The organism is Streptomyces sp. L500 (assembly GCF_054551825.1).
Genome location: NZ_JBTOLC010000024.1, coordinates 1 through 56,082 on the forward strand (window position 1 = coordinate 1; position 56,082 = coordinate 56,082).

Sequence of the window (56,082 nt, forward strand, 5' to 3'; positions counted from 1 at the left end):
CGTCCGCCCCAACAACGCCCCCTGACGCCACTGATCGGTCAGGAAACTCACGACCGAATGGCCCAGCGTCGCCCACAGCCGGTCGTCATTGGGCTCGAACACCGCCCACGTCGTCGACTGCCGGATCGAATCGGACAGGAACGACACGAGACGGCGCACGTTGAGATACCGCCAGTCCCGACTGCTCGACCGGGTCCGAGCGCCCCAGACGAGCAGTCCCCGGTCGGGGAAGACGCGGAGACAGTTGACGCCCTTGTCGTTGAGTTCGCCGTGGCGCTGGTCGGTGAGCAGGGTGGGCAGGGAGGCCACGCCCCGGAGATTCTGGTTGGCGGGGGCCTTGAAAACCCCGCGTTCCGCGTCCGTACGCGCCCACACCCCCGCCAGGTGGCCCGACGGGGGAACCGTGCGCCGCTCCCCGTCCACGCCCGGCACCTCCAGCCACGGGTAGTACAACGCCGTGAACGCCGCGTCGTCCGAGTCCGGGCCCGGCAGCCGGTTCAGGAATTGCGGTACGGCGTTGGGCCCGGTGTCCGGGGGCGGCTCGCACAGGGTGAGCCGGTTGCGCAGGGTGGCGCAGTGGCCGATCACCTTGCCGAGGATCGTCGCGGCCGTCTCGGGAGGTGTGCCCCCGTGCCACAGGTCGGGTACCGCGACCATGTTCACGTCGGGGACGCTCTTCAGCCCGGCCAGTCCGGTGCGTTCGTCGGCGTCACCGTCGACTTCGCCCGCGAGGTCCTTGGTGGGGTCGAGGCGGAGGATGTAGCAGGAGCTTCCTCCGTTGGCGAAGAACCCGTAGACGGCTTCGTGGAGGCAGATGGTCCCCGCTTGCTCGAATACCGTTTTCAGGAAGGTCAGTTCGTCCCGGCGGCGGCCGAGGGAGGCCAGGTGCTCGCCTGCCGCGATCCACTGGGCGTAGTCCTCGGGAAAGGCGGTCGACACCTTCCCGGCCGCGGCTTCGGCCGTTTGCCGGTCCGCGTCGCCGACGGGCTCGCCCGCCCAGTCGGCGGTCCGTACGGCGACGAGTTTGTCGAAGTCGGCCGTGGGGACGACCGGCTCGGCTCCGGTGGTGGCCAGGTCCCGGAGTGCGGCTTCTTCGGACTGGAGGGTCGCGGTCGCCTCCTCGACGGCCGTCGGCAGGCCCTCCAGCGCCCGCTCGACTTCCTCCCGCCCCATCGGGGAACGGAAGTGGAACGTGTCCACGAACTCGGACCAACTGCGCACCAGCGTCGGTGGTGTGGGGGCCGTCGGGCCGCCCACCGTGTAGCCGAGGAACGCGGGGGTGGACGTACCCACCCCGGTGATCGTCCGGACTCCGCTCGAACGCTCCGTGACGAAGACTCCGGGTGCCAAGGGACGCGCGACCATGCCCTGTTTGCCCCTCTCTTCGGGGAATGCGTGCCTGCAGCGAACCATTGCCGTCGCAGATCACGCATGCGAAGAGGGGAAGCTACGTCAGTTTGCGTAGCGCCATGGAGCGCTCACACCATGTGAACAAGCCAACCCGCGTTCGCCCTTCGCCGCCGGGGTCCGGCGGTGAAGGGCGCGGCGGGGTTCAGGAGAGGCGGCCGCCGTAGTCGGGCAGTTTGAAGCCCTTCTCGAAGTAGCCGCCTTCGAAGTCGGTGGGCCGGTTGCCGATGTTGGCTGTGATCGTGTAGCCGTCCCGGGTGAGTTCCTCCCGGCAGCGCGCCTTGCCCTCGCCCTTCTCCTCGCCGTGCTCGCGCGTGCATATGGCGTCCACCGGGTAACCGGCGTCCTCCAGTTGCCGCCGCGCGGACGACGAGGAGCTGCGGGCGGTGACGAACAGCACGGACACGTTGTGCTCGTGCGCCCAGCGGGCCACCTTGAGGACCGGCTCGTTGGCCTGGCCCTCGTGGTAGTACGTCTCCAGCGCGGTGTTGTCGATGTCCAGCACGATGGCCGGGCTGTCGCCGCCCTTGGCGATACGGTCCCGCAGCCACGGGATCGCGGGGGCGACCGCCTTGTCCACATCGCTCTGCCACGTCTGATAGCCGGGCACGCCCCGGACCGAAGCGGCCTCCGCCGTGGTGGCGGTGCTCAGCACCCCGGCCGGCAGTGCGACGGCGGCGAGTGCCGCGAGAGCGGCGACGCGAGACTTCCTGACGAACACGATCCTGTTCCTTCCGATGGCCGGATACGCCCGTCGGAAAGATCAACACCGTGGGAAGACGCTCAGCCGACCGCGAGGTGTCGCGGACATGAAGAGATCAGGACCCGGCGTCTCCGGTTCCTCATGGGAGCCGGTGCCGGGCTCGCGGTTCTCAGACCTCGCGCTTGGCGGCCGCGATGACCACGTCGTCCTTCGGGACGTCCTGGTGGAAGCCGCGGGTACCGGTCTTGACGGCCTTGATCTTGTCGACGACGTCCTGGCCCTCGACGACCTGGCCGAAGACGGCGTAACCCCAGCCGTTCGGGGACTTCGAGGTGAAGTTCAGGAAGTCGTTGTCGTTGACGTTGATGAAGAACTGGGCGGTCGCCGAGTGGGGGTCGTTCGTACGGGCCATCGCCACGGTGTACGCCGTGTTCTTGAGGCCGTTGTCCGCCTCGTTGTCGATGGGCGCGTCCGTCGGCTTCTGGTCCATGCCGGGGACGAAGCCGCCGCCCTGGACCATGAAGCCGGGGATGACACGGTGGAAGATCGTGCCGTCGTAGTGGCCCTTGTCCACGTAGGCGAGGAAGTTCTCGACGGTCTTGGGCGCCTTCTCCTCGTTGAGCTCCAGGACGATGTCACCGTGGTTGGTGGTCAGCCGGACCTTGGCCATGATGTGCTCCATATGTTCAGTGCGCTTATTTACGCGTTTCAAGCAGAAACGATCACAGTCTGTCACACGTGGACTGCTGGGCAGCCGCGCTCCGTGCGTTCGCTCGCGTGTCCACTGTTCATGGAGTGACCGTTTCGGCTGCGCGGCCCATCATGCTCACGGCACCCTGGAGGGCATGGCAGAGCTGGACGGGGAGAACGTCCCCGCGTACCGCAAGATCCGGATCGCGGTTCCGGAAGAGCCCGTCGCGTCGCTCGCGGACGTCGAGGCCTGGCGGGCCCGGGAGGCGTATCCGGACATCCTCCTGGACGGTCACCCCGTCTTCGGTGTGGCGAAGGAGCGGATGGAGGGCGGCTGGGAGCTGGTCTCCTCGCTCTCGTCCCTGGAGCCGCAGGAGGCCCGTGACTCCATGGGCTCGGTGTTCCGTCTCGCGGCGCGGACGGCCCAGGAGGCCGGCGATCCGGCCGGCCACGACGCGTACATGAGCGCGGCGGAGCGCATGGACCGGGAGGCGGTCGACGAGGTGACCGTGCGGGGCGTCCGCTACCGGGTGGTGCGGGCGGAGCGCTTCCTGCGCGGCGGACCGCAGGGCCCCGAGCCGCCCCGGCCCACCGACGCCGACCCCATGGAGCCGGGCGATTCCCACCGGGCCCCGGACCCCGCGGACGGCTTCGTCATCGATCCGTTCACGGCGACGGGGATGTCCGAGGGCATCCTCAAGATGGAGTTGCTCTCCCTCGTCCGGAAGGAGGGCACGGTGCCCAGGGCCGTCCGCGACGACTCGGTGCGCGCCACGGAGACCCACCCGGGAGGGGTGCTGCTGCCCGCGGTCTTCGGAACGGCGGAGCACACGGACGGGCGCTGGCGGCCCGACTCGGCGGGCGCGTCGACCACCCCGCAGGGGGCGCGGGACACCCTGGCCATGAAGCTTCGCGTCATGATCCCCTGGCAGCAGGACCTCACTCCGGAGGAACGCGCCCCCTACACGGCCGCGGCGGACCGGCTGGACGCGGCGCGGTGCGACGAGCTCGAGGTCCTCTCCCTGCGGTTCAGGGTCGTGCGCATGGAACGGCTGGTGCGCATCGGGCCGGACGGCCCCGAGGGCCCTCGCCCGTCCGACCTGGACTCCACACCACCCGTGAAGGTGCAGGACGAGCGGCTCCGCGCGCAGGGGGTCGACACCGACGACGAGGACGCGCCCATCGAACTCGACGGGCCCACCCAGCGGCTGGCCGACCTCTTCCACGAGGAGGAGGCCCGCCGCGAGGCCAAGCGCCCCCGCAGGCGCTGAACACTCCGCTCGGGGCGCTAGCGTCCCTGCCGGAAGCGCTCGCCCACGATTCCCGGGTCGGTCTCCCACCAGGGGCGGGTGGCCTCGGGGACGGGCACGTGCCCGGGTTCCGCCGCATCCGCCGTCGTCGCCGCATCCGCCGTCGTCGCCGCCTCCGCGTCGAGGCGCCGGTCGAGCTCGGCGGTCCGCACGCGGTCGGCGCGCACCCATTCGACGAACACCGCGATCAGGAACGGCAGCCCCACGAGCTCGGCGATGGCGAGCATCAGCCCGCCGCCCAGCACCTGGTCCCGGTCCGGCCCGGGCCCCCAGCCCGGCTGCTGAGCCGCGTACCAGCCGGCCGCGATCCGGGTGCCGCTGGTCATCACGAGGATGCCGGGGATCGCGTCCACGAGGCCGTCGACGAAGACGAACAGGGCCCGCAGCGGATGGGTGCACCAGGCGGGCAGGAGGTCCTCGCGGCTGAGCATGGGCAGCACGAACAGGCACCCGGTCAGCAGCAGCTGGAGGTACAGCAGGGAGTGCACCGCCCCGTCACGCAGCGCCGTCCCGAAGTACGGGGTGAAGTAGACCGACAACTCCGACGCGAGCACGAGGACCGTGCTGACCACGGGGAACGTCAGGACGCGGAACACCCGCCCGCGCAGGACCCGGCCCAGGCGGTCGGCGGCCCGCTCGGGCAGTGCCAGGCGCGCCAGCGCGAGCGGGTCGCCGAGCGCGAGGCCGAGCGGGGCGACGAGGTCGAGGAGGATGTTCTGCACGGCGGCCGGCCAGAACAGCACCCGGCCGTAGACGGCGAGCGAGGACATCGTCGCCACGGCGATCGTGCCCAGGCCGAGCATCGCGAAGGCGCCGGTGCGGACGGCCGGCCAGCGGTGCCCGCGCCGCCGGGCCCGGAGCACGCCCCACCCGTAGAGCCCGCCCAGCAGCACGACGGCGGCGATCCCGAACGGGTCGGCCTGCCAGGTGCCGGCCCATCGGCCGGGGGTCGGTTCCGGCAGCGCGAGTGCCGTGGGACCGGTTGCGAGGAGACTGCTTGCCATTGCCACGAGGGGTCAGCGTAGGACCCGTCCGTAGCCGATCTTCGGGCGGGTTCGGGGCGTTTACTCCCCTTTGCGATTCACGGAGGAGCGCTTTACCACCCCGCGTTTCACCGGGATTGATGCGAGCGCGGGGACCGCCGGTCTACGCTCGTCGGGTTGCTCGGCGAGGGAGGCCGTACCGGGTGTTCCGGGTGCGGCGGCTCCGTGATCGGCGCGCGCTCTTCGCAGCGGTTCGTGGAGCTCCGTCCCTGGCCGGGTGACCAATGCCCAGCAGTCCACGAGTCGAACGAGGAGTGCAGAAATGGCTGAGGTGAAGCTGGCCGCGGAGCCGCGGACCGCTTTCGGCAAGGGCGCCGCCCGCCGGATCCGTCGCGAGAACAAGGTGCCGGGTGTCGTCTACGGTCATGGCGCCGAACCCCAGCACGTGACGGTCGACGGTCACGCGCTGATGATGGCCCTGAAAACCCCGAACGTCCTGATAGACCTGGAGATCGGCGGGAAACGCGAACTCGTCATTCCCAAGGCCGTGGACCGCGATCCCCTCAAGGGATTCCTCGTCCACATCGACCTGCTGGCCGTGCGCAGGGGCGAGCGGGTCACCGTCGAGCTGCCGATCCACACCGAGGGCGCCCTGGCCCCCGGCGGCAATCTGCTGGAACACCTGCTGAACGCCCTGCCGGTGGAGACCGAGGCCACCCACATACCCGAGTCGGTCACGGTGTCCGTGGCGGGCCTGGACGCGGGGCACACCGTGCACGCCCGTGACATCCCGCTGCCGTCGGGTGTGTCGCTGGCGATCGACGGGGACGCCGCGGTGCTCCAGGTCGTGACGAGCCAGGTGGAGGAGCCCGGCGAGGACGACGAGGCCGCGGAGCTGTAGGCCGGCCCGGCGTCCGGCCGTCGTCCCGTTCCCTCGCGGAGCGGGACGACGGCCGTGGGTCAGGCCTGCTGACCGAGCTCGTACCACCGCTGGAACCTGCCGCCGGCCGTCACCAGCTCGGCGAAGGTGCCCTGCTCGACGATGTGGCCCTGGTCCATGACGACGATCAGGTCCGCGACCCGGGCGTTGGCCGGGCGGTGGGTCACCACGACGGTGATCCGGTCGGGGGCGATGGTCCGGACGAGCCGGAACATGTCGTGCTCGCCCTGGGCGTCCATCTGCGAGGTCGGCTCGTCCAGTACGACGACGTCGGGCTCACGGTAGAGCACCCGGCCGCAGGCGACCCGCTGCCACTGGCCGCCCGAGAGGGAGACGCCGCCCCACAGCTCGCGGGCCAGCAGGGTGTCGAGGCCGTCGGGCAGCTCCTCGGCCGCCTCGCGCATGCCGACGGCGTCGACGACCTTCCACACCCGGTCGTCGCCGGACGTGACGGGCTGGCCGAGGGTGATGTTCTCCCGCGCGGACAGCGGCCAGTACCCGAACTGCTGGGTGACCACCCCCGTGTGCTCCCAGACCCGGCGCAGGTCCATCTCCGCCAGGTCCGCCCCGTCCCAGAGCACCCGTCCCTTGTCGGCGGTGTACAGGCCGCACAGCAACCGGGTCAGCGTCGACTTGCCCGAGCCGTTCTCGCCCAGGACGGCCACGACCTGCCCCCGGCGCAGAGTCAGGGACACGCCGTCGACCGCGGGCCGGGTCTTGTTGGGGTAGGTGAACGACACGTCCTCGACCCGGATGGTCTCCGGCCGGTCGGGCACCACGACCGTCCCGTGGGCCGGGTAGTGCTCGCGGCTGGAGGTGACGAACCGCTTCCAGTCGCCGAGGAAGAGGCTGGAGTGGAAGAGGGACGCGGCGTAGTGCACGGCGTTGGTGAGGTTGCCCAGCGCCGCGCGCACGGCGAGGACGGCCGTCGCGGCGATCGCGAGCGACATCCGCCCGGTGATCGTCAGCCAGGCCAGCGTGGCCCACGCCAGGGTCAGGCACACCCCGCCGGCGCACGCCGAGAGCAGGTTGATCCGCAGCGCGCGGGCGGCTCCGGTCAGCGACCGGGCGTCCATCCGGCCGGTGATCGTGCGGTACCAGAACATCAGGTACGGGGCCATGCTGTTGCCGCGCACCTCGTCCGCGAGCTGAGTGGTGGTCAGGTACCAGCGCATCATGCTCTTGACGTTGCGGCCGCTGCTGTTGGCGTGGTGCGTCCGGTGCTCGATCCTCGCCTCGGCCATCGCCCCCGTGCCCGACGGGGCCACGGCGAGCACGAGGACCGGCAGCATCAGCGGGTGGAGGACCGTGAGCACGCCGAAGGCAGCCACGAGCTTGATCAGCGCCGACATGAAGGACTGCACGTCGTAGATCAGCCGGTCGCAGCGCAGCGACCCCGCCTCGGCCGCCTCGTGCTCCTCGGCGAACCCCGGCTCGTTGAACGCGGCGAGCTCCACGGACACCATCGCGTCGACGACGGCGATGTCCGCGGCGGTCATCAGCCGTGGTCTGAGGCGGCCCACGGACCAGGACGCCAGCCCGTGGGCGACGCGGCCGATGCCGGCGGCGACCGCGATGGCCAGCAGCGCGGGCAGCGCGGCGTGGACGCGGCCGGCGACGGTGCCGGTGCCGAGGATGTGCGTCATCGCCCGGGACGTGGCCGTCAAGGCCACGGCCGAGCAGATGCCGTAGGTGAGCTGCGCGCCCACCATGACGATCACGTCGCGGCGGTCGATGCGCCAGGCCATGCGGAACACCTGCGCGAGGACCGCCGGGATGGACGCCGACAGGCGCCATACGCCGGAGTGGTCGAACGCCGATGTCGCCCACTGCGCCTTCCGGCGGGGTTCCACCGGCTCGGGGAACGGTAGCCTGTGGGACTGAGCCTGTTTATGGTCTCCCGGACTCTCCATGAGGGTTTCCCTCCCTTGGTCGGTAAAGGGCGCCGGGTTCGAGGCACCCGGTGCTCAACCGGCTTGCCGGGGAAGGGGTTCGGCCCTCACCGCCCGTGAAGGGGGGAAGTCAGGGGCGCCCGGATGTCCGGAAGAGCGCGTGGAGTGCGCGACGGGCGCCTTCTACCGGGATCGGCTGTTTCCTCACCTCCCCCGCCGGCCGACGGCGAGTGCCGCGCAGGCCACCGCTGTCACCGCCCCGGCGGCCATGAGACCCCGGTGGGACCGCGAGGACATCACCGACCATCGCGACCGGGAGGACAGCAGGGAGCCGGTGCTCAGCCAGGAGCCGACCGAGGCGACCGACAGGGCGCTGCCGACCGAGCCGACGGACAGGATCGACCCCGCCGAGCCGATCGAGAGCACCGAGCCCACCGAACCGATCGACAGGATCGAGTCCCGTGACCACAGGGACCATCGTGAGTTCGCGTCATGTTCGGACATGCGTCGATCGTAAGGCGCCCGCCCCGACCGCCGTTACGTGTTGGGACCGTTGGGGTTGCCCGGCAGTGGGGGCGTGAAGGTCACCTTCCCGTCCTTGAAGGCGGCCCGGATCTCGCGGGTGCCGCCCGACGGGCAGCACATGGGATCCGTGGTCGTGAACACGGGGTAGGAGATGGTGACCGTCCTCCCGTCCTGTTTCACGATCGTGGACTCGTTGACTCCGGGAGAGTCGTACCCCACGTAGTCGTTCCCCTGGAAGAAGAAGACGCTGACACAGCGGCCGTCGACGCTTCCCGTGCAGGTGCCGTGAATGGCGCGGAAGGGGCCCCGGAGGGCCTTCAGGACGCCGGGCTCGTCGTCGGCCGTGTAGCCCAGACGCTTGATGCGCAGCGTCGCGGCGGCCGCGTCGAACGGCCCGTCGGCGGCCGTCGACGGTGAGGGGCGTCCGGCCGAGGGGTCCCACAGGACGACCGACCGGCTCGGGCCCGGTGAGCCTGCCGGGTTCCCCGAGGACGAGCACGAGGTGGCCGTGGCCACCAGGAGGAGGCACATGGCCGCCACGGCGCCTACCCGCGAGCGCATGCCGTCACCCCCAGCAGGTTGCGCTCCAGGAAGCCGTAGCGCACCGTTCCCATGTCGCCGAGCGCGATGTCGCGCGTGACGCGCGCACACAGGCTCGTGGCCCAGGCGTCCGGGGACGCCTGTTCGAGGCGGAATCTCACGTCGAGGTCCTTGCCGGTGGTCAGGAGCATCCGCTCGCCGTCGGGTGAAGGGACGACCGCCCGTACCTGGGCGGCCGCGGGGGTACGGGTCCGGGCGATCAGGCCCTCGGGGCCCCACAGCTCGAAGGCTCCCTCCCGTGTGCTGACCACCCGGGTGGAACGGTCCAGGAAGGCCGTGGTGCGGGAGGGGGCGGCGGGGATGCCGATCAGCTTCCGTCCGGTCTCCACGTCGCGGACCTCCGTCTCCCCGTCCTGGCTGACCAGCATGAGGCGCGTGCCGTCGGCGCTGTACCGCACCGCCCGGTGCCAGTCGAGCAGTGGTGCCGTGAAGCCTGGGACGATCACTTTGACACGATGTCGTTTCTCCAGGTCCCAGATCTCGACGCCCCGGCGGTCGGGGGTGGTCACGGCGGCCTGTCCGGAGCGGGGGTGCACGGCCAGAGTCGTCGAGTAGTCGCGCCGGTCGACGGGGGCGTTGCCCGTGAAGAACAGCGGACGCCCGATCTCCGCGCCGGTCGCGGTGTCCCAGCGGGAGACCACGCCGCCCGCCAGCGCCGTCAGACGACCCCGCGCGTCGAATCCGAGGCCCGAGATCCCCATCGCGCGCGGTGGGGGATCGGCGGGCGTATCGATGCGCAGCTGACGGAGCACCTGGAGTCCCGGCACGCTGTAGAGCGTCACCGTCGGATCCTCCACGTCGCTCACGGCGAGGACCTTCTCCGCGGGATCGAAGACCGAGTACCCCGGAACTCCGCCCTTCGACGCGCCGCCCGTGGCGATGCGGCGCCCGGTCGCCGGATCCCACAGTGCGACCGCGCCGCCGTCCACGCCCTCCGTGACCAGATAGCGGCCCGCCGGGGAGAACTGGGCCGCTTCCGCGTCGCCTTGTTTGCCCTCGGGGTGCGAGCCGCTGGTCCAGTCGACCGTGCCGAGGGAGTCCGGCGCCGGGGCGGTCATGACCAGGGTCTCCGTGCCCCGGGCGCGGACGATCCTCCGGCTGTCGTTGGACAGGGCGTACCGGGTGTAGCGGCCGCCCGAGGCCCCGTCCTCGTCGAACCGCGACAGCTGCCGGCCGGTGTGCGCGTCGTAGACCGTGACCGTGCCGTTCCGCCGGGCCAGCACCATCCGGTCGGACACCGCGGCCAGTTCGCCGGTGGTTTCGCACGGGATGGTGCGGGCGAGGCGCGGGTCGGTCGTGCCGTCGGCCGGGTCCGTCAGGTGCCACTTGCCGTCCACGCACCGGGCGACGACCGGGTGGGGGCCGCTGAGGAAGGACACCACGGGGAGATCCGGCCCCTCGGCCGGGCCCTCCTTCGGCACGGGACGTCCGCTGCGCGCGTCCCACACGTGGTAGTCGTCCCCGATGTGGGAGGCCACGATGTGCCGGCCGCTCGCGTCGAAGGCGAACTCCGTGGCCTCCCCGTAGGTGTCGGTGGGCGCTCGCAGCGTCACCGCGGGGGCCGCGGGCCGGTCGAGGTCCCACACCTGGGCCGTGTCGTCCGCCGGGGGGTGCGACACGAGCCGGTGGCCCGTGCGGTCGAAGCGCAGTTGGTCGGGTCGCTGGTCCGTGCTGGAGGTGCTCGCGGCGCCGCGCAGGGTCAGCAGCGTCTTGCGCTCGCGGACGTCCCACACCCCGACGCGGTTGCCGTCGCCCCCGAGCGCGAGCCGGGTGCCGTCGGGACTCACCGCCACGGCCGAGACGTTGTCCATGTCGACCAGCCGCGCGATGCCGCCCGATGCCGCCACGCGCCAGACCGTGAGCCGGCCGGCGCCGGTGCGGACGGCGATCACCTGCCCCGAGTCGTCGAGCGCCGTCTCGGCGACCGTTCCGGTCGCGGGCAGCACCGCGTCGTAGGGGGCGTCGGCCAGGTAGCGGTCGAAGAGGTTGTCGCGGGCCTGCTGGGTGGAGGCCGTGCGCCAGGCCGCGACGGACAGCAGGGCCGAGGTCTCCAGCCGGGAGCCGGCCTGGCGTTGCGCCTCCTGCACGAGCCCGCCCGAGAGTTCGGCCGCTTTGCTCTCCCGCACGGAGACGAGACCGGCACCGGCGACGCCCGTCATCGCCGTGACGACGGCCGTCGCCGCGAGGGCCGCGCGGAACCGGCGCCGCCGCCGCCATTCCGCGCTCGCCCGGATGTAGCCGCGCTCGGCCTCGGGGATGTCGTCCTGCCGCTCGCGCAGCCGCTTCTCCGCCGTGCTCAGCTCCGAGCCGCGCATCAGCAGGGCCCGGTCGCGGTCGCTGAGCTCCCAGCGGCTCAGCCGCGCCCGGAGGTGCTCCTGCCAGGTGCGGAAGTCCCGGTCGGCGTCGACCCAGGACCGCAGGGTGGGCCAGTGCTCCAGCACCGCCTCGTGGGCGAGGGCGACCGTCTCCACGCCGTCGGAGGCGTGGTCGAGGTGGACGAGCCGCTGGGTGGCCAGGAACTGGGCGGCCTCCCAGCACGCCGGGTGGAGTTCGGGGCGGCGCGCGGTGCGGCCGGTGTCGACGGGGTTGTCGGCGGCGCCGTCGCCCGGGCGGACGAGCTGGACGAACAGCCGCCGCACCTCGTCCCGCATGTCGCCCAGCCGCTCCTTCACGGCACGTTCGGCGTGGGTCGCCAGGGCCCCCGCGACCCGGCCGGTCTCCTCGTAGGCCGCGTGCGTCAGCACCCCCTTGACCTGTCGCTCCCACAGGAGGGTGAGGGCGAACTCCAGGAGGGGCAGGGCGCCGGGGCCGCTTCCGGTGTCCGCCAGCAGGCGCTCCGCCAGCCGGTCCTCGAACCGCACGGCGCCGTGGAAGGCGTCGACCGGCGCCAGCACCACCTCGCGCAACTGCTCACCGGCCAGCTTGTTGACGAGGAAGGCCGACGTGTCGCAGGCACGCTCGAGCGCCGGGAACCGGCGCATGGCCTTGAGGAAGTCCAGCCGCAGGGTGAACACCAGGCGGACGAGCGGACCGCCGTCCGCGGTGCGCCACTCGGTCATCCGCAGGGCGTGCTCGACCAGCGCGTCCGCCTCGTCCGGAGGGCAGCGGAAGAGCACCTCGAACTGGTCGACGAAGAGGAGGAGTTGCGAGGTTCCGGAGCGGCCGACGGCCTCCATGACCACGGGAGCGGCGGCCCCGTCCCGTAACCGCCGCGCCAGCCGGTCCAGGCGCTCCCCCACCTCGCCGGGGGCGTTCTCCTCGCCGGGGAGGGCGTCGATCAGCGGGAGCAGCGCCGAGGCCAGCATGTGCTCGGCGCGCACGGCCGGTTCGGGGACGAGCGTCACCGCGCTGTAGTCGCCGCGCCGGCGCAGCGCGGGCAGGAGCCCCGCCTGGACGAGGGAGGACTTGCCGACCCCGGACGCCCCGATCACCGGGACGACCCCGGACGTGGTGACCGCCTCGGTCAGCTCCTCGATCTGGGCGGAACGCCCGAAGTAGTGCGCGGCGTCCTGTTCCCGGAAGGGCATGAGCCCCCGGAAGGGGGAGGGCGGCGAGGCGTGGCGGGCGAGCTCCGGGTGGACCTCCAGGAGCGCGTCGAGGGTGATGGCGTAGGCCGCCCGGCCGACGAACCGCCGGTCGGTGGCGACGACCATGCCGACGACGCCCTTGAGCCGGTCGTCCCACAGGGGTGTGCCGCTGAATCCCTGGAGGATCTCACAGGCGCCGGTGCTCTCGATCTGCACCCAGCCCCGGCCGCGTTCGTCGACGATCGTGCCGAGCGACCACACTCCCTCGTCGTCGCCGGCGGGGAAGCCGAACGCCGTGAACGGGTGGTCGCGCACCGAGTCCACGTCCAGCAGCCGTACGGGTTCCGCGCCGGTGGGCGGGTCCTCGGCGAGTGAGAGGACCGCGATGTCCCCGGTGCCGTCGTCGGCGACGGGGACGTGGCGCAGCAGGGACGCGGTCCGCCGTTGGGGCGCACGGCCGGCGAGCGGGAAGTCCAGCTCGACGGCGAGGCCCGGGGGCAGGGGGGCGGACTCGGGTTCCCCCACGATCGCGGATATGACGTGGCCGCAGGTCAGCACGGTGCGCGGAGCGGCCAGGAAGCCCGCCCCGAGGGGAGCGCCGCCGTCCGACCACAGCCGGGCGATGCCGGGATTCGGCACGGGTCCGGGCATGGGTGGTTCTCTTTTCTTCCGGCTGTGGTCAGCCGACGACCACGGCCGACGTGCCGTTGGCGGCTGTTCCGTTGGTGGCTGTGCCGTTGGCGGTGGTCCCGTTGGCGGTGACCGCCCTGGTGACCGGCGGCGCGTCGGGGCGCTGTCCGTCCCATTCGAGGGTGAGCGTCAGGGACGCCTCGCCGGCGGTCTTGGCGAGGAAGACGCCGGTCTCCGCCGAGAGTTTCAGCCCCAGTTCAAGGGTGATCTTGTTCGGCTGGCGGGGGAGGTCGGTGAGTCTGCCGACGACGGCGTGCGCGGCCTCCCGCACGCTGTCCAGCCCCCGCTCCAGGGTCTCCGCGGCGTGGGCGACGGTCCCGCCGCCGCGGGCGACCCTGACGACCGCCTGCGGGTCCTCGTCGATCTCGACGAGCACGGATCCGCCGCTCTCCAGTGGCACTCTCAGTAAGTTGGGCACCGGCCGCTCCCCCTCCGTCGCTCCGCCGATCGGAACGTGCGGGCACTCTAGCGACCGGCGGTGCGCGGGGGTCGGTGTTCGCCGAAGCCTCACTCGTCAGTGCGGTGCGCGTGGTAGGAGGAGGTGCCGCGCGGCGCGCGCGTGCGGGCGAGGAAGACGCCGAGGAGGACGACGAGGAGGCCGACGCCCAGTTTGACCGCCAGGCTCCACAGCGTCTCGCGCAGGTGGGCGTCGTGCCGGTTCGCGTAGATGTAGAAGGCGGCGGCGCACAGGAGGACGAGCACGACGGCGGCGAGTCTCAGGCCCAGCCGCCACGCGTCCCGGGTCAGCAGCGCGGCCGCCGACCAGCCCGCCAGCAGGAGGAACACCCCGGCGAGGGTGAAGGCCACGGGAAGGCCGGGGACGAACAGGGACACGGCCAGCAGGACGCCTCCGGTGACCACCGCGAGGTCCACCGCGCGGTGGCCGAACCTGCCCGGGCGGGCGAGGAAATGGACCATGGCCCACACCGCGAGGGTGTAGCCGCGGAGGGCGCTGAGCACCGCGCCGACGGCCTTCACCCGGGGCGCGCCGACGGCGCTCGCCGCGACGGCGGCGCTCTGGGCGGCGGTCTCGGCGAAGAGGTCGCCGCCCGCCTCCTGCGTGATCCGCTGGCGGCCGATGTCCCCGGCGCTCTTCCACAGTCGCCACAGCGTCTCCGCCCGCATCGGCCGGCCGGCCGTGCCGGACGCCTCCGCGTCGTACTGGGTGAGCCATCGCGTGCTGTCCTCGGGGCGTCCGTCGCCTTCCGTGCGGACCGCGTCCGCCAGGAGGTGGAGTTCCTGGCGGAGGATGTCCGTCTGGAGGGCGTGGGTGACCGCCTCCACGCAGAGGCCGAGCCGGGGATCGTCCTCGGGGCCACGGCCCGTGGGGGTCGGCGCGGGACGGACGGGGACGATCTGTTCCGTCACCAGGCCCCGGCACGCGGAGGCGTATCGCTCCTGCCAGATCCGGTCCAGCCACGCCCGGTCGGCCGGGTCGGGCGCGTCGACGGCGCAGGTGCGCAGCGCGTCGACGAGCCGGCGGGCCGCGTCGTCGGCGTCGCCGTCCGTCGCCCAGACCTGCCGCAGCCGCTCGACGGACATCAGCGTCCGCGTCAGGTGGGCGGCGCCGTCCATGCGCCCGTGGATCCAGTCGTTGACGCGCCAGGAAGCGCGGTAGAAGGCGCCGAAGTGGTGCAGTTGTCTGCCCGTGAGCAGGCCGGGGTCGCGGGAGGAGACCTGGATCAGTTCGACTTCCTGCTCCAGTCCGCGTCGGGTGTCGCCGTACGCCTGCTGGACGACTTCCAGGCGGAGCATGCGGTCCAGGACGTTCCGGGTGTCCAGGACGTCCTGGGTGGCGTGGAGCAGGTAGTCGGTGAGCGCCTTGAGGTGGGTGCGTCCGGTTCCGTCGGGGTCGACGACGGTCTCCCCGTCTCCGGATCCGGAGACGCGGGACAGTGCGTCCCCGCAGCTCACGAGGGCGTCGGCCAGGGCGGCCGCCTGGGCGTACCGCCGCGCGTGCCGTGCCCCGTAGCCCTCCGCGCCGGGGTCCGGCGGTCCGTCCCAGTCGGTGAGGGCCTGGCGCAGCCGGTCCTCGAGGCGCCGGGTGCCGGCCGGCGTCGCCTTGCCGAGCTCGTCGTACGTCGCGGGTGGCAGGTCGGCGCCGGCGCGGGTCCAGTGGTCCGCCAGCTCGTGCCAGTCCGCCTCGATCTCCTCGAACACGGTGTTCGCCCGGCGGCGTGCCTCGATGACGGCGTGGCGTTCCGGCGAGCCCATGGGCGCCAGCCAGATGGCTCGTTTGAGGACGTCGGCGACGATGTCGCGCAGTCCCTGGACGCCGGTCTGCCCCCAGTCCCAGTCGGCGCCGGTACGGCCGGTGGCCTCGTCGACGGAGTCTCCTCGCGGGATGAACGACTCCGGTCGCGCGCGCCGGTCCCGCAGGACGGCGCGGAGGCGGTCGGCGATCTCCTGTTCGCTCCACCGGCCGTCCGTCTCGGCGGGCTGTCCGGCGGTCAGCCAGGCGCTGATGGTGTCGGCGGCGTGCTCGATCCGGGTCTCGAGGTAGCCCTGCCATGCCGCTTCCGAGAGCTGTCGCGCCGCCCCGGTCAGGGCGTACGCGAACCGGGCGCGGGCCCGGCGCCGGCGCCGGGTGTCCTCGTTGCGGACCTGGATCTCGGTGAGCTCGCGGGAGACCGAGTCGGTCGAGCGCAGCCGGGTCAGCACGCCGAGGAGGACGTCGGGCGCGCGCGGGGGCGGGGGCGGCGTCCCGGCGGGTGCGGGGGCGGGAGTCGGGGTGGTGGTCGGCGGTGGTGCTTCCGACGGGTCGGGCACGACGTAGGCGAGGAGCCGGCGGACCTGTGCCTGCGCGGTCTGCCGGTAGACGGCCTCAAGGGCGGGGCGGACGGGTTTGTTGAGCAGGATCCCGCCGTCGACGACGAACTGCGGGACACGGAAGTTCGCGTGCCCGGCCGTCGAGGGCCAGGGGCCGTCGGCCGGGCCCGCGTCGACGTCCACCCACTGCGGCGCGAACGCGGCGGGGAAGGAGGAGGTGCAGCGTGCCGCGACGGCGAGCCGGTCGATCACCCCGTCGTCCTGGAGGTCGGCGGCGTGGTCCGTGGCTCCGGCCCGCGAGGCGAACCGGAAGCGGGCGTCGTGGTCGACTTCGGTGATGCGCACGCCCGTGTCGTCGCAGAAGGAGCTGTGCCGGCCGCGCCACAGCGTGCCGGTGAGGATGAGCTCGACGGGCCGTCGGCCGGACCGCCCGTCGTCGGCGCCGGCCCGGGACGGGGAGGTGGCGACGTCGCGGAGGGCGTTGCGGAGCTCGTCGAGGAAGTAGTCCCCGCTGAGGAGGGAGACGGGTTGCCGTTGGAGGGGGCTCTGCAGCAGCTTGCCGAGCGCGCCCTTGTCCCGCCACAGGCCGCTCAGGGGCGTGATGTCCTTCTCGCGGGCGAGGCCGAGGGCGAGGAAGGCGCCGTTGAGCCCGCCGGCGGAGGTTCCGGCGATGACGTCCACGCGCGCGTCGGCGCGCAGCACGTCGAGCAGCGGCCGGTAGACCGGCTCGTCCCAGCGGCGGGCCATCGCGAGGTGGTGCAGTTCGACGGCGACCCCGCCGATCCAGACGGCCAGGCTCACCCCGCCGTTCATGACCACGGCCAGCCGGATGTCCTGCCGGTCGATGTCGTCGGTCTCCGCCACTTCTCCTCAGCTCCCTGCCGCTCGACCGGCCGCCGCCTCCTTCAGCCGACTCCTTCAGCTGATCCCTTCAGCTGAGCATGGCGCCTCGCCGATCGCCCGTACGTCGGCCGTGTCGCGACGCCGACCGCACCCGCACGGCTGGTCGTCAAACGGTTCCCGGGGCGGCCGCCGCCAGCGCCTGGGCTTGCGCGTAGGACAGGGACGTGAGGTCCGCCGGCCGGCCGTCGCGGATCGCGGTCGCCGTGGCCACGGCCGTGGTCAGGGCCCTGCGGTAGAGCAGCGAGCCCAGGCTGACCCGGCGCACGCCCAGCGCGGCCAGGTCGGCGAGCGTGGGGCCGGTGGGCGTGTAGAGGATGTTCAGCGGGACGGTCAGGGTCGCCGTCAGGGCGGCGATGCCGTCCGGGTCCGAGAGTCCCGGTACGAACACCCCGTCCGCTCCGGCCCGCTCGTAGACCGCGAGGCGTGCCGCGGTCTCGTCCTCCCGGTGTCCGAGCCAGTGGGTGTCGGTGCGGGCGTTCACGAACAGCGCGGGTGCGGCGGCCCTGACGGCGGCGATCTTCGCGGCGTGCAGCTCGACGGGGGCGAGGGTGCCGTCCGGGCGGCCGTCCTCCAGGTTGATTCCGGCGGCGCCCGCCGCGTGGAGTTCGCGGGCCAGCTCGGCGACGTCCTCCGGGTCGTCGCTGAAGCCCCCTTCGGCGTCCACGGAGAACAGGAAGGAGCCCTGTCCGAGCCGGCGGGCCAGCGCCAGGGTCGCTTCGGCGGTCGCGGCAGCCCCGTCCGGCAGGCCGGCGGCCGCGGCCACGCCGAGGCTCGTGGTGCCGATCGCCGCGAAGCCCTCCGCCGCGAGGGCGGCCGCCGAGGCGTGGTCCCAGGCGTTGGGCAGGAGCAGCGGGGCCGGCTGGTGGTGCAGGCGCGCGAAGGCGGCGTAGCGGTCGCGTTCATGCGTCGTGCGTGCCGTCCGCGTCGTATCGGTCGTCGTATGCGTCGTCGTGTCCGTCATGGTCTCGACGCTAGGGCCGGAACGGTTCGGCGCTCCCCGAACCGTTCCTGCGGCATCCTGACGTCATGATCCCGCTCGCCGAGACCGCCGCTCTGTTCGCCGACCGCACCCGGGCCGCCTTCTGCCAGGCCCTTCTCGACGGCCGTGCCTGGACGGCGGGTGAACTCGCCGCGTACGCGGGGGTGCGCCCCTCCACCGCCAGCGAGCAGATCTCCCGCCTCGTCGAGGGCGGGGTGCTGACCGAGGCCCGCCAGGGCCGGCACCGCTACGTGCGGCTGGCCGGCCCGGAGGTGGCCGGTCTGATCGAGGCCCTCAGCTCGTACGCCCCGGCCACCGGGGCCGCTCCGGCCGCCGCCGGCCCTCGGAATCTGCGGGAGTCGGTGCGGCTGAGCGCCGAGGCCCGGGCCCGCACCTGTTACGACCATCTGGCGGGGCGGCTGGGCGTGGCCCTGGCGGACGCGATGGTCGCCCGGGGCCTGGTCGCGGTCGGTTCGGGGCTGTTCGTCACCCCGGAGGGGCGGGTGTGGCTCGTGGACGTCCTGGGCTTCGAGCAGCCTTCAGGTGCCCGGCGGCCCTTGGTGCGCGGGTGCCTGGACTGGACGGAGCGGCGCCACCATCTCGGCGGGGCGCTGGGCGCGGCCCTGTGCGCCGCCGCGCTGGAACGCCGGTGGGTGCGGCGGGTCGGCTCGGGGCGCGCCGTGAAGGTGACGCCGGAAGGGACGGAGGCGTTCCGGGAGTTGCTGGGGACGACGGTCTAGCTCCTTGGCCGGGGCGGGGCGTCGGTTCGCGCGGCGACGACGGCCACCGTGGCGCAGCTCATCGTGAAGGTGCCGCCCATCGCGTCGATGGCCGTCCCGGCGGCCTCCAGCACCTCGGCCAGTGCGCCGGGCGGGAGCCGGGTGAAGGCGCCTTGAGTGGGCATCAGTTCCAGCCACGCGTCACGGGTGCAGGTCCACTCCCAGGCGTACTCCCACCGCTCCGCGTCACCGAACGCGCCCGTGTCCCGGATCGCGTCGGCGGCCTTGGTGGCGAGCGCCCGGTATCCGTCCAGGGCGCTCCGGGCTCCCGGCCGGAAGTCGAACGGCGCGTCGGGCAGCACCCGTCGAGCGGCCTCCGCGATCGCTTCGGCCACGGCGGGCGGGAGCTCGGGAACGTTCCAGAACAGCGCCAGCCGGCCGCCGGGCCGCAGTACGCGCGCGGCCTTGGCCGTTCCCGCGACCGGGTCGATCCAGTGCCAGGCCTGCCCGGCGACGACGGCGTCGAACTCCCGCCCGGCGGGGTCCCAGTCCTCGATCGTCGCCACCTCGACGTCGGCGCCGAGCCGCCGTGCCACGTCGGCCATGCGGGCGTCGGGTTCGACGCCGAGCACCGTGCAGCCGACCGCCCGGAACTGCCGGGCGACGATTCCCGTGCCGCAGCCGACGTCGAGGACGTGGGGAGTCCCGGCGCCGGGGCAGGCGGCGACGATCCCCTCCACCATGGCCCGGGGGTAGCGGGGCCGGGCGCGGTCGTAACGCTCGGCGTCCACGCCGAACGATTCGGCCACCAGCCGGAGTTGGTGAGGCCCGAGCTCGGGCTCAGGCTCGGAGGAACGTATAGTGGGCATGCGCCCACTATGAGTGGGCACATGCCCACTCGTCAACGGTCGTCAACGCTCGAAGGAGGACGCACGGCATGCCGACAGGGGTGGCCCTACCCGACGCGCGACAGCGGTTGTTCGACGCGGCCGAGCGCATCCTGCTGCGGGACGGGCCGAACGCGCTGACCAGCCGGGCGGTCACCGTCGAGGCCGGCTGCGCCAAGGGGGTGCTGCACCGGCACTTCGCCGACTTCGACGACTTCCTCGCCGGGCTCGTACGGGACCGCATCGCCCGGATCGACGAACAGGCCGGCGCCCTGCGCGCGTCCGCCGGGACGGGCACCGTCACCGGCAACCTGGCCGGCGCGCTGACGGAGTTGTTCGCGTCGGTCGCCGTGGCGATCGTCGCCCTCGTCACCTTCCGGGACGAGCTGCGCGCCCGGCTGCGTCAGGCCGGATCGGCCGGTATTCCGCTCCTCACGGAGGCCACGGCCATGATCGCCTCGTATCTGACGGCCGAGCGCGAAGCGGGCCGCGTCGCGGCCGACGCCGACGTCGGCACGCTCGCCCCCACGCTGATCGGCGCCGCGCATCTGCTGTTCGCCGACCGGGAGAACGCGCCGCCGGACCCCGAAGCCGTCCGCAGGACCGTGGCCACGGTCGTGGCGGGCACGGTACGGCAATCGCGATGACGAACGGCCCGGCGGCGGAGGTCTCCTGCCGGGCCGTTCGTCATGTCACGGCGCAGGGCGGTGGACGGCTGGTCGGATCGCGGTGCGGGCGGCCGCCGAGGCGAAGCCGAGCCAGGTGTGCCGGTTGCCCGCCCAGCACCAGCCGGCCTTCGGCGCGTCGCGCCTGTCCCGGCCGTCCCGGCCCGTCCCGTTGCTGATCCACAGAGCGGGGGTGCGCGCGTCCAGCCGCCCGTCGGCCTTGCGCAGGCGGGAGCCGACGGTCATGAAGCAGCGGCCCCGTTCCAGCGCCGCCGGCTGCTGGATCACCCAGTGGACGCCCTCCGCGAGGAGCAGAGGGGTGCGGTGTTCCCCGACGATGGCGGGCAGCGCCTCGTCGGGGCTCCAGTTCGCCATGTGATCGCCGCGGTCGAGGCCCTCCAGCACGTAGACCGGCGCGTCGGACACGGGAGCGCCCTCGATGGGCGAGAACCGATCGATGTCGGGCATGTCCTCCACGACGAAGCCCGGCTTCCCCCGGTGCCGGAGGAACGGCACCAGAGCCGACGCCGGGACCCGCTCCGGGTGGATCACGAGCAGGCCGTCGCGGGCTCCCGACGCGGCGGCCGTGGAGCGCAGTTCGTCGGCGGATAACCCGCCGAGTCGGTGCACTCCGAGATCGATCAGGCGCTCCGCCTGATCGTCGATCGAGGGCAGAGCGAGCAGAGCGGCTGTCATACGACTCCCAAGGACAGCGAGAACCAGCAAGATGACGGCCCGCCAACGCGGCGGACCGCGGAAACATTCCCGCCCGCGCGCTCAGGCGGCGGACGCGTGCCCGGGACGGACGGCGCGCCGCGTGGTGCGCCTGGTGCGCGAGCCGCCCGGCCACCTTGCCGACGCGGTACCGGCACCGGTAGACCTCTGGAGGACGGCCACAGGAAGGTCCCGCCATGCGCGAGCGCCAACCCGCCACGAGTGCCCGGTCCGCCGGCAGGCAAGCCGCTTCCCGGGCCGCCCCGGCCACGCCGCGTCCCGTGCTGTCGCCGTCCTCGGCCGGCGTCCTCGCCCTGCAGCGCGCCGCGGGGAACACGGCCGTCACCGGCTGTCTCCAGCGCCTGCGCGCCGAACGGGAGCGGCGGGGCCCCGACGGCACCGAGCGGCGCTCCGCCGTCGACGCGGTCCTCGGCTCCCCCGGGCAGCCGCTGGCCGCCCGGCTGCGGGCGGAGATGGAGGCCCGCCTCGGCGCCGACTTCTCCGACGTGCGGGTGCACACCGGCCCCGCCGCCCGGCGCTCCGCCGCCGCGCTCGGCGCCCGCGCCTACACCTCCGGCAGCCACGTCGTCGTCGGGGACGGCGGCGTGGACAGGCGCGTCCTCGCCCACGAGCTCACCCACGTCCTCCAGCAGCGCCGGGGCCCCGTCGCCGGAACGGCCGACGGGACGGGACTGCGGATCAGTCACCCGTCGGACCGTCACGAACGCGCCGCCGAGGAGAACGCCGCCCGGGCGCTGAGCGGACGGACGCCGGGCGGACGGGCACCGGAGCCCGGCGGTGGCGTTCCCAGGGTTCGACGGTCCTCCTCCCCCGTTCCCGTGCAGCGGGTGATCCATCAGGAGCCCAGCTACGTGGCGAAGGGGGGCGGCAAGACGTCCCTGACGAATCGCGGCGACATCGACATCGAGGAGCGCGACGGGAATGTGTACGTCCGCGTCTATCAGACGGTGTTCGCTCCCGTCACGGGCGACAGCGGCCACAAGGACGTCCACCAGGGCCCGGACGGCTCGATCGACTTCCGCAACCAGCGCGACTCCGCCTGGCTGAACATGGGACGTCCCTGGCGCTCGATGCACTACATGCGCACCTACCAGTGGCAGAAGAATCGCGACGCCCCGGGCGGCTTCGCCCCGCCCACGGCGCGGACGACCCCACTGGTGCGGTCCTTCCTCGTCCCCTTGGAGACGTACCGGCGGGTGACGGAGAACGCGGTCAGCGAGAAGCAGATCAATTCCGTCGACGACCCGCGCAATATGAATCAGAGCACGGACAAGGCGAAGGACTCCGACCAGTACCAGATCCGCGGGGCGTGGATGTCCGAGGTCGCCGCCACGGCACTGGCGGGCTCTCTCGTCACCTACGCTCCCGACCAGCTGACGGAGGAACTGAGGCGGGAGCCGCGGCACGGCTCGGTGGAACCGTTGAGCGCGCTGCTGGGCCGGTTGAGCATGCCGGATCTCGAGGACTTCCCCGAGTACCGCCCCGCCGGCGCGCGACAGGGTGCCGGGCTGCTGCTCCCGCTCGACCAGGGCAGGATGCCCGACGACCGGGCTCAGCGGAAGCACATCGAGCGTCTCGAAAGGCTGCTGACCGACGCGTTCCCGGACGACGGGAACACCGGGACGCGGCAGGTCGGGAACGCCCGTGCCGAGCTCAAGCGGTTCTGGGGGCGGCCGGGCGACGTCGACTGGGAGGCGCTCCACGACCGGGTGCGGCGGGCGATGAACTACGCGGGGATGCCCGCCGTGCTCGCCGAGGTCTTCGGCACGGCCGAGGGCAAGGCCGCCCTGCCGGACGGAGGCGGCTTCCGGGTCCGGGACTTCGGCGGCACGGCGGCACCGGCGGGCGCGGCGGCGGGACACCGTCGCAAGCCTCCTCGCTCCGGAGGCTTCGGGGCGAGGCGCGCGCGGTGATCGGCGGTCAGTCCCGCCGCGCCGGCCGGTCCGCCGTGACCAGGTAGTAGTCGAGGATCCGCTGCTCGTAGGCCCGCAGGAAGTTCCGCGGCCAAGTGCCCGCGGCCCACTCCCGGCCCAGCCACAGGTCCCAGCCGGGCCAGACGTGCCGCCCGATCGACTCGGCGCGCGCCCCCGTGAGCCCGGCCGCCGTGAACGCCTCCGTGAGCGCGGTCACCGGCCGCGCGATGTCCAGGCCGTTCGCGTACGTGTCGAGCAGCCCCGCCAGCTCTCCGGGCCGTCCCGGCGCGTCGTCCACGGTGAAGAAGCTCGCCACGGCCACCCGGCCGCCCGGCCGCAGCACCCGTGCCGTCTCGGCCGCGAAGGCGGTGAGGTCCGGGAAGTGCTGGGCGGCCTCCACGCTGACGACCGTGCCGAACTCGCCGTCCTCGAACGGCATCCGTTCCGCCGCTCCCCGCACGAACCGCAGCCGTCCCGGCTCCCGGCGCAGCGTGCCGGCGTGCGCGCCGCGCGCCCGTTCCAGCTGCTGCGGGTGGATGTCCATGCCGGTGACGGCGGCCGGCCCGTACTCGCTCAGGGCAAGCGCGCAGCCCATCCCCAGCCCGCAGCCCACTTCCAGGACGTTCAGGTCGCCCAGCGGGCCGGCGGAGTCCAGGACGTGCCGGTAGAGGTCCTCCTGGCTGCGGACGCGTTCCGGGACGCCGAGCGGGACGGCCAGGTCGATGGCGCGCCAGTAGCCGAAGTTGATGAACCCTCCGGCGAAGATCGTCTCCTTGCCGAGATCCGCGGGACCGTACGTCTCCCGCACCACCGAACGCATCACGGGACCGGACTGCCGAGAACCGTCTGCCACGAAGTGCCACCTCCTGGGACCGCACGCCGTCATGCCGACGTGTCATGGCCGACATACCCATCCGGAAAGTCGCGACGCGTACGGCGCCCGCGCGGCGGTGACGGCCGATATGGCCCAGCGGGCCATGGCCGGGGCGCTCGCGGGCGTGCCCGAGTACCACCCCCGTGGGTACCCGCCCGGGAGCGCACGGCTCGCACGGGCACGGCTCACACGGGCGTCGGGAACGCGAACCGCACGTCCGTCAACCGCTCCGACAGCTCCCAGAGCCGACGGCCGGTCTCGGGATCGGCCGCGGCGTCGGACAGCCGCACTCGCGTCGGCGCTCCCCGCAGCTCGGCCGGGCCGTCGGGGCCGATGAAGTGCCCGCCCGCCACGCCCGGATCGGTCGCGGCGTGGAGCTGCGGCATCGCGCCCCGGGCCGGGGGCTGGGCGAGGAGGGGGTTGCCGATGCGTCCGAACACCACGCGCCACAGGCCGACCGGCGCGCTCGTCTGCAGGTTGGTGGCGGTGTATCCGGGGTGGGCGAGCACGCTGCGCACGGGGCTGCCGGCTTCGGTGAGCCGCCGGTGGAGTTCCCAGCCGAAGACGGCGTTGGCGAACTTCGACTGGTTGTAGAAGCCCATGGGCGAGTAGCGGCGTTCGCCGGTGAGGTCGTCGAAGTACAGGCGTCCCTTGCGGTGGTTGACCGAGCTCACCGTGACGACGCGGGGAGCCTCCCCGGCGCTCAGCAGGTCGAGGAGCAGACCGGTGAGGGCGAAGTGGCCGAGGTGGTTGCAGGCGAACTGGAGCTCGTGGCCCTGCGCGCTGAGGGTGCGGGGAGGGGCCATCACGCCGGCGTTGTTGATGAGGACGTCGAGTTTCGGGTGGTCGGCGCGCATCCGGTCGGCGAAGGCGCGGACGGAGTCGAGGTCGGCGAGGTCGAGGTGGCGCACCTCGAGGCTGGCGCCCGGTCGCGTCGCCTCGATGTCCGCTGCCGCGCGGCGGCCCTTGGCCTCGTCGCGTACGGCGAGGACGATGTGCGCGCCCTGGTGGGCGAGTGCCCGGGTGGTGGCCAGTCCGAGGCCGCTGTTGGCTCCGGTGACGACGAACACCCGCCGGGACGGGCCCGGGGTTTGTTCGGTGGTCGAGTGTTGTAGCCCTGTCATGCGGCACACATTGCCCCTCGTGTCACCGAGTGTCAAGCATGAAACTAGATGACATGCATGGCATGACGCTACGATGTGTCCCGTGAGCTCCCGCCCCGAAGTGACCATGGCCCAGCGCAAACGTCAGCTCGTCGCCGACGAGCTGACCGAAGCGGCGCTGCAACTGCTCGCCCTCAAGGGCTTCGACACCGTCACCATCGACGAGATCGCGGCGTCGGCCGGCGTCTCCAAGCGGACGTTCTTCCGGTACTTCGCCTCCAAGGAAGACGTCGTCGTCCAATTCCTCGCCGGCATGGGAGCGGACATGCGCGCCCAGCTCGCGGACCGCGCCGCCGAGGAACCGCCTTCCGCCGCGCTGCGGCGGGCCGTCTGGGTCGCCATGGCGGCCTGCGCCGACCACTCCGACAGGGCACTGCGCGTGGTCCAGCTGATCCTGCGCACCCCCGCCCTCCACGCGCGGTTCCTGGAGCACCAGGCCCGGTGGCGCGACGACCTGGCCGAGGAGCTGACGCGCCACCGGGCGCCCGGCCGCGAGGACGATCTGTATCCGCGCATGGCCGCCGGGATGGCGCTCACCGCCTTCGACGCCGTGCTCCACCGGTGGAGCGACAGCGACGGGGCCGAGGATCCGGCCGGGCTGATCGACCAGGCTTTCGCCGTCATCGCCCCGGCCCTGGACGCCGGCTGAACGCGGACCGGTTCCGCCATGCCCGACGGCACCGGGACGTACTACTTGCGGACGGCGTAGCCGCCCTTACGCTCGTATACGACGTGAGGAGCCTCCCATGACCACCCCCCGGGACTTGTTGATCACCGCCATGGAGGTGGCGCCCGGCCACCCCGTGGAGGGGGGCGAGATGTCGCTCGCGCTGGCGGGAGCCGAGGTGGTCGACCTGCTGGCCGCCGGGGTCGTCACCCTGGACGACGACCGGATCGTCCCCGGCTTCGGGGCTGCCGTGACCGATCGTCTGCTGGATCAGGCCGCGGCGGCGCTCGTCCGCGAGGCGCCGTACGAGACGGTGAGCGACTGGCTGTGGCGCCGGGGCCGCGAGCTGGCCCCGGCCCATCTGGCCGCCCTGGAGGCGGAAGGAGTGCTCACGCGGCAGCGGAGCCACTGGAAGCCCTTCCAGGGCGGCCGGAGGGTTCTGGCGGATTCGCCCGACCGCCGGCGGGCGAAGGAGCGCTGGGAGTCGAACGAGCCGGTCCTCGTCGCCCTCGCGACAGCCGTGGGCGTCCGCGATCAGGAGACCGAGGACGCCCCGGGCGTGCCCGACGAGGCGGTGGAGACCGTCCTCGCGGCGGTCAATGACGCGTTGATCGAGCTGGAGGGCGTCAGGCAACGGCGAGCGGTCGAGCAGGCCGCTTTCGACAACATCTGGCGGGGGCAGTAACGGCGGCCGACAGCCGGTCGGTCAGGGGGTTCCGGGCCCCACCGAGGGAAGGTAGCGCGGTGCCCGCCACGCCTTCAGCCGGTGCTCCACCGCGGCCCCCAGCGCCAGCAGTCGGGTGTCCTGGTGGTCGCCGGCCGTCAGCAGCACTCCGACGGGCAGCTCGTTCACGAAGCCGGCGGGCACCGACAGCGAGGGGTAGCCGGCCACGGCCGCGGGGGTGGAGGACGGGATGACGTCGTTGTCGCCCCGCGCGCAGTCGGTCGTCCAGGCGGGCGGGTTCGTCGGGGCGGCGATGGCGTCCAGCCGGTGGGCGGCCATGGTCTCGTCCACGGAGCGCCGGGACAGGGTCCTCAGCTCGGCGCGCTGGGCCCGGTACGCCGGGTCGGTGGTGGCGGGCGCGGCGAGGGCCTGTTCGAAGAGTTCCTGGCCGGCGAAGCACGTGCGCTCGGCCGGGTGGGTGCGGTTGAACTCGATCAGCGCTGCGAGGTCGCGCGGCCCGTCGCGCGTGGCGAGGTAGGCGTCGATGTCCCGGCGGAACTCGCTCAGCAGCGCCGGGAACTCGAGCTCGGCGAGCCGCTGCTGGTACGGCGGCGTCACCTCGACGACCTCGGCTCCCGCCCCGCGCAGCCTTTCCGCCGTACGGGTCATCAGGGCGTCCACGTCCGGCCCGAGCGAGGGCAGCCGCCACAGGCCGACGCGTTTGCCGCGCAGCCCGCCGGCACGCGTCGCCTCGTCCGGGAGGCCGAGGAGGGCGGCGTCGCCGCTGAGAACGGCGAGGGTCAGCGCCGCGTCCGTCACATTGCGGGCCAGGGGGCCCGCGGTGTCCTGCTCGGCCGAGATCGGCACCAGGCCCGCCCGGCTGACCAGTCCGAGGCTGGGTTTGTGGCCCACCACCCCGTTCATCCCGGCGGGGCAGACGATGGAGCCGTCGGTCTCCGTACCGATGGCCACCTGCGCCAACGAGGCGGCGAGCGCGGCGGCCGAACCGGCGGACGAGCCGCACGGGTTGCGGTCCAGCACATACGGGTTGTGGGTCTGCCCGCCCACCGCCGACCACCCGGACGTCGGTTTCGCGGCACGGAAGTTCGCCCACTCGGACAGGTTGGTCTTGCCGAGGATCACCGCCCCCGCCTCCCGCAGCCGGGTCACCAGGGCCGCGTCCTCGCGCGGCGGACGTCCGGCCAGCGCCAGGGATCCGGCCGTGGTCGGCATGTCGCGGGTGTTCACATTGTCCTTGAGCAGGACGGGGATGCCGTCGAGCGGGCCGCGGGTGTCACCCCGCCGGTGTCTGGCGTCGCTGGCGGCCGCCTGCCGGAGAGCGTCCGGGGCGGTGTGCAGGACCGCGTTGATCCTGGGATTGACGGTCTCTATGCGCCGCAGGTAGGCGGCGGTCAGCGCGGACGAGGTCAGCGCTCCCTCCGCCATGCGGGCCTGGAGCTCGGGGATCGTCACCGTGTCGAGGTCGACTCCCGGGAGCGGGGGTGGTTCGGCGGCGTCCGCACGGGGATACGGCGTGCTTGTCAGGAGGAATCCCGCGACCAGCGCGGCGATCAGAGCGGTGGTGCTCCTCTTCGTCATGGGAGGTAGCCGACTACACGCCGGGATCCCGCCGCAAGGGGGCCGCGATACGGGCTTGAAGCTGCCGCGACGGCAGCTTCTACCGTTCTCATCAGAGCCGGGGAACGACTCCGGCTCATCGGAAACGTTCGGGGGCGGCGGGATGGCCTGGCCGATTGCGGAGATCGCCCGGATGTCGGGGCTGACGGCCCGGACTCTGCGGCACTACGACGAGATCGGCCTGCTGCGGCCCGCGTGGGTCGGGGCCAACGGCCGCCGCCACTACGAGGAACGCGAGCTGCTGCGCCTCCAGCAGATCCTCGTGCTGCGCGAGCTGGGTGTGGGACTGGCCGAGATCGGCCGGATCCTGGCCGAGCAGGTCGACGAGGTGGCCGCCCTGCGCGACCACCATCGCCGGCTGCTCGCCGAGCGCGACCGGCTCGACGCCTTCGCCCGCACCGTCTCCCGCACGATCGCCGATCTGGAACGGTCCAGGAAGGACGGCACACCCATGACCATCAACCGACCGGAGAACCTCTTCGAGGGCCTGGTGCCCTCCCAGTACCAGGAGAGCCTGCGCGACTTTCCCGAGCACGCCGAAGCGGTCGCTCGCCACGTCGCCGGGATGAGCCTGCGCGACATCGAGGCCGGGCAGCGCGAGCGCACCGCGCAGATGATCCGGCTGGCCGAGCTGATGGCCGCCGGCCATCCGGCCGACGCCGAGCCCGTGCAGGCCGAGATCCGCGCCCAGTACCGGACCCTGACCGCGCTGCGAGCCGTCTCCACCGACGAATACCGGGCCATGGGGCGCTCCTGTGTGGACAACGACGCCTGGCGCACCGCGTACGAGGCCATCGCACCGGGCCTCGCCGCGTACCAGCGCGACGCCGTCGAGGTCCACGCCGACCGGCTGGGCTGAGCCTCGCCTCCCCGGCCTGCCGGGGGGAGCGCGCTCACGGTGATGCGACGGGCAGGGTGGGCATCATGGGGGACTCCCTGCCGGTGGCGTCGGCTTGAGGGCAGACTGGACGGGAGCGCCAGGGTGCCGCGGCACGGGCCTCCCGTCCGGGGGCCCGTGCCGTCAACTCCTCCGAGGGGAGCCGTACATGAGCGAACACCGTCCCGCCCCATTCGTCTGCTACCCCACGGCGATCCTCGACGTGCTGGCGCGCGCCCCGGACCGGACCGCGCTGGTGGCGGCCGACGGGCGGCGCGTCACCGCCGGCGCGCTGCGCGACAACACGTACCGGCTGGCGCGGGAGCTGGCCGGGCGGGGCGTCGGCCGTGGCACGACCGTGTCCCTGCTCACCGGCAACACCCCGGAATCCCTCGTCGCGCGCTACGCGGCGCATCTCGCGGGCGCCCGGGTCGTCCACCTCTACGAGGGCATGGCCCCCTCGGTGCTCGCCCGGATCGCGCGCGTCGTGGACACCACGCTGTTGCTCGTCGACGACACCCGGCACACGGCGGCCCGGGAGCTGCTGACCGTCGCCGGGCCGGACGGAGTCCCCGCCGTGCTCGGCCTGGGCCCCAACCCGTTCGGCGAGGACGTCCTGGCGGCCGCCTCCCTGCGCGCACCGGCGCCGTTCGTCTCGGAGGTCGTGCCCGAGGACGACATGTCCATCGTGTTCACGGGCGGCACCACGGGCATCCCCAAGGGCGTCCGCTCCACTCATGGCCCGTACCGCCAGGGGCTGGAGCACCCCGTCCCCGACGCGGGCGACCCGCCCCGCTACCTCGCCTGCACCCCGCTCGCCCGGCTCTCCGGCCCGCTCACCGACAGCGCCCTGACGCACGGCGGCCGCGCCGTCCTGCGGCGGGCCTTCGACCCGGGCGACGTCCTCGCGACGATCGAGCGCGAGCGGATCACCCACATGTGGCTCCTGCCGCCGCTGCTCTACCGGCTGCTCGACGACCCGGCCCTGACCAGGACCGATCTGTCGAGCCTGAGCCGGATCACCTACGGCGGCTCCCCCGCCTCGGCCGTCCGTCTGCGCCGGGCCATCGACGTCTTCGGGCCGATCCTCTACGGCTGGTACGGCCAGACGGAGGTCCCGGCCATCGCCGAGGCGCGCCCGCGCGACCACGCGGTGACCGGGCGCGGCGGCCGGATCACCACCGGCCGGCCACTGCCCTGGGTCGAAGTGGCCGTGCGCGACACCGCCGGCCGGACCCTTCCGGCGGGCGAGGAGGGCGAGGTGCAGGTGCGGTCCCCGGGGATCATGCCCGGCTACTGGAAGCAGCCCGAGCTCACCGCCGGTGTCCTGCGGGACGGCTGGCTGCGCACAGGTGACATCGGCTATCTCGACGAGGACGGCTATCTGTTCGTCGTCGACCGCCTCAAGGACATCGTCATCGTGGTCGGCGGCCACGTCTATCCCACCGAGCTGGAGGAGCTGCTCCTGGCCCACCCCGCCGTCGCCCGCTGCGCGGTCTTCGGCACCCGGGACGCCGACGCCGCCGAGCACGTCCACGCCGCCGTCGTCCCCGCGCCCGGCCACTGCCCCGGCCTGGACGAGATCCGTGCCTTCGTCACCGACCGCAAGGGCGCCATGTACGCGCCCGAGGCCCTCCATCTCCTGCCCGACATCCCGCTCACGTCGGCGGGCAAACCCGACAAGGCGCTGCTGCGGGCCACGCTGGGGGTGTGACACCACGGGTCGCCCCGGGCCGGGGGAAGCCGCCTCGGCTCCCCCCGGCGGCACGCCTACGAAGGCGTGCTTACGGGGCCATCTCGTACGCGCCCGACAGCGCTTCGACGCGCTCCCAGACGCGCGCCGAGCGGGCCGCGTCGACGACCGGGCGGCGGACCGCGCCGAGGGCCCACGCCTGCTGCTCCTCGGTCGCGGAGTCCTTGCCGTGCAGCTCGACGGCGTGGGCGGAGTAGTCGCGGACGAGGACGGCGAACAGCTCGTCCAGCACGTCCTCCTCGGTGCCGGTGAGGGCGGCCTGCTCGAGGATCAGCTGGCCGTGGACGACGAGGGCGAAGAGCTGGCCGACGGCCAGGAGCAGGTCGAGGTCGCGGCTCTGCTCCTTGTCGGGGGCGGCGGTGGTGACGAAGGCGCACAGGGCGTCGGCCTGCTCGCGGAAGCGGGCCACGTTCGGCAGGTGCGCGTAGCCGTCGTACGCGGTGCGCCAGTCGTGGAAGCGCACCGCGCCCAGGCCGCGGGCCGGTCCCTGCCGGAAGAGGAAGGCGTCGTCGGCCGCGTCGAGGCGCGTGGGGACGGGCGCGTACTCGGCCGGGTTCAGCAGGTGGTTGCCCATGAACTTGAGGATCAGCGCGAGGTTGACGTGGACCGTGCCCTCCAGCTTCGGCAGGCCGCGGATCTCGCTCGCGGCCTGGGCGAAGTAGGTGTCCTTCTCGAAGCCCTTGGCGGCGATCACGTCCCACATGAGGTCGATGACCTTCTCGCCCTCGGTCGTCACCTTCATCTTCGTCATGGGGTTGAAGAGCAGGTAGCGGCGGTCGTCGGGGCCGGCGGTGCGGAAGTAGTCGACGGCGCGGTCGCTGAAGAGCTTCATGCCGGCGAGGCGGACGTAGGCGTCGGTCAGCTCGCGGCGCACGTGCGGGAAGGCGGTGACGGGGCGGCCGTAGAGGACGCGGTTGTGGGCGTGGGTGACGGCCTCGTACATCGCGTGCTCGCAGATGCCGATGGAGGCGGTGCACAGGTTGAACTTGCCCACGTTGACGGTGTTCAGGGCGGCGTCGAAGGCGGCCTGCCCGGTGTGGAGGACGTCGGCGGCGGCCACGGGGTAGTTCTCCAGGCGGAACTCGCTGACGTACTTCGAAGAGTCGACCACGTTCTTGACGAGGTGGTACGCCTCGTGGCGGCTGTCGGCGGCGAAGAAGACGTACCCTTCGGGGCCCTCGACGTCGGTGCGGCGGCCGAAGACGGAGACGAGGCCGGCGGCGTTGCCGTTGCCGATGTAGTACTTGGACCCGGTGGCCCGGAAGCCGCCCTCGCCGTCGGGCTCGAGGAGCATGTCGGTCGAGTAGATGTCGGCGCCGTGGGTCTTCTCCGACAGGCCGAAGGCGAACACCTCGCCCTGGTCGAGCAGTTCGGCGGCACGGGTGCGGGCGGCGGCGTTGTCGCTCTGCCAGACCGGGCCGAGGCCGAGGATGGTGACCTGCCAGGCGTACCAGTAGTCGAGCCCGTAGAAGCCGAATATCTCGTTGAGGGCGGCGATGCGGGCGGTGTCCCAGCGCTTGTCCGCGCTGTCACCGGCGGCCGCGGCGGGGGTGAGGAAGGTCGCGAACAGGCCCTCCTTGGCGGAGAAGGCGAGGAAGTCGGACAGCCAGGCGCGGGAGCGGTAGTCCTCGATCAGCTTGCGCTTGCCGCGCGTCTCGAACCAGTCGACGGTGGCGCGCAGCAGTCTGCGGGTCTCGGGGTCGAAGTGCGCGGGGTCGTAGGTGCGCGGGTTGAAGAGAAGCGGGTCGGCCATGGCTGGTCGCCTTTCCGGCTGGGGTCGGGGGTGGTGGACGGTGTGGGGTGGCGCTGTCGGTGGGGGCGTGGCGTGCGGTCCTACGGGCGCGGGGACGCGGTCCTACGGACCGGGGCGCTCGGCGGCCCGCGCCGCCTGGATGCGGCGGAGGGTGGCGAGCACGTCCTCCAGCCAGGCGAGCGTCATCCGCTCGTAGGCGATGCCGCCGCGCAGTACGACGTGCTGCAGCTCCCGCATGTCGTCCAGGTGCGCGGGGGCGTCGGGCCCGGTGAAGTCGCGCGATTCCCCCGCGAGGTAGTGCGCCAGACGTTCGGAGTGCAGCTGGTGGTAGCGCTCGACCTGGCGGATCAGGGCTGCCGGGTCGTCGAAGGCGGCACCCCTGATCTTCACGGCGAGGTCGTGCCGGACGCTCTCGGGTTCGATGGGCTCGTGGAGCCAGTCGGAGAGAGCGGCCTGCCCGGCAGCGGCGACCGAATAATGCCTCTTGTCCGGCTTGCCCTGCTGCGACACCTCGTGGACGTCGATCCAGCCGTCTCCCTCCATCCGTTTGAGGACGCGGTAGATCTGCTGGTGGGTGGCGGTCCAGAAGTAGCCGATGGACCGGTCGAAGCGCCGGGCCAGCTCATAGCCGGAGCCCGGCTTCTCCAGCAGAGAGACGAGGATCGCGTGCTCGAGCGCCATACGCGGGATCCTCTATGCAACTCGTTTCATAGGCAAGTGGCCCGAGCACGGTGAGACACGGCTCACGCCCCACGACTTACGCCCCCTCGGGCGAGGTACGCCTGTTACCCGGCGTTCACCGTCTGACCGGCCGGACGGGACGCCGGCTTGGTGACCGCGTCCGCCATGCGCAGCACCATTTCCATCTGGGACTTGTCCCGGTGCGTGGGCGTCCAGGAGTACGCCACCCTGCGCTGGAGGTCCCGCGTCGCCACCACCGCCGAGTTGTAGCCGTACCTCTCCCCCGTCTTGCCCCACAGCGTCACTCCGTTCACCGTCACCGTCTGGAGGCCCATGCTGTAGGAGGCCGGGGAGCCGTCCGGCATCCGCACGTCGGCACCCGGCAGCGTGAACATCTTGTCGAGCGTCGCCTTGGGCAGCAGCTTGCCGGGGGTGAACAGGGCCGTGATGAACCGGTCCAGGTCACCCGTCGTGGAGATCAGCTCGCCCTCGCCCCAGGCCTCGGACTGGTCGAAATCCGTGGCGTCCTTCAGCGTGCCGTCCGACATCGCCAGGTATCCATGGACGTGCGGGCCGTGGATCTTCGGGTCGCGGCCCGGGAAGGAGGTGTGCCGGAGACCCAGCGGACGCAGGACGCGCTCGCCTATCGCCTTGGCGTACGGCTTGCCCGTCGTCTTCTCGATGAGCATGGCCGCCAGGACGTAATTCATCCCCCGGTACTCCTGCTTCGTGCCGGGCGTGAACTTCATGGGGCCGTCGGGCAGCATGGCCACGATCTTCTCGGGTGTCCACTGGTCGTAGCGGTGCTCGAGGATCCGCTCCGGGGTGTCCCTCTTCGGGATGCCCGCGTCGCTCTCGTCCGGCAGGCCGCTGGTGTGGTTGAGGAGCTGCGAGACCTTGATGGGCGCGTAGCTCTTGGGGAGCAGGCCCGGCAGGTAGTCCTGGACCGGCTTGTCCAGGTCGATCCGGCCCTCCGCCGACAGCTGGAGCACCACCGTCGCGACGAAGACCTTCGTGATGCTGCCCGCCCGGAAGGTGTCGTCCGCCCGGACGGGCGCGCCCGTCCTGATGTCCGCCACGCCCGCCGTGCCGTACCACTGGCCGGCCCTGCCGCCGACTCTCAGCTGTGCGGCCGTGGCCTGCGGGTGGTCCAGGTCGGAGATGGCCGCGCGCAGGGCCGCCGTGTCGAGCGGCGGGACGACGGACGCCGCCGGCCCGGCCGCCGTGGAGACGTCGGACTGCGGAGTGGCCGCGAACGCGGCGGGAGCGGTGGCACCGGCGAGGAGAGCGGCGGACAGAGCGGCGCCCACGAGGGCCCGGCGGGAAAAGAGGCTCGAAGTCATGAAGATCATGATTCCGGCGCCGGGCCCGGCCCGGCATCCGGTAACGACCCTGAGCCACCCCTGACGCACCCCTGATCAAGGACCAGGGGCGATCAGCTCAGGGGCCCAAGCGGCGGCGCGGAGCGCAGCGTCTCGGTGGCGATGTCCAGGAAGTCCGGCACGGGGCCGGTGCGACCGCTCTCCGGTACCGCGAGGCACGTCTCGACGGGCGGGGCGTCGGTGACCGTCAAGTAGACGAGGCCGGGGCGGGAGTACGAACGCGCGACGCTGACGGGGACGAGCGCGACGCCCTGGCCGGAGGCGATGAGCTCGAACTTCTCCTCCAGCGAGGACGGGCGCCGCGTCCTGCCGTCGAGGATCGGTTCACCGTCGAGATCGGCCAGGGTGAGGGTGTGGCGGCCGGCCAGGGGATGTGTCACGGGCAGGCACGCGACCTTGGTCTCGTGACCGATGGGGACGGTGCGCAGCCCCGAGTCGTCGAAGGGGCGCCGGAGGTACCCCACGTGCGCGCGGCCGTCGCGGAGCGGCGCGTCCCGCTCCCACCAGCGCAGCGGGAAGACATCGATCTCGACTTCCGGATGGCTCGCCGTGAACGCCCGGATCGCGTCCGACACGTGCAGGCCGGGCGAGAAGCCGACGACGAGCCGCTGCCCGCCCCGATGGGCCTCGCGCACGCGCCGCAGCGCCGTGTCCACCACCGCGGTGATCCTTGACGCCTCGTCATACAGCTGTTTCCCCGCCGGCGTCAGCTCGACGCTGCGCGTAGAACGCGTGAACAACGGGCATCCCAGCTCCCGCTCGAACGCGCGGATCTGCCGGCTGAGGACCGGCTGGGCGATGAACAGCGCCTGCGCAGCCCGGCCGAAGTGCCGGTGTTCGGCCACCGCGACGAAATAGCGGAGCTTCCGCAGATCCACGTCCACATCCAGATCCATACCGTGACGGTATCAATGCGGCCCGAAGGGTATTGGACGCCCGGCCGGTACCACTCGGAGACTTGCAGCGTTCGCGACACCCCAACTCGCCTACTTCCTTGAGGAATCAGATGCACAACGCCCGCAGGACAGCCCTCGTCGTCGGGGCTTCACGGACCCTGGGCCTCGGGCTCGCCGCCGAGCTCCTCCGTCGCGACTGGGACGTCGTCGGCACGGTCCGCGGCGGCCGGCGCACCGGCCTCCACGACCTGGCCGAAGCGTCGGGAGGGCGGCTGACCGTCGAGTCGCTGGAGATGACCGAGCCGGAGCAGGTCTCGGCGCTGCGCGACCGGCTGGCACGGCGCACTCTCGACCTGCTCTTCGTCAACGCCGCCATCACACGCGGCGACCTCCCGATCGGTCAGGTCCCGACGGACATGTTCACCGAAGTCATGATCACCAACGCGCTCGGCCCGATGCGCGTCGTGGAGTCCCTCGGCCCGCTGGTCGCGCCGACCGGCACCATCGGTGTCATGTCCTCCGACCAGGGAAGCGTCTCCCTGAACACCGAGGGCGGACAGGACCTTTACCGGGCCAGCAAATCCGCGCTGAACCAGTTGATGCGCTGCTATGCCGCCCGTCACGCCGAGGACACGCGGACGCTGCTGCTCATGGACCCCGGCTGGGTCCGCACCGAACTCGGCGGGCCCGACGCCGATCTCAGCGTGGAGGAGAGCGTTCCGGGGGTGGCGGAGACGATCGAGCGCCAGCAGGGGAAGCCCGGCCTCCACTTCCTTGATCACAAGGGACAGGTCGTGCCCTGGTAGCGCATCAGTCGACGCAAGGAATACCGCCTTCCCTCACCGATTCACCCGCGAAGCCGCCACCCGGCGACGGGGAGGAAGACGGGGGCGGGGTCGAGGGCGAAGACGAAGACGAGGACGGGGACGGGGGCGGGGTGGACCCGCCGATCCTCTCCCGCACGAGGGCCCGGATCTTGTCCTGGTCGACGAGTTCCACTTCCTCGTTGTTGCGCGTAGCGGGCCCTTCCGTCGGCAAGGTGTTGAACTCGACGTTGCCGCCGGTGAGATTGCCGGCCTGCCGGGCGAAGTCGATCACGTTCAGTTTGCTGTCGACGACCAGGTCCTTCTTCACCACCCCGAACAGGCCCCGCAGCTTGCCCAGGTCGTCGAAGACGCCCTGCGTCTTGAGCTTGTGGGTGACGGAGGAGAGGAACGCCTGCTGCCGGTGGGTCCGGTCCAGGTCGCCGCCGTCCAGCCCGTGCCGCTGGCGGACGAAGGCCAGCGCCTGCTTGGGGTCCAGCTCCTGGAGGCCGGCGGGGAAGTCGGCGCCGGAGTAACGGTCGCGCACCGGGTGCTTCAGGCACACCTGGATCGGCTGGAGCACCTTGGCGATGTCGTAGAAGCCCAGCAGGTTGACCTCGGCGAAGTGGTCGATCGGCACCCCGAGGAACTTCTGCACGGTGGCCAGGGTCGCCTCCCGGCCCGACTCCCTGCTCCCCGCCTCCAGATCACTGCCGCGTACGCCCTCCCGGTAGAGCCGCTCCCGGGCGCCGGTGTAGGCGTTGGAGTACGCCTCCTTGATCTTGAAGTGTCCCTGGGACGAGCCGTCGCCGTTGAAGGTCTGGACGTAGTCGTCCCGGGGGATGGAGAACGCCTGGACCTTTCCGCCGTCGGCGGGGATGTGCATCAGGATCAGGGTGTTGGTGTTGTAGTAGCCGATGTCGCTCGACCCCGCGTGGAGCTGGTCCTGGACGAATTCCTTCGGCAGGTCGTCGCCGTTCATGTCCTTGCGGGAGTCGAGGCCCATGAGCAGCAGGTTGACGGAGTCGTCGAGATGCCTCGGCGCGTTCCGCCCGACCCTGTCGAGGGCGTCGGAGGTGTGGAGACCGCCCGTGATCCAGCGGTACGCGGCCCAGGAGACGCCGCTGGTCGCCAGGACGGCGCCGGAGGCGAGGCCGGCGACGATCCGCCCGGCGACGACCGCGCGGGGTGTACGTCCGCCGCCCCGGTGCCGGGCGGATCGCCGTCGGCCTCGCCTCCGCCCACCGGTCCCCTCGACGCCGTGCCGTGCGGCATCCTGCCCTTCACGCACCGTTCCTCCTCGTGGTCCGCCGGTGCCGGATCCATCGCGCCGCCAGCACGACGAGGAGGGCGGCCTCGGCCGCCGCCATCGCCGGGAAGGCGTCGACGGCCCAGTGCACGGCCGCGGTCGCGAGCCCCTTGCCGTGGCCTTCCGCCGCGCCGCCGCTCAGTCCCTCGGCGACCGCCGTGATCGGCGCCACCACCAGCGGCGGGGCGTACACCACCCACCAGGCGCCCGCCCGCGAGCAGGTCGCGGCCGCGAGAACCGCGGCGACGACCGCTGTCACCACGAAAGCCCGGCCGGGCGCGGAACCGGTCAGCCCGTCCACGGCGATTCCGGCCACCGGCAGTGCGAGGGCGGCGAGGGCGACGGTCAGGGCCGTGCCACGGGACCGTGCCCGCGACCCGCGGCGTCTCCTGCCGTGCCGCGCGGCCACCGCAGGGCCCCGAGGGGTCGGCACCCGCCGCGTCGTCCGTATGCGGGGGCGTGACGGGTGGGCCCTTTGGTCTGCCGTCGGCATTCCGGATTGCATAGTTGCGCAATATAGCAAGTGTGGGTGTTACCGAAGGGGACGGGTCCTGCCGCCCGCGTCAGACGTGCCGACCAGTTCCCGCCAGTCCACCGCCAGCAGGCGGGCCGCCCGGGCTCGTCCTCACCGGCCTCCTCGCGGCCCTCGCGCCACGCCCCGCGCCGGACGGGCGAGTGAGAACCGGCCGCGGCTTCTTCGGAGCGGCTCCTTCAGACAGGCTCCTTCAGACAGGCGTGGAGCGGGCCGGTGGGAACGCCTGGCGCATGCGCGCGAGGAGGGCCTTGGCCGCCGGGGCGGCGGGGCCGTCCGCCGGCCAGGCGAGGGCGACCCGGCCACGGAGCCCCGGATCGGTGACGGCAAGGGTGCGCAGGCCCAGCGCGGCGGCCTCCTCGGCCGGCAGCTCGGGGAGGACGGCCACCCCGAGGCCACGGGCGGCGAGCCGGGCCAGTAGCTTCGGAGCGGCTCCCTCGAAGGCGACGCGGGGCGCGAACCCGGCCTGCTCACAGGCGTGTTCGAGCACCGCACGCAGGCCCGTGCCGCGCGGCAGGCTGATCAGTGAACGGTCGGCGAGCGCCCTCAGCGGGAGCGCGGCGCGACCGGCGGACGCGAGCAGCGGATCGTCCGGGGCCATGGCCGCGACCAGCGGCGTGTCGACGACGACCTGGAGATCGACGCCCGGCAGGGGGCCCTGGCCGGCGAGGCCGACGACGGCGAGGTCGAGTTCGCCGAGGCGCAGGGCCGTGAGCATCCGCTCGGACGTGTCCTCGGTGAGCGCTATCTCGACCCGTGGGTGGTCCTCGTGGAAGTCGGCCAGCACGGTGGCCACTTCGAATCCGTCGGCGACCGCGCCCGAGACGAGCCCGATGGTGACCTGCCCCCGCATGAGCCCGGTGAACTCGTCCACAGTCTGCCGCAGCCCCTCGACGGCCGCGAGCGCCGCCCGGGCGAAGGGCAGGACCGCCTCGCCCACGGCCGTCGTCGTCACGGTGCCGCCGGTGCGGTCCAGCAGGGTCTGTCCGAGTTCGCGTTCCAGCTGCCGGATCTGGGCGCTCACCCCCGGCTGGGCGAGGTGGAGGCGGGCGGCGGCGCGGGTGAAGTTGGCCTCCTCGACGACGGTGAGGAAGTACTTCAGCTGGCGGAGCTCCATAAGCGGGGATTCTAGTGGCGAGAAGCACCCGCTCTTGGACTTCTGACCGGCGGCTCGCCCAGGCTGGTGGTCATGACGAGCGCGACGATGGATGTTCGTACGGCGATAGCGTCGGAACGGCGTGAACTCGCCGATGTCCTCGATGACCTGACTGAGGATCAGTGGAACGCGCCCTCGCTGTGCGCGGGGTGGCGGGTGCGGGAGGTCGCCGCCCACATGAGCCAGGGTTTCCGGTACTCGTTCGGCAGGACGGCGCTGGAACTCGTCCGGTCGGGCGGCGGTCTCCACAAGATGACGGACCGCCTCGCGCGCCGCGACGCCGCCACCCTGTCCCGGCGCGAGATCACCCAGGCGCTGCGGGACAACGCCCATCACCCCTGGACGCCTCCGGTGGGCGGCCTGCCCGCGGCACTCGGGCACGACGTGGTCCACGGCCTGGACGTCACCGTCCCCCTCGGCCTCGGCCGCCGGGTCCCCGAGGAGCGTCTGCGGATCGTATTGCGGACCGTCCAGCCGCGCACGCTCCGGTTCTTCAAGGCGAAGCTCGAAGACGTCGAACTGCGCGCCACCGACCTGGAGTGGTCGTACGGCTCGGGCAGGACGCTGACGGGGCCCGCCCAGGAACTCCTGCTGCTCGCGTACGGGCGCGAACTCCCGGCAGGGCGGTAACGGATCGTCACCAGGTGCCGCACAGCAGGAGGTTGGAGGCCCTCAAAGAAGGGTGGGTGAATGCCGTAAAGGTGACGCATCGCATTTAACCCGTCACCCTTCCAGCGGTCCGCAGTTAACTCGAAGTGAAAGTACGCCGGTCATACGTGCGCCGGTGTCGACTGGAGGGGAATCCTGTGAGCATCATCCAGCGGGTCGCCGCGGCCGCCACGCTCGTCGTCACCACCATGGGTGTCGGCTGCGGAACCGCCTCGGCCGCTTCGGCAGCTTCAGGGCACGGCGAGGGTTACACGAACATCTACTGCAACAACCCGTACAACGCCAGCCTGGTCGACGCCTCCGGCGGAACGGCGGTGGTGCGGCAGGCGCAGGACCTCCTGGGTGTCGGCGTGGGCGGTGACGGGACGGGCGGTTCCGGCGCCGGCGGCACGGGCTCGGGCGGCAACGCCTCCAGCGGTGACGCCAGCGGCGGCTCGGCCGGGGCAGGCGGTGGCGGCAGCGTCTTCGGCGGCGGCAGCCCGGACGCCTCGGGCGGCAGCGGCACCAGCGGCCCGGCCTCCGGCGGTCCCGGCACGGGCGGCGTCGGCGCCGGCGGCCCGGGCAGCGGCGGCTCCGGCTCGACCAACGGCGCCCAGCACCAGGGGGCGACGGCCAACGGCGGCAAGGGCGGCACGGCGGACCTCTCCAACGTCCAGCAGGCCAACCACAACCGTTGCGGGCAGACCTCGGAGTCCCAGGTCAGCAACACGGTCGACAGGAGCACCACGATCGACGACAGCACGTCGATCGACAAGTCCGTCAGGACGAACAACCAGCGCTACGACCGCGTCGGCCGCCACCCGCAGCACTGAGGCAACGCGCCGAGCCGCGGCTGACGGTCCGACAGCGCGCCCCCGGGGGTGTTCCGCCGTGACGAGCACGGCGGAACACCCCCGCCTTCACGGTCAGGCCGGGTCGATCCGCCACCACTGCTGGGACTGGAAGTTCTTGGCCCACAGCTGCGCCCGGGCGCCGTCGCCGGGCACGTTGGTGTCGCGGTCCAGGACGGTGTTGCCGCCGTTGTAGAACAGGTCGTTGTAGAGCGCGAGGTCGTTCCGGAAGCCGAACCAGCGTTGTTGCGCCGTTCCGTTGCACTGCCACAGCTGCACCCTGGTGCCGTTGCGGCCGCCGCCGTTGGTGTCGGCGTCGAGGCACATGCCCCGGAACCGGACGCTCTCGACCGCCCCGTTGTCCCAGGAGATCCACGCCTGCTGGCCACTGCCGTTGCACTTCCAGACCTGCACCTTGGTGCCGTTGCCACCCGCGTTGGCGTCCGCGTCCAGGCACTGGCCGGGAGTCCGCTCGTAGAGGCTGACGATCCTGACGACCCCGGACCGGACCCGTGCCCCGAGGGTGAGGGCGCCTCGCTGGGCTCTCTGGAGCGAGGTCGCGGCGGCGTTACCGGTGTCCGCCGGTCGTGTGTCGCGGGGTGCGGCCGTGGCCGTGGCCGTGGCGAGGCTTGTTCCGGTGAGCAGCGTCGTCGTCAGCGTGAGACCGATCACCACGTGGCGAGGTGACATGGACGATCCCCTTCCCGATTCCGTCACGATTCCCGATTCCGTCACGAGCGCGCGACATGTCGTGGTCATGACTAGCCGGGCGGGCGGCGGCCGTCCATACACAGAACCGGCCACCCGCGGAACCCGGCCGCCCCTAGCGCCCCGCCCGCAGCGTCGCCACGCCCGCCAGCGCCGCGGCGGCGGCGAGGGTGAGGACGGGGAGCGGCGGCAGGACCGAGCCCGCGCCACGGCCGTCGCCCAGTTCGAGGGTGAGGGTGACGACGGCGATACCGAGAGCGGTGCCCAGGGCCCGGGCCGTGTTGACCATGCCGCCTCCCGTGCCGGACAGCTCTCGCGGCACGGCCCGCATCAGGGTCTCGTTGTTGGACGGGGTGAACAGGCCGAGCCCCAGGCCCAGCACGGCGAGCCAGCAGATCAGCCACCGGTCCACGGGGGAGGCGAACGCCAGTCCCAGCAGCCCCGCCATGGACAGCGCCGCCCCGGTCAGTGCGCGGCGCCGGCCGTTCCACCGCCGGGGAAGCAGGTGTTCCTGGAGGTTGGAGGCGAGCGCGAAAGCGGCGGGCAGCGCGCCGAGGAGCAGGCCGGCCCGCATCTCGCTCCCCCCGTGCCGCGTCAGCACCAGGGGGACGAGCACCAGCGGCCCGAAGAGGACGAGGTACCCGGCCAGGGCCCCCACCAGCCCCCAGCCGACCCGCCGGTCCCCCAGCAGCGACAGCGGCACCAAGGGTTCGGGGGCGCGTGCCTCACGCCGGACGAAACCCCGGAACGCCGCCGCCGACACCGCGAGCAGCACCACGCCGGACCAGCCCGGCAGCGGCGTGCCGGAGAACACCGAGACCCCGCCCAGCAGCGCGGCCGACGCCGCCGCGAGCCAGACCGTCCCTCGCAGGTCGAAGCGGGCGCCGCCGGCCCGTTCGACGGTCCGGGGCAGCAGGTAGCGGCCGAGCAGCGTCGCCAGGACGCCGACCGGCACGTTGATCCAGAACACCCAGCGCCAGCCCACCGTCGACACCAGCACCCCGCCCAGCGTGGGCCCGACCGCCAGGCCCAGCGCCTGTCCGCCCGCCTGCATGCCCAGCGCGGTGCGCAGCTTCTCGCGCGGGGCGACCAGGCTGACCAGGGCCACGCTGTTGCCCGCGAGCATGGCCGCTCCCAGCGCCTGTACGCCGCGGAAGCACACCAGGGTCGCCAGGTCGGGGGCCAGGGAGCAGGCGGCGGAGGAGAGCGCGAACAGGGCGAAGCCGTGGAGGTAGACCAGCTTGCGGCCCAGCACGTCCGACACATGGCCGACCGCGACCAGCACCGCCGCGGTGACCAGCATGTACACCAGTGACACCCATTGCACGGCGGCCAGCCGCTCGCCGAACTCCCGCTCCAGGCTCGGGTAGGTGAGGGTGACGATGCTCGCGTCCAGCTGACTCATGAAGCCGCCGAAACAGACCGTCAGCACCGCCAACTGCCAGGAGACGGGCGACTCCCGCACCCACTGGGGCCGCGCGCGCTCGCGCGGTATCCGCGTCCTCCACCCCGTGGGCCGGTCGTCCATGGAGAACACTGTCGGCGCGGGCCGGCGAGGACGGACAGCCGGGCGCACCCGTGGGCGCCGGGTTCACCGGATCGGCGCAGATACCGGTGTCGTGCGTGACCGTCGGTTCCCCCTCGGGTGGTTCCTGGAACCCGCAGGCCACGACCACCCCGACTCTTGCTACATTGCGCAACTGTACAACTGACGAGTGGGGCGAGCCGGCCGTTCCTCCCGGTAGCCACGCGGACGAAAGCGCACATATGACAGGCACATCGGTTGCCCCTCGGCGCCAGAGCCGACAGGCCATCCGTACCCGGGAGCGCCGGCGCGGCCGGGTGCGGCTCATCACCGCCATATCGGCGTCCACGGTCGTACTGATGGCGGCCGCCGGGGGCTGGCTCTACTACGAGTTCGACGGCAACATCGACAGCTTCGGCGCGGAAGGCCTTTCGAAGGACCGTCCCGCCGCCGGCTTCGGCGGCCAGAACGTCCTGGTCATCGGCTCGGACTCGCGCTCCGGGGACAACGCGCGGATGGGCGGCGGAGGCGACGACTTCGGCCGCTCGGACACCGCCTTCCTCCTGCACGTCTACGGCGACCAGAAGCACGCCGTCGCGGTGTCCATCCCCCGCGACAGCCTCGTCGACATCCCCTCGTGCCGGCTCCCCGACGGCACATGGACGGCTCCGCAGACCGGCGTGATGTTCAACTCGGCCTTCTCGGTCGGGCGCACCGCGAAGGGCAATCCGGCCTGCACGCAGAACACGGTGGAGAAGCTGACCGGTCTGCGCGTCGACCACACGGTCGTCGTGGACTTCGTGGGCTTCTCGAAGATGACGTCCGCCGTCGGCGGCGTCGACGTCTGCCTGCCCAACGACGTCTACCAGGGCGACCTGAACCCCAACCTCGGCTCCAAGGGCCGGCTGATCTTCCCCAAGGGCCCGCGCACGGTCTCCGGCCAGGAGGCCCTGGACTATGTGCGGCTGCGGCACGGCATAGGGGACGGCTCCGACATCGGCCGCATCAAGCGGCAGCAGGCGTTCGTCGCCGGCCTCATCAAGAAGGTGAAGGGCCAGGGCTTCAGCCCCACCACCCTGCTGCCGCTGGCGGACGCGGCCACCAAGTCCATGACGGTCGACCCCGGCCTCGACTCGGCCCGCAAGCTCTTCTCCTTCGCGATGTCGATGAAGGACATCGACCTCCACGACACCAAGTTCGTCACCCTGCCCTGGCAGTACCAGGGCAACCGGGTGGCGATCGTCCACCCCGACGCGGACGCCCTGTGGGACGCGATCAGGAACGACCGCACCATCGACGGCCGGAACGCGCGCGGCAAGCAGGACGACAAGCCGCCCGCACCGGCCACCGCCGGCCCGTCCCCCGTGTCCGGCTCGGGCATCAGCGTGGCCGTTCGCAACGGCACCGCGACGCCGGGCCTGGCCGCCCGCGCGGCCGAGATGCTCAAGGGCAGCGGATTCACCGTCACCGGCACCGCCAACAGCCCCTCCCGTCAGGGGGCGGCCACGGCCGTCACCTACGGCCCCGGGCAGCAGGACCACGCCCGGACCGTCGCCCGCTTGTTCCCCGGGGCGGAACTGCGCCCCTCCGGCACGCCCGGCGTCACCGTCACCCTGGGCCAGGCGTACGCGGCCGACCCGGCCGCCGCCGGCCCGGCGTCCGCCACGCCGGTGCCCACGGCCGTGCCCAGCCAGGTGGCGGGCACGGCCCGGTCGGCGGACGACGACGTGTGCTCCAACCTGTCCTACGGGTGACCGGGAGCGCCCCCGTCCGCCGGCTCCGGTGATCCGAAAGGGGAGGCGAGGCGAGCCTCGGCATGACAGGATTGCGGAGTTGCGCAACTGGGCAAGTGTTGTGCGCCGGGCACGCGATCGCACGAAGGGGGCGGCAGTTGGCGCAGGGCAGGACGACATCGACAGGTGGTACCGACTTGCGCCTCGGGGCGGTCGTGTCCGAGATCGAGGGGCTGTACACCGCCCTCCGCACCACGCCCGGCGGACCCCGACGGGACCGGATCCTCACCGACCTCGCCCAGGCGGGCCGGCGCCTGACCGCCCTCGCCCTCGATCCGCGGCGCGATCGCGGCGGCGTACCGCCCCGCTCCCGCTGGGAGCGGCGCCGCCATCTCGCCTCGCGGGGAGCCGAATTGGTCTCGGCCTTCCTCACCGGCTGGGCCGAGGGCGGGCGGAGCGGCGACAGGGAGGCGACGCACACGCCGGGGAGCCGTCAACCGTAAGGCCACTACGGGCGCGGCGCCCCCTCCGCCACGCCGCTCACACGCCGCGCTCCGGGCCCATGTGCCGGGTGATCAGCTCCAGTAGGCGTCGCACGGCGGCGTCCGCGTCGGGCCGGTGCACGGCGGCGACGGTCGTCCGGAGGTACGGCGAGGAGTCCTGGAGCGGCACGAAGGCGATGCCCGGGACGGGGAAGTCGCGCAGGTCCTCCGGCAGAAGACTGACGCACAGTCCGGCGGCCACGTAGCCGAGCAAGCCGCTGAGATCGTCCGCGTCGGCACGGCGGCGCGGCGTGAACCCGGCGTCCTGGCAAGCGCGTTGGGCCTGGAGGGCGAGCCCGGGCAGGGCTGTCGCGCTGGGGAGGACGAAGTCGTCGTCGCGCAGGTCCGCGAGGGCGATCGACCCGGCACCGGCCAGGCGGTGTTCGTCCGGCACGGCGGCGACGACGCGTTCGACGGCGAAGGCTTGGGCTTCGAGATCCTCCGGTATGGGTGAGGGGTCACGGAGGAAGGCGAGGTCCAGGGTTCCGGCGCCGATCATCTCCACGAGCGCGGCCGTGGAGTCCTGGCGCAGCTGGACGCGGAGGCCGGGAAGCTCGTCGGCCGTGGCGCGCAGCAGCCGGGGCAGGTGGCGGTGGCTGAGGATGCTCACGTACCCCACGCGCACATCGCCCTCCAGGCCGTGCGCGACGCGTCGCACCCGTTCGACGGCGGCGGTCCGCGCGTCGAGGAGGCGCCGCGCCTCGACGGCGAAGGCGGCCCCCGCCGGGGTGAGGCGCACGCCGCCCGGCCCCCGGTCCAGCAGCGTCACCCCGAGCCCTCGCTCAAGGCGCTGCATCGCCTGGCTGAGCGGGGGCTGGCTCATCGACAGCCGTTCCGCAGCGCGTCCGAAGTGCTTCTCCTCGGCGAGTACCAGGAACTGTTCGAGCAGGCGTTGGGTGAGCTCCATATGCCTGAGCATATCGAATTCGCGTGAAACATATATTGGACAGAATCGTGGCCGGAGGAGTGAGGTGGTTCCAGGCGCTGAAAGGAAGCCACCATGCACATGCACGACGTCGCCCGGCTGTTCACCACTCCGCTGGACGCCCCCGCCTTCGCCCCCACCCGGTACCGGTTCACCGACCGCGAGTACCTCAACATCACCTACCGCACCGACCCCGAGGCGCTGCGCCGGGTCGTCCCCGAGCCGCTGTCGCTCCCCGAGCCGCTGGTGCGCTTCGAGATCATGCGGATGCCGGACGTGACGGGGCTGGGCGACTACACCGAGGCGGGCCAGGTCGTGCCCGTCGAGTACGCGGGCGAGCGCGGCGAGTACAACCTGGCGATGTACCTCGACAGCGTTCCGGCGATCTCCAGCGGCCGGGAGCTGGGCGCCTACCCGAAGAAGGCCGGTTCGCCCAGGCTCTACACGGACTCCGACACCCTCGTCGGCACGCTCGACTACGGTTCGCTGCGGGTGGCCACCGCCACGATGGGCTACAAGCACCACCCGATGGACCTCGACGAGGCCCGCGCCGAGATCTGCGTCCCCACCTTCATGGTCAAGGCGCTGCCCGGCTACGACGGCCGGCCGCGCATCTGTGAACTGGTCCGCACCCGGATCACCGACATCACGGTCAAGAGCGCCTTTCGCGGACCGGCGCGCCTGGAGCTGTTCGCCCACGCGCTGGCACCGCTCGCGGACCTGCCGGTCCTGGAGGTCGTCTCCGCGAGCCACATCCTCACCGACCTCACCCTGAGCCCGGCCGAGGTCGTCCACGACTACCTGACGAACTGACGCCCCCTCCCGATCGAGAAGAACGGGTGCACACCATGAACGCACACACATCGGCCCCGCGTCCCCGCGACCGCGTCTCCGTCACCGTCATCGGCGGCGGCGTGATCGGGATCTCCTGGGCCGGGCTGTTCCTGGCCCACGGCCTGGACGTGGTCGTCAGCGACCCGCGTCCCGAGGCCGAGGACCAGGTGCTGGCCGGGCTGGCGGAGATCGCGCCGGCCCTCGCCGAGCTCGGACTGCCCACCGAGCGGCTGACGGCCCGGCTCCGCTTCGAGCCGGACCTGGCCGCCGCGGTCGCGCGGGCCGACGTCGTCCAGGAGAACGGCCCCGAACGGCTGGACGTCAAGCGGGAGATCTGGCGGACCGTCGAGGCGGCCGCCCCGGCCCACGCGCTGCTGGCCACATCGACCTCCGGCATCCCCGCCACCGCGATCGCCACGGCGCTGCGGCAGCCGGAACGCCTCGTCGTCGGCCACCCCTTCAACCCGCCGCACCTCGTCCCGCTGGTGGAGATCGTCCCGGGTGAGCGGACCTCCCCGGAGACCCTGCGGCGGGCCCGTGACTTCTACGCGTCGCTGGGCAAGAAGCCCCAGATCCTCCGCAAGGAGGTCCCCGGCTTCGTCGCCAACCGCCTCCAGGCCGCGCTCTTCCGCGAGTGCGTGCACCTGGTGGCCGAAGGCGTGGTCACCGAGGCCGAGCTCGACGACATCGTCACCGACTCCATCGGGCTGCGCTGGGCGGTCGCGGGCCCCTTCCGCACCTTCCACCTCGGCGGCGGCCCCGGCGGGCTGCCGCACTTCCTGACGCACCTCGGCCGCGCCATGGAGGCGAGCTGGCCCGGCCTGGGCGAGCCGTCGTTCGACGAGCCCACCGTCGCCCTGCTCACCGCGCAGGCGGAGGAGGCGTTCGGCGGCGAGCCGGTGGGGGAACTCGCCGCCCGCCGCGACCGCGCGCAGCTCGCCCTGATGCGTGCCCTCGCCGCTCCCGCCGACGGACGCCAGGCACAGGCACAGCAGGCCCAGCACGGACAGCCCGCACAGCACGGACAGGCAACAGCATGAACCTCACCGACAAGATCAATGCCGCGCTCGACAAGCCGGTCACCGGTGAATCCGGGGACGGCTTCGACATCCACGCCGCGCTCGACGACGTCCTCGGCGTCGTCGGCATGAACGAGCGCGACGCGGGCGGCACGGTCTCCTTCACCGGCGCCGACCCGGTCGTCCCCTCCACCCTGCGGCTGGCCGCCGCCCCCGCCCTGGGCCTGACCGCCAAGTCCGTCGCCCTGGCCAAGCTGTGGCGGCACCGCGGCGGCCCCGGCCAGGACATCGCCATGGACCTGCGCAAGGCCCCGCACCGGCTGTGCCCCTTCTACGACGGGAAGTGGGAGAAGCTCAACGGCTACCCGATCGTCGCCCCCGACGATCCCTTCTCCCTGTCCTTCTACCGCGCCGGCGACGGCCGTTGGGTGATGCCCCTTAACGTCTACCCCGCGCTCAAGTCCCGCACCCTGAAGCTGCTGGGCACGCCCGACGACGCCCTCGCCGTCGCGAACGCCGTCTCCCGCTGGGACGGCGCCGAGCTGGAGCGGGCCGGGGCGGACGCCGGGGTCGTCATGCCCATGTTGCGCGGCACCCGGGAGTTCCTCGGCACCCGCCAGTACCGCGACGTCCTGGCCGACCTGCCCCTGATCGAGATCGAGAAGATCGGCGACAGCGACCCCGAGCCGCTGCCGCCCGGCGCCACCCAGCCCCTGGACGGGGTGCGCGCCCTGGGCCTGGGCCATGTCATCGCCGGCGCCGCCATCGGCCGCACCATGGCCCAGCACGGCGCCGACGCCCTCAACATCTGGCGCCCCGGCCAGTTCGAGAACGACATCCTCTACTACACCGCCCAGGTGGGCGTGCGCTCCGCCACCCTCGACCACGCGCGCGACCCGGAGGCCGCCGCCGTCCTGCGGAACCTGCTGCGCGGCACCGACGTCTTCTACGCCAACCACCGCGCCGGATACCTGGAGCGGATGGGCCTCGGCCCGCAGGAGGCCGCCGCGATCCGGCCCGGCATCATCCACACCACCGTCAGCCTCCACGGGCAGCACGGGCCGTGGGCGAACCGCGTCGGCTTCGACCAGACCGCCGGCTGCGTCGCGGGCATGATGAACCTCGAAGGCACCGACGACAACCCGGCCCTCCCCCCGATCAAGGTCGTCAACGACTACCTCGTCCCCTGGCTCGCCACCACCGGCGTCATCGCCGCCCTCATGCGGCGGGCCACCGAGGGCGGCAGCTACCGCGTGCACGTCTCGCTCACCCGCGTCGCCCTGTGGATCCTCAGCCTGGGCGTCCTCGGCAAGGACTACGCCCGCGAGCTCGCGGGCACCGGCGAGCGCCACGCCTACCTCGACCCGGACACCTTCACCGCCGACACCCCCTGCGGCCGCTACCAGGGCGTCACCGACCAGGTCGTGATGTCCGGGACCCCCGGCGCGTTCCGCACCGTGCTCGTCCCACGCGGCTCGGGCCGCCCGGAGTGGCTCGCGCGGTGACCGACGCGCCACAAGGGGCCGGCGATCCCCGTCGCCGGCCCCTCACCCCGCGGCACTGACCCCGCGTCAGCCGGGCGTGGTCGTCAGTTGCGCCACCGTGAAGGTCGTCAGCTCGGTGGCGAGCACGCTGTTCGCCAGCGGCAGCAGGCGGTGCGCCTTGCACAGCTGCGTCGGCAGCGCCGCGTACTCCTCCTCGACGATGTGCGTCCACGACGCGTCGAACCGCACCCGGACGATCTGGTCCCGCGCGTCGTCGGAGACGATCGACGACGCCAGCAGCCACAGCACGGGCTCACGCCCGGGCCCCGGCCGTTCGAAGGCCAGGTGGAGCAGCGACGCCGAGCGGCCGCGCGCTTCGCGCAGCCGGTGCCAGGTGATCCGGCCGTCCTCGTCGATCCGGCCGAACGTGCCGGTCCCGGCCTTCTCCGTGCCCAGGAGCACCAGCCAGACGCCGCCGGGGCCGCTGATCAGCCCGACCGGGGTGCTGCCCCGCTCGGCGGGGACCGGCAGCTGCGCGGTGCGTCCGCTCCGCGGATCGATCCGCAGTACCGCGCTCGCGCCGTCCTGGCTGACGTAGAAGTCACCGCTGTCCGGGTGCCGCGCGGCGAAGATGGGGTGCGGTTTCGCCTCGAACAGCCGGAAGCGTTCCGGCCGGGTGTGGTCCAGGGCCAGGACCTGGTCGCTGCCCTTCAGCGTCACCCACAGCGTGTCGCCGTACTCGTTGACGTAGTGCGGGCCCCGGCCGCCGCCCGGAATGCCGATCTCCCGCTCGACGCGCGGCGCGGCGTCCGGCTCGTCCGCCCTCGGATCGACCAGCAGCAGCCGGTTCCCGCCCTCGTGCGTGGCCCAGATCCGCCCGGGGTGACGCTCCGACACCGCCAGTCCGTGCAGCATCGCGTCCTTCGGCCCCAGCGGGAACGCCTTGGCGCCGGTGACCCGCTCGGTGCGTGGATCCAGGCTCAGCTTCACCAGATGGCTGTTGGACATCTGCGACACCACGACCACCGGCTTGTCCGGCAGTTTGACGAGCTCGTGGGTCTCCTCGGCGGGCGGCAGCTCGTACTCCACCACCGACCGCCGGGGCGACACCCCCTCGCTCCCCGGCCCGGCCCGGCGGACCGGCTCGGCGGCCGCGCTCCCCCATGTCACCGGCAGCCCCCCGGCCACCGTCAGACTCCCCAACGCGAAAAGTCGGCTCTGAAACGTGCGGCGGTCCAACCGGCCCTCCCGGATGCGCGCGCGGATCCCCACGACGCGTCCATGGAAGCGGCATCGCCCGACCATCAGATGGTGCTTTTAGCGGATTCATCCGTATGGGCGAACAAACAGCAGAAGACCCCCACCGAACCGGTGGAGGCCTTCTATCTCGGAGCCCCAAAACGGAATCGAACCGTTGACCTTCTCCTTACCATGGAGACGCTCTGCCGACTGAGCTATTGGGGCCGGCGACGAGAAAAAGCATACCCCAGGTCGCACAGGCTTTTGACCGCCACCGGGCCGGGGCGTCAGGCGCCGCCGTCCTCCGCTTCCCGGGCCCGGCGGCGGGCCCGGCAGGCGCGGAGGTTGGCCGCGTTGCCGCAGGACTTGACGTCGTGCCAGACACCGCTGTTGTTGCGCGAACGGTCGTAGAAGGCGACGCGACAGCGCGGGGCGCGGCAGGTCTTGAGACGGTGCCACGTGCCGTCCCGCTGCGCCTCGAAGACCGCCACCAGGACGAGGGCGGCCAGCCGGCGCCGCCCCGGGCCGCACGGCTCCAGGCGGACGACGCCGTCCTCCCCCAGCCGCAGCGTCACCGAGCCGTGGTGCGGGAGCGCCGCGCGGGGGCCGGCACCCGGCTCGTCCCCGGTGCCTTCCGTGATCAGCCGGCGCAGGTCGTCACGGAAGGCCCGCAGCTTCCCGGCCTCCTCGGCGTCGAGGAGCACCGGGGGCACCGGCTGCCCGGTGACGGCCGTCCACCGCGCGGTGGCCGCGTCCGCCCACGCCCGCGCGTCGTCGAGGGCGGCGAGGAGGTCCACGGAACCGGGCGCCGGGGTCGCGGCCGTGTTCAGCAGGTCCTGGACGAGGCCGAGGCCGCCGGGAGCCGCCTCCAGGCCGTAACGTGCCGTCGCGGGCCAGGTCATCGCGTGAACCGTCCTTCCGGGAAGCCGGCGCCCCGGTGTGCGCTCCGGTGCGTCAAACCAGTGTGCCGAGCTGCGACGCGTGGTAGGGCACGGCCTCGTGGAGCCGGTCGGTGAGGGCCTTGGCGGGCCACTCGGCGTCGGAGATGAGGGCCCGGCCGATGGCGACGGCGTCGAACTCGTCGCGCTCGAGGCGGTCCAGGAGCGGCTCGATGCCGGTCACTCCCGCGTGGTCGGCGCTGTTGCGCGCGCCCCTGAACTCCTGGTCCAGGCCCACCGAGCCGACGGTGATGGTGGGCTTGCCGGTGAGCTTCTTCGTCCAGCCCGCGAGGTTCAGGTCGCCGTCCTCGAACTCGGGCAGCCAGTAGCGCCGGGTGGAGGCGTGGAAGGCGTCCACGCCCGCCGCCGCGAGCGGGGCGAGCAGCCGTTCGAGCTCCTGCGGGGTCTCGGCGAGCCGGGCGTCGTAGTGGTCGGCCTTCCACTGCGAGAGGCGGAAGACGACGGGGAAGCCGGGCGAGACGGCGGCGCGCACGGCCGAGACGATCTCGGCCGCGAAGCGGGCCCGGGAGGTGTGGTCGCCGCCGTAGGCGTCGGTGCGCCTGTTGGTGCCGTGCCACAGGAAGGTGTCGATCAGGTAGCCGTGGGCGCCGTGCAGCTCGACGCCGTCGAAGCCGGCGCGCTCGGCGTCGGCGGCGGCCCGCGCGAAGGCGCCGACGACCGCGTCGATGTCGGCCCGCGTCATCTCCTTGCCGTGCGGGCGGCCGTCGAGGTCGGTCCCGGACGGGGTGTCGGCCGGTACGCCCAGCGGTGCGGCGCCGTCGGGGCGCGCCACGCCGGTGTGCCAGAGCTGGGGCATGATGCGACCGCCGGCCTCGTGCACCCGCTCGGCCACCCGCGCCCAGCCGGCCAGGGCCTCGTCGCCGTGGAAGTAGGGCACGTTGTCGTAGGCTTCCGCGGCGTCGCGGGCCACGTAGGTGCCCTCGGTGATGATCAGGCCCACGCCGCCGGCCGCCCGTCGCGCGTAGTACGCGGCGACGTCCTCGCCGGGCACGCCGCCCGGCGAGAAGCGCCGGGTCATCGGCGCCATCACCATGCGGTTGGCGAGGGTGACATCGCCCAGGGCGAGGGGGCGGCCGAGGAGGCGCGCGGCTCGCGAGGGCAGTTCGGCGGGACCGGCGGTCGTGGGTGTCGTCGTGGTCATGGGGGGATCGTCCTCCACTCGGTACGTCACATCGATGACATAGGCGTAACCGGTGTTGGTTGTGTCGCATTCCCGGGAGGGGCGGAAAGCGCGAGTCCTGGACACGATCCCCCTTCACCCTCGTCCTAGCCCTGGGTGCCGTTCTGGTCGACGGGGTACAGGCCGAGCTTGCCCTCGGGGTCGGCCGGGTCGGCGCCCTTGACGTCACCGACGTAGAGGCTGACGCGCGCCTTGAAGCGGTCGAGTGCGGCGCGGTCGCTCATGAATTGGCCGAGGCCGAGCGGGTTCATGTTGTCGTAGTCGAAGATGTTCTTGCGGCCGGCCGGGGTCGCGACGTCCGTGCGGGCGCTCCAGCGACCTTCCTGCCCCTGCTTCGACAGGAGCCAGCTCAGGTACAGCTTGGCCGCGGACTTGTGGGGGGCGTCCTTGAGGATGGCGCCGGTCTGGGGCCAGGCGACCCACGGCGACCGCTGCGGGGTGCTCGTCTTCGACAGGCCGCTGGAGCTTCCCGAGCTGCCGAAGTTGGCCACGTAGCCGCCGGTGCCGACCGTGGCGGAGGCGTCCGCGGTGCCGCGCACGAACTTGGGGTTCTGGGCGAGCAGCTTCTTCAGGTAGTCGAAGCCGTACTTGTCGGTGAGCTGCTTGAAGTAGTAGAGGACGGCGTCGTCGTCGTTGGGGTAGGTGAAGACGAGCTTGTTCTTGAACTCGGGCTTGAGGAAGTCCGCGGCCTCGACGGGCGCGTCGCCGCCGAGCGTGGTGGCGGTGACGTTGGCGAAGGCGATGAAGAACAGGCCGGTGTAGTAGCCGTCCTTGTCCTTGATCTGGTCGTAGACCTTGTTCCAGCCCACCGGCTTGTACGGCATGAGCGCCCCCTCCTTCTTCCAGCGGGGGAAGTCGTCGAGGGTCTGGAGGTGGACGACGTCGGCGACGACCTTGTGCTCGGCTATCTGGTTGTCGAGGCGGGCGTCGTGGTTCTTGCTGAAGTCGACGACGGTGTCGACCTTCATCTTGGGGAACTGCTTGAGGAAGGCGTTCTTGAGGTAGTCGGCCTGGCCCGGCTTGTCGCCGCCGGCGTAGACGACCAGGCGACCGCCCTCGGCCAGCGCGTCCTTGTACAGCTTCTGCAGCTGCTCGTCCTCGCTCGCGCTCTTCGCCGCGGGGTGGGCGGACGGGGTGGCGGCGGCGACGGTGGCTCCGCTCGCGGCGAGCACGCCGAGGGCGACTGCCGTGGCCCAGACCTTCCGGGTGGACTTCACAACGACTCCTTCGTGAGGGGGGAAGCCGAGTTCTTGAAGTTTCAAGAACTGGCTCGAGGCTCACTCTAGGTCGATGTTCTTGAAGTTTCAAGAAAGGGCGTCGCCCCGCTCCACGACGCGGCGGCGGACCTGGTCCTCCTGCGCGAGGCGGCGCAGGAGCTCCAGCACGGGGGCGGAGAGGGCGAAGACGATGACCGCCCGTTCGGCCACGGCCTCCGCGTCGTCACCGAAGGTGGCCGCGCGTTCGAGGTCCAGCCGGGCGATGGAGTTGGCCAGCGCCGCGTAGGCGGCGAGCTCACCCGGCCGGTAGTCCGCGTCGACCCGCCTGAGCGCCTTGAGCGCCTCGGTCAGCCCCCGTACGTGCGGGGAGGCGTCGGGCGTCTGCCAGTCCATGGCCGCGATCAGGCCGGCCACCTCCGCTTCGGCGGCCGCCTGGTCCGCCGCGTCCTGAGCGGAGTCCGCGACGGGCGAGTCCGCGACGGGCACGGGCAGGGCGTAACTGATGGCGCCGAGCTTCCCGTCGGTGGTGTGGGCCTCGCCGACGGCCGTCAGCACATCCCGGGTGGCGGCGATGGACAGCCCTCCCAGCGTGGTCAGCGCCTTGATCAGCCGCAGCCGCTGGACGTGCTCCTCGCCGTACTCGGCCAGCGTCGCGGCCGTCGCCCGGCCGGCGGGCAGCAGGCCTTCGCGCCGGAAGTACTTGATGCTGGCGACGGGCACGCCGGCCCTGCGGCTGAGCTCCGAGATCTTCATGCGGCTTCCTCGCTGGTGATGCGAACCGGGTATCCGCCTTCAACGATTGGACACCCCTGTTGGATACTGCCACTATCTAGCACCTGGATACCTTCGATATCTAGCTACTCTGCGTCATCACCCCGGAGCGATCATGTCTTCCCTCCCGTCCTCGTCCGTGCTCCGCAGCCCACGGCTGTGGATCGGCTCGGGCCTCATCCTCGCGGTGGTCTCCACCTTGTTCGCCCTCCTGTACGTGGGCGGCAACGTCAACCCCAAGGGCAACCTGCGTGACCTGCCCGTCGCCCTGGTCAACAGCGACAAGGGGCTCGACGCCAACGGCAAGCACATGAACCTCGGCGAGCAGGTCGTCTCCGGCATCAAGAAGTCCGCCGAGGGCAACAAGAGCTTCGACTGGCAGGTCCTCAGCCGTCAGGAGGCCGACAAGAAGCTCGGCCAGGGCAAGCTCTACGGCGCCGTCGTCGTTCCCCAGAACTTCACCGCCGCGGTGACGGGGCTGACCAGCCCCCAGCAGACCCAGCCGGCCCGTCCGACGATGACGGTGCTCACCAACCAGTCGGCGGGCAGCTTCGGCTCCTCGATGGCCAGCCAGGCCACGCAGAAGGCCGCGCACGCCGCCTCCGCGCAGCTCGGCAAGCAGCTCCTCGACCGCGCCGCCGCCCAGAAGGCCCCGCTCGCCCCGGCCGCCAAGCTGCTGCTCGCCGACCCGGTGTCCGTCCAGGTCGCCGACGGCCACCCGCTCGGCACCCACAGCGCCATGGGCCTGAGCGCCTTCTACTACGCGCTGGTCCTGGTCGTCTGCGGCATGCTCGGCGCCAACGCGCTCACCAACCAGGTGGACACCGCGCTCGGCTACCTCCACTCCGACTTCGGCCCCTTCCGCCTGCGGCAGCCCCTCCAGCACACCAGCCGCGTGCGCACGCTGGCCATCAGCTCCGTCCTCATGCTGGCCTTCTCCCTGGTGATGGGCTCCATCGTCGAGGCCGCCACCGTCGGCATCCTCGGCATGGACGCCTCCCACCTGGGCCTGCTGTGGGTCTACTCCGTGGCCACGATCGCCGTCGTCGGCATCAGCGCCTTGACGCTCCTCTCCGTGTTCGGCGTCCCCGGCATGCTGCTCTCGGCCATCGTCTTCGTCGCCATGGCCGTCCCGTCCTCCGGTGCCACCGTGCCGCTGGAGGCGCTGCCCGGCTTCTTCCGCTGGCTCTCCGAGTTCGAGCCGCTCCGCCAGATCACCGGCGGCATGCGCTCGATCCTCTACTACGACGCCCAGGCCGACGCCGGCCTGACCCGCGCCTGGGTCTCCATGGGCATCGCCCTGGTCGTCGCCCTGCTCTTCGGCTTCGGCGTCACGCGCCTCTACGACCGCAAGGGCCTCCACCGGGTCCCGCGTCCCACCGAGCCGGCCGACGAGGCCGTGCCGGCGACCGCGGCGGCCTGATGTAGCCGACGGCACATGAAGTGAGGGCGGGGTCCATCC

The 56,082-nt window shown here is 72.4% G+C and carries 48 protein-coding genes, 1 tRNA gene and 1 pseudogene; 18 read left to right on the top strand and 32 right to left on the bottom strand.

Features of this window, described 5'->3' with window-relative positions; genetic code table 11:
* The 3 genes from ACX9I7_RS21250 to ACX9I7_RS21260 all read right to left on the bottom strand — a co-directional run.
* On the bottom strand, positions 1–1,293 hold a 1,293-nt coding region (locus tag ACX9I7_RS21250; protein ID WP_459388195.1), incomplete at its 3' end, for a phage tail sheath family protein.
* A 259-nt stretch (positions 1,294–1,552) separates the two neighbouring features.
* Positions 1,553–2,128 (bottom strand): HAD family acid phosphatase, encoded by a 576-nt coding sequence (locus ACX9I7_RS21255; protein WP_387576851.1) that lies wholly within the window; start codon positions 2,126–2,128, stop codon positions 1,553–1,555.
* A 151-nt stretch (positions 2,129–2,279) separates the two neighbouring features.
* Entirely contained in the window at positions 2,280–2,780 is a 501-nt protein-coding gene (locus ACX9I7_RS21260; protein WP_459388196.1) for a peptidylprolyl isomerase, read from the bottom strand.
* 175 nt (positions 2,781–2,955) lie between these two features.
* On the opposite strand from ACX9I7_RS21260, the gene ACX9I7_RS21265 reads away from it, so the two are divergent.
* Positions 2,956–4,071 (top strand): DUF5954 family protein, encoded by a 1,116-nt coding sequence (locus tag ACX9I7_RS21265; RefSeq protein ID WP_459388197.1) that lies wholly within the window; start codon positions 2,956–2,958, stop codon positions 4,069–4,071.
* Between the two features lie 17 nt (positions 4,072–4,088).
* Here the strand turns inward: ACX9I7_RS21265 and ACX9I7_RS21270 are convergent, their stop codons facing one another.
* Positions 4,089–5,114, bottom strand: a complete 1,026-nt coding sequence (locus tag ACX9I7_RS21270; protein WP_459388198.1) for a cytochrome c oxidase assembly protein — start codon at positions 5,112–5,114, stop codon at positions 4,089–4,091.
* A gap of 301 nt (positions 5,115–5,415) precedes the next feature.
* Between ACX9I7_RS21270 and ACX9I7_RS21275 the strand changes: the two genes are divergently transcribed.
* The gene (locus ACX9I7_RS21275) at positions 5,416–5,994 is read left to right on the top strand and encodes a 50S ribosomal protein L25/general stress protein Ctc (protein WP_358631881.1); all 579 of its coding nucleotides are present in this window, start codon (positions 5,416–5,418) and stop codon (positions 5,992–5,994) included.
* Positions 5,995–6,053: 59 nt separating this feature from the next.
* Here ACX9I7_RS21275 and ACX9I7_RS21280 read toward each other — a convergent pair whose 3' ends face one another.
* From ACX9I7_RS21280 to ACX9I7_RS21310, 7 genes and pseudogenes are all read right to left on the bottom strand, one after another.
* Positions 6,054–7,946 carry an ABC transporter ATP-binding protein gene (locus ACX9I7_RS21280; RefSeq protein ID WP_387576857.1) on the bottom strand — a complete coding sequence of 631 codons (1,893 nt, stop codon included), beginning with the start codon at positions 7,944–7,946 and terminating at the stop codon, positions 6,054–6,056.
* A 183-nt stretch (positions 7,947–8,129) separates the two neighbouring features.
* A complete protein-coding gene (locus ACX9I7_RS21285; protein ID WP_459388199.1) occupies positions 8,130–8,429 on the bottom strand; it encodes a hypothetical protein in 300 nt (99 codons plus the stop codon).
* A 33-nt stretch (positions 8,430–8,462) separates the two neighbouring features.
* Positions 8,463–9,011 carry an LppP/LprE family lipoprotein gene (locus tag ACX9I7_RS21290; protein ID WP_387576861.1) on the bottom strand — a complete coding sequence of 183 codons (549 nt, stop codon included), beginning with the start codon at positions 9,009–9,011 and terminating at the stop codon, positions 8,463–8,465.
* Positions 8,996–13,228 carry an nSTAND1 domain-containing NTPase gene (locus ACX9I7_RS21295; protein ID WP_459388200.1) on the bottom strand — a complete coding sequence of 1,411 codons (4,233 nt, stop codon included), beginning with the start codon at positions 13,226–13,228 and terminating at the stop codon, positions 8,996–8,998. The genes ACX9I7_RS21290 and ACX9I7_RS21295 overlap by 16 nt, the downstream gene beginning before the upstream one ends.
* A gap of 28 nt (positions 13,229–13,256) precedes the next feature.
* The gene (locus ACX9I7_RS21300) at positions 13,257–13,667 is read right to left on the bottom strand and encodes a CU044_2847 family protein (RefSeq protein WP_459388201.1); all 411 of its coding nucleotides are present in this window, start codon (positions 13,665–13,667) and stop codon (positions 13,257–13,259) included.
* A 107-nt stretch (positions 13,668–13,774) separates the two neighbouring features.
* The gene (locus tag ACX9I7_RS21305; protein WP_387576866.1) at positions 13,775–16,900 is read right to left on the bottom strand and encodes a patatin-like protein; all 3,126 of its coding nucleotides are present in this window, start codon (positions 16,898–16,900) and stop codon (positions 13,775–13,777) included.
* 145 nt (positions 16,901–17,045) lie between these two features.
* Positions 17,046–17,822: pseudogene (locus tag ACX9I7_RS21310) on the bottom strand (isocitrate lyase/PEP mutase family protein); the annotation flags it as partial.
* A 143-nt stretch (positions 17,823–17,965) separates the two neighbouring features.
* On the opposite strand from ACX9I7_RS21310, the gene ACX9I7_RS21315 reads away from it, so the two are divergent.
* Positions 17,966–18,658 (top strand): ArsR/SmtB family transcription factor, encoded by a 693-nt coding sequence (locus tag ACX9I7_RS21315; RefSeq protein WP_387576867.1) that lies wholly within the window; start codon positions 17,966–17,968, stop codon positions 18,656–18,658.
* Here ACX9I7_RS21315 and ACX9I7_RS21320 read toward each other — a convergent pair.
* The gene (locus ACX9I7_RS21320) at positions 18,655–19,506 is read right to left on the bottom strand and encodes a class I SAM-dependent methyltransferase (RefSeq protein ID WP_459388202.1); all 852 of its coding nucleotides are present in this window, start codon (positions 19,504–19,506) and stop codon (positions 18,655–18,657) included. The genes ACX9I7_RS21315 and ACX9I7_RS21320 overlap by 4 nt on opposite strands.
* Positions 19,507–19,574: 68 nt before the next feature.
* On the opposite strand from ACX9I7_RS21320, the gene ACX9I7_RS21325 reads away from it, so the two are divergent.
* Positions 19,575–20,171, top strand: coding sequence for a TetR/AcrR family transcriptional regulator (locus tag ACX9I7_RS21325; RefSeq protein ID WP_459388203.1), 597 nt, complete (start codon positions 19,575–19,577; stop codon positions 20,169–20,171).
* 45 nt (positions 20,172–20,216) lie between these two features.
* Here ACX9I7_RS21325 and ACX9I7_RS21330 read toward each other — a convergent pair whose 3' ends face one another.
* On the bottom strand, positions 20,217–20,885 hold the full coding sequence (locus ACX9I7_RS21330) for a DUF5701 family protein (protein ID WP_459388204.1): 669 nt from the start codon (positions 20,883–20,885) through the stop codon (positions 20,217–20,219).
* Positions 20,886–21,100: 215 nt separating this feature from the next.
* Between ACX9I7_RS21330 and ACX9I7_RS21335 the strand changes: the two genes are divergently transcribed.
* Positions 21,101–22,837 (top strand): eCIS core domain-containing protein, encoded by a 1,737-nt coding sequence (locus ACX9I7_RS21335; protein WP_459388205.1) that lies wholly within the window; start codon positions 21,101–21,103, stop codon positions 22,835–22,837.
* Between the two features lie 7 nt (positions 22,838–22,844).
* Here the strand turns inward: ACX9I7_RS21335 and ACX9I7_RS21340 are convergent, their stop codons facing one another.
* Together ACX9I7_RS21340 and ACX9I7_RS21345 are read right to left on the bottom strand one after the other, a co-directional pair.
* Entirely contained in the window at positions 22,845–23,690 is an 846-nt protein-coding gene (locus ACX9I7_RS21340; RefSeq protein ID WP_358631917.1) for a class I SAM-dependent methyltransferase, read from the bottom strand.
* Between the two features lie 206 nt (positions 23,691–23,896).
* On the bottom strand, positions 23,897–24,835 hold the full coding sequence (locus tag ACX9I7_RS21345; RefSeq protein WP_459388206.1) for an oxidoreductase: 939 nt from the start codon (positions 24,833–24,835) through the stop codon (positions 23,897–23,899).
* 73 nt (positions 24,836–24,908) lie between these two features.
* On the opposite strand from ACX9I7_RS21345, the gene ACX9I7_RS21350 reads away from it, so the two are divergent.
* Positions 24,909–25,523 carry a TetR family transcriptional regulator gene (locus ACX9I7_RS21350; protein WP_387576881.1) on the top strand — a complete coding sequence of 205 codons (615 nt, stop codon included), beginning with the start codon at positions 24,909–24,911 and terminating at the stop codon, positions 25,521–25,523.
* Between the two features lie 97 nt (positions 25,524–25,620).
* On the top strand, positions 25,621–26,226 hold the full coding sequence (locus tag ACX9I7_RS21355) for a GOLPH3/VPS74 family protein (protein ID WP_387576883.1): 606 nt from the start codon (positions 25,621–25,623) through the stop codon (positions 26,224–26,226).
* Positions 26,227–26,247: 21 nt separating this feature from the next.
* Here the strand turns inward: ACX9I7_RS21355 and ACX9I7_RS21360 are convergent, their stop codons facing one another.
* Entirely contained in the window at positions 26,248–27,804 is a 1,557-nt protein-coding gene (locus ACX9I7_RS21360; RefSeq protein ID WP_387576885.1) for an amidase, read from the bottom strand.
* Positions 27,805–27,946: 142 nt separating this feature from the next.
* On the opposite strand from ACX9I7_RS21360, the gene ACX9I7_RS21365 reads away from it, so the two are divergent.
* Both ACX9I7_RS21365 and ACX9I7_RS21370 read left to right on the top strand, forming a co-directional pair.
* A complete protein-coding gene (locus ACX9I7_RS21365) occupies positions 27,947–28,702 on the top strand; it encodes a MerR family transcriptional regulator (protein WP_459388207.1) in 756 nt (251 codons plus the stop codon).
* A 187-nt stretch (positions 28,703–28,889) separates the two neighbouring features.
* Complete coding sequence (locus tag ACX9I7_RS21370) at positions 28,890–30,434, top strand: AMP-binding protein (protein ID WP_459388208.1); 1,545 nt, start codon at positions 28,890–28,892, stop codon at positions 30,432–30,434.
* Between the two features lie 70 nt (positions 30,435–30,504).
* On the opposite strand, the gene ACX9I7_RS21375 is transcribed toward ACX9I7_RS21370, so the two are convergent.
* The 4 genes from ACX9I7_RS21375 to ACX9I7_RS21390 all read right to left on the bottom strand — a co-directional run bounded on the left by ACX9I7_RS21375 (position 30,505) and on the right by ACX9I7_RS21390 (position 35,173).
* The gene (locus tag ACX9I7_RS21375) at positions 30,505–32,226 is read right to left on the bottom strand and encodes an acyl-CoA dehydrogenase family protein (protein ID WP_459388209.1); all 1,722 of its coding nucleotides are present in this window, start codon (positions 32,224–32,226) and stop codon (positions 30,505–30,507) included.
* 102 nt (positions 32,227–32,328) lie between these two features.
* The gene (locus ACX9I7_RS21380) at positions 32,329–32,907 is read right to left on the bottom strand and encodes a PadR family transcriptional regulator (protein ID WP_459388210.1); all 579 of its coding nucleotides are present in this window, start codon (positions 32,905–32,907) and stop codon (positions 32,329–32,331) included.
* Positions 32,908–33,011: 104 nt separating this feature from the next.
* The gene (locus tag ACX9I7_RS21385; protein ID WP_459388211.1) at positions 33,012–34,250 is read right to left on the bottom strand and encodes a serine hydrolase domain-containing protein; all 1,239 of its coding nucleotides are present in this window, start codon (positions 34,248–34,250) and stop codon (positions 33,012–33,014) included.
* A 92-nt stretch (positions 34,251–34,342) separates the two neighbouring features.
* The gene (locus tag ACX9I7_RS21390; RefSeq protein WP_459388253.1) at positions 34,343–35,173 is read right to left on the bottom strand and encodes a LysR family transcriptional regulator; all 831 of its coding nucleotides are present in this window, start codon (positions 35,171–35,173) and stop codon (positions 34,343–34,345) included.
* A 122-nt stretch (positions 35,174–35,295) separates the two neighbouring features.
* Here ACX9I7_RS21390 and ACX9I7_RS21395 point away from each other — a divergent pair, with 122 nt between their 5' ends.
* Entirely contained in the window at positions 35,296–35,991 is a 696-nt protein-coding gene (locus tag ACX9I7_RS21395) for an SDR family NAD(P)-dependent oxidoreductase (RefSeq protein WP_459388212.1), read from the top strand.
* 4 nt (positions 35,992–35,995) lie between these two features.
* On the opposite strand, the gene ACX9I7_RS21400 is transcribed toward ACX9I7_RS21395, so the two are convergent.
* The 3 genes from ACX9I7_RS21400 to ACX9I7_RS21410 all read right to left on the bottom strand — a co-directional run bounded on the left by ACX9I7_RS21400 (position 35,996) and on the right by ACX9I7_RS21410 (position 38,946).
* Positions 35,996–37,279, bottom strand: a complete 1,284-nt coding sequence (locus tag ACX9I7_RS21400) for an LCP family protein (protein ID WP_459388213.1) — start codon at positions 37,277–37,279, stop codon at positions 35,996–35,998.
* Entirely contained in the window at positions 37,272–37,730 is a 459-nt protein-coding gene (locus ACX9I7_RS21405; RefSeq protein WP_459388214.1) for a DUF6542 domain-containing protein, read from the bottom strand. The genes ACX9I7_RS21400 and ACX9I7_RS21405 overlap by 8 nt, the downstream gene beginning before the upstream one ends.
* A gap of 292 nt (positions 37,731–38,022) precedes the next feature.
* Complete coding sequence (locus tag ACX9I7_RS21410; RefSeq protein WP_387576903.1) at positions 38,023–38,946, bottom strand: LysR family transcriptional regulator; 924 nt, start codon at positions 38,944–38,946, stop codon at positions 38,023–38,025.
* Positions 38,947–39,018: 72 nt separating this feature from the next.
* Here ACX9I7_RS21410 and ACX9I7_RS21415 point away from each other — a divergent pair, with 72 nt between their 5' ends.
* Both ACX9I7_RS21415 and ACX9I7_RS21420 read left to right on the top strand, forming a co-directional pair.
* Positions 39,019–39,615: a maleylpyruvate isomerase family mycothiol-dependent enzyme gene (locus ACX9I7_RS21415; RefSeq protein WP_387576905.1), complete on the top strand. Its 597-nt coding sequence runs from the start codon at positions 39,019–39,021 to the stop codon at positions 39,613–39,615.
* 176 nt (positions 39,616–39,791) lie between these two features.
* Entirely contained in the window at positions 39,792–40,466 is a 675-nt protein-coding gene (locus ACX9I7_RS21420) for a hypothetical protein (RefSeq protein ID WP_387576907.1), read from the top strand.
* 93 nt (positions 40,467–40,559) lie between these two features.
* Here the strand turns inward: ACX9I7_RS21420 and ACX9I7_RS21425 are convergent, their stop codons facing one another.
* Both ACX9I7_RS21425 and ACX9I7_RS21430 read right to left on the bottom strand, forming a co-directional pair.
* A complete protein-coding gene (locus tag ACX9I7_RS21425; protein WP_459388215.1) occupies positions 40,560–41,174 on the bottom strand; it encodes an RICIN domain-containing protein in 615 nt (204 codons plus the stop codon).
* 133 nt (positions 41,175–41,307) lie between these two features.
* Positions 41,308–42,720, bottom strand: coding sequence for an MFS transporter (locus ACX9I7_RS21430; RefSeq protein WP_459388216.1), 1,413 nt, complete (start codon positions 42,718–42,720; stop codon positions 41,308–41,310).
* A 239-nt stretch (positions 42,721–42,959) separates the two neighbouring features.
* On the opposite strand from ACX9I7_RS21430, the gene ACX9I7_RS21435 reads away from it, so the two are divergent.
* Together ACX9I7_RS21435 and ACX9I7_RS21440 are read left to right on the top strand one after the other, a co-directional pair.
* Entirely contained in the window at positions 42,960–44,471 is a 1,512-nt protein-coding gene (locus ACX9I7_RS21435; protein WP_459388217.1) for an LCP family protein, read from the top strand.
* A 194-nt stretch (positions 44,472–44,665) separates the two neighbouring features.
* Positions 44,666–44,953 (top strand): hypothetical protein, encoded by a 288-nt coding sequence (locus ACX9I7_RS21440; RefSeq protein WP_459388218.1) that lies wholly within the window; start codon positions 44,666–44,668, stop codon positions 44,951–44,953.
* 37 nt (positions 44,954–44,990) lie between these two features.
* On the opposite strand, the gene ACX9I7_RS21445 is transcribed toward ACX9I7_RS21440, so the two are convergent.
* Complete coding sequence (locus tag ACX9I7_RS21445; protein ID WP_459388219.1) at positions 44,991–45,899, bottom strand: LysR substrate-binding domain-containing protein; 909 nt, start codon at positions 45,897–45,899, stop codon at positions 44,991–44,993.
* A gap of 93 nt (positions 45,900–45,992) precedes the next feature.
* On the opposite strand from ACX9I7_RS21445, the gene ACX9I7_RS21450 reads away from it, so the two are divergent.
* From ACX9I7_RS21450 to ACX9I7_RS21460, 3 genes are read left to right on the top strand one after another with little or no spacing between them, the layout of a single operon-like run.
* A complete protein-coding gene (locus tag ACX9I7_RS21450; protein WP_189456281.1) occupies positions 45,993–46,730 on the top strand; it encodes an acetoacetate decarboxylase in 738 nt (245 codons plus the stop codon).
* 35 nt (positions 46,731–46,765) lie between these two features.
* On the top strand, positions 46,766–47,791 hold the full coding sequence (locus ACX9I7_RS21455) for a 3-hydroxyacyl-CoA dehydrogenase NAD-binding domain-containing protein (protein ID WP_459388220.1): 1,026 nt from the start codon (positions 46,766–46,768) through the stop codon (positions 47,789–47,791).
* Entirely contained in the window at positions 47,788–49,275 is a 1,488-nt protein-coding gene (locus ACX9I7_RS21460; RefSeq protein WP_459388221.1) for a CoA transferase, read from the top strand. Before ACX9I7_RS21455 ends, ACX9I7_RS21460 begins: the two co-directional genes overlap by 4 nt.
* A 66-nt stretch (positions 49,276–49,341) precedes the next feature.
* Here the strand turns inward: ACX9I7_RS21460 and ACX9I7_RS21465 are convergent, their stop codons facing one another.
* The 6 genes from ACX9I7_RS21465 to ACX9I7_RS21490 all read right to left on the bottom strand — a co-directional run bounded on the left by ACX9I7_RS21465 (position 49,342) and on the right by ACX9I7_RS21490 (position 54,602).
* Positions 49,342–50,442 carry an NHL repeat-containing protein gene (locus ACX9I7_RS21465; protein WP_459388222.1) on the bottom strand — a complete coding sequence of 367 codons (1,101 nt, stop codon included), beginning with the start codon at positions 50,440–50,442 and terminating at the stop codon, positions 49,342–49,344.
* 203 nt (positions 50,443–50,645) lie between these two features.
* Positions 50,646–50,718 (bottom strand) — tRNA-Thr (locus ACX9I7_RS21470).
* A 62-nt stretch (positions 50,719–50,780) separates the two neighbouring features.
* Positions 50,781–51,395: a CGNR zinc finger domain-containing protein gene (locus ACX9I7_RS21475; protein WP_459388223.1), complete on the bottom strand. Its 615-nt coding sequence runs from the start codon at positions 51,393–51,395 to the stop codon at positions 50,781–50,783.
* A gap of 52 nt (positions 51,396–51,447) precedes the next feature.
* The gene (locus tag ACX9I7_RS21480) at positions 51,448–52,593 is read right to left on the bottom strand and encodes an NADH:flavin oxidoreductase (RefSeq protein WP_387570213.1); all 1,146 of its coding nucleotides are present in this window, start codon (positions 52,591–52,593) and stop codon (positions 51,448–51,450) included.
* A 125-nt stretch (positions 52,594–52,718) separates the two neighbouring features.
* Complete coding sequence (locus ACX9I7_RS21485) at positions 52,719–53,849, bottom strand: ABC transporter substrate-binding protein (RefSeq protein WP_459388224.1); 1,131 nt, start codon at positions 53,847–53,849, stop codon at positions 52,719–52,721.
* Between the two features lie 87 nt (positions 53,850–53,936).
* Complete coding sequence (locus ACX9I7_RS21490; RefSeq protein WP_459388225.1) at positions 53,937–54,602, bottom strand: MerR family transcriptional regulator; 666 nt, start codon at positions 54,600–54,602, stop codon at positions 53,937–53,939.
* 133 nt (positions 54,603–54,735) lie between these two features.
* Here ACX9I7_RS21490 and ACX9I7_RS21495 point away from each other — a divergent pair, with 133 nt between their 5' ends.
* On the top strand, positions 54,736–56,043 hold the full coding sequence (locus tag ACX9I7_RS21495; protein WP_240667156.1) for a YhgE/Pip domain-containing protein: 1,308 nt from the start codon (positions 54,736–54,738) through the stop codon (positions 56,041–56,043).
* The last annotated feature ends 39 nt before the right edge of the window (positions 56,044–56,082 follow it).

Coding starts and splice junctions, on each gene's coding strand:
- ACX9I7_RS21475 (WP_459388223.1), bottom strand. CDS start 51,395: ATGACCTGGCCCGCGACGGCACGTTACGGCCTGGAGGCGGCTCCCGGC.
- ACX9I7_RS21455 (WP_459388220.1), top strand. CDS start 46,766: ATGAACGCACACACATCGGCCCCGCGTCCCCGCGACCGCGTCTCCGTC.
- ACX9I7_RS21320 (WP_459388202.1), bottom strand. CDS start 19,506: ATGCCCACTATACGTTCCTCCGAGCCTGAGCCCGAGCTCGGGCCTCAC.
- ACX9I7_RS21375 (WP_459388209.1), bottom strand. CDS start 32,226: ATGGCCGACCCGCTTCTCTTCAACCCGCGCACCTACGACCCCGCGCAC.
- ACX9I7_RS21335 (WP_459388205.1), top strand. CDS start 21,101: ATGCGCGAGCGCCAACCCGCCACGAGTGCCCGGTCCGCCGGCAGGCAA.
- ACX9I7_RS21280 (WP_387576857.1), bottom strand. CDS start 7,946: ATGGAGAGTCCGGGAGACCATAAACAGGCTCAGTCCCACAGGCTACCG.
- ACX9I7_RS21275 (WP_358631881.1), top strand. CDS start 5,416: ATGGCTGAGGTGAAGCTGGCCGCGGAGCCGCGGACCGCTTTCGGCAAG.
- ACX9I7_RS21360 (WP_387576885.1), bottom strand. CDS start 27,804: ATGACGAAGAGGAGCACCACCGCTCTGATCGCCGCGCTGGTCGCGGGA.
- ACX9I7_RS21495 (WP_240667156.1), top strand. CDS start 54,736: ATGTCTTCCCTCCCGTCCTCGTCCGTGCTCCGCAGCCCACGGCTGTGG.
- ACX9I7_RS21445 (WP_459388219.1), bottom strand. CDS start 45,899: ATGGAGCTCACCCAACGCCTGCTCGAACAGTTCCTGGTACTCGCCGAG.
- ACX9I7_RS21330 (WP_459388204.1), bottom strand. CDS start 20,885: ATGACAGCCGCTCTGCTCGCTCTGCCCTCGATCGACGATCAGGCGGAG.
- ACX9I7_RS21380 (WP_459388210.1), bottom strand. CDS start 32,907: ATGGCGCTCGAGCACGCGATCCTCGTCTCTCTGCTGGAGAAGCCGGGC.
- ACX9I7_RS21295 (WP_459388200.1), bottom strand. CDS start 13,228: ATGCCCGGACCCGTGCCGAATCCCGGCATCGCCCGGCTGTGGTCGGAC.
- ACX9I7_RS21290 (WP_387576861.1), bottom strand. CDS start 9,011: ATGCGCTCGCGGGTAGGCGCCGTGGCGGCCATGTGCCTCCTCCTGGTG.
- ACX9I7_RS21265 (WP_459388197.1), top strand. CDS start 2,956: ATGGCAGAGCTGGACGGGGAGAACGTCCCCGCGTACCGCAAGATCCGG.
- ACX9I7_RS21270 (WP_459388198.1), bottom strand. CDS start 5,114: ATGGCAAGCAGTCTCCTCGCAACCGGTCCCACGGCACTCGCGCTGCCG.
- ACX9I7_RS21260 (WP_459388196.1), bottom strand. CDS start 2,780: ATGGCCAAGGTCCGGCTGACCACCAACCACGGTGACATCGTCCTGGAG.
- ACX9I7_RS21385 (WP_459388211.1), bottom strand. CDS start 34,250: ATGACTTCGAGCCTCTTTTCCCGCCGGGCCCTCGTGGGCGCCGCTCTG.
- ACX9I7_RS21460 (WP_459388221.1), top strand. CDS start 47,788: ATGAACCTCACCGACAAGATCAATGCCGCGCTCGACAAGCCGGTCACC.
- ACX9I7_RS21325 (WP_459388203.1), top strand. CDS start 19,575: ATGCCGACAGGGGTGGCCCTACCCGACGCGCGACAGCGGTTGTTCGAC.
- ACX9I7_RS21480 (WP_387570213.1), bottom strand. CDS start 52,593: ATGACCACGACGACACCCACGACCGCCGGTCCCGCCGAACTGCCCTCG.
- ACX9I7_RS21395 (WP_459388212.1), top strand. CDS start 35,296: ATGCACAACGCCCGCAGGACAGCCCTCGTCGTCGGGGCTTCACGGACC.
- ACX9I7_RS21425 (WP_459388215.1), bottom strand. CDS start 41,174: ATGTCACCTCGCCACGTGGTGATCGGTCTCACGCTGACGACGACGCTG.
- ACX9I7_RS21365 (WP_459388207.1), top strand. CDS start 27,947: ATGGCCTGGCCGATTGCGGAGATCGCCCGGATGTCGGGGCTGACGGCC.
- ACX9I7_RS21410 (WP_387576903.1), bottom strand. CDS start 38,946: ATGGAGCTCCGCCAGCTGAAGTACTTCCTCACCGTCGTCGAGGAGGCC.
- ACX9I7_RS21350 (WP_387576881.1), top strand. CDS start 24,909: ATGTGTCCCGTGAGCTCCCGCCCCGAAGTGACCATGGCCCAGCGCAAA.
- ACX9I7_RS21415 (WP_387576905.1), top strand. CDS start 39,019: ATGACGAGCGCGACGATGGATGTTCGTACGGCGATAGCGTCGGAACGG.
- ACX9I7_RS21435 (WP_459388217.1), top strand. CDS start 42,960: ATGACAGGCACATCGGTTGCCCCTCGGCGCCAGAGCCGACAGGCCATC.
- ACX9I7_RS21490 (WP_459388225.1), bottom strand. CDS start 54,602: ATGAAGATCTCGGAGCTCAGCCGCAGGGCCGGCGTGCCCGTCGCCAGC.
- ACX9I7_RS21450 (WP_189456281.1), top strand. CDS start 45,993: ATGCACATGCACGACGTCGCCCGGCTGTTCACCACTCCGCTGGACGCC.
- ACX9I7_RS21285 (WP_459388199.1), bottom strand. CDS start 8,429: ATGTCCGAACATGACGCGAACTCACGATGGTCCCTGTGGTCACGGGAC.
- ACX9I7_RS21355 (WP_387576883.1), top strand. CDS start 25,621: ATGACCACCCCCCGGGACTTGTTGATCACCGCCATGGAGGTGGCGCCC.
- ACX9I7_RS21370 (WP_459388208.1), top strand. CDS start 28,890: ATGAGCGAACACCGTCCCGCCCCATTCGTCTGCTACCCCACGGCGATC.
- ACX9I7_RS21430 (WP_459388216.1), bottom strand. CDS start 42,720: ATGGACGACCGGCCCACGGGGTGGAGGACGCGGATACCGCGCGAGCGC.
- ACX9I7_RS21345 (WP_459388206.1), bottom strand. CDS start 24,835: ATGACAGGGCTACAACACTCGACCACCGAACAAACCCCGGGCCCGTCC.
- ACX9I7_RS21315 (WP_387576867.1), top strand. CDS start 17,966: ATGATCCCGCTCGCCGAGACCGCCGCTCTGTTCGCCGACCGCACCCGG.